The 57,199-nt window shown below is 64.0% G+C and carries 52 protein-coding genes and 1 riboswitch (2 of these 53 cut by a window edge); of the genes, 23 read left to right on the top strand and 29 right to left on the bottom strand.

Annotated features, from left to right (window positions below; genetic code table 11):
- Positions 1-1,065 carry the 5' portion of an 8-amino-7-oxononanoate synthase gene (locus tag BG457_RS08590; RefSeq protein ID WP_071796670.1) on the bottom strand. It extends 60 nt beyond the left edge of the window, so only the first 1,065 of its 1,125 coding nucleotides appear in the window; its start codon is at positions 1,063-1,065; the stop codon falls past the left edge of the window.
- Positions 1,062-2,021: a biotin synthase BioB gene (bioB, locus tag BG457_RS08585; RefSeq protein ID WP_071796669.1), complete on the bottom strand. Its 960-nt coding sequence runs from the start codon at positions 2,019-2,021 to the stop codon at positions 1,062-1,064. The genes BG457_RS08590 and bioB overlap by 4 nt, the downstream gene beginning before the upstream one ends.
- A 470-nt stretch (positions 2,022-2,491) precedes the next feature.
- Between bioB and idi the strand changes: the two genes are divergently transcribed.
- Positions 2,492-3,046 (top strand): isopentenyl-diphosphate Delta-isomerase, encoded by a 555-nt coding sequence (idi, locus tag BG457_RS08580; RefSeq protein WP_071796668.1) that lies wholly within the window; start codon positions 2,492-2,494, stop codon positions 3,044-3,046.
- Positions 3,047-3,279: 233 nt separating this feature from the next.
- Here idi and BG457_RS08575 read toward each other — a convergent pair whose 3' ends face one another.
- The 7 genes from BG457_RS08575 to BG457_RS08545 form a co-directional block, all read right to left on the bottom strand.
- Positions 3,280-4,122: a fumarylacetoacetate hydrolase family protein gene (locus BG457_RS08575; RefSeq protein WP_071796667.1), complete on the bottom strand. Its 843-nt coding sequence runs from the start codon at positions 4,120-4,122 to the stop codon at positions 3,280-3,282.
- Positions 4,123-4,143: 21 nt separating this feature from the next.
- Entirely contained in the window at positions 4,144-4,872 is a 729-nt protein-coding gene (locus BG457_RS08570; RefSeq protein ID WP_071796862.1) for an SDR family oxidoreductase, read from the bottom strand.
- A gap of 20 nt (positions 4,873-4,892) precedes the next feature.
- Complete coding sequence (locus BG457_RS08565; protein WP_071796666.1) at positions 4,893-6,410, bottom strand: UxaA family hydrolase; 1,518 nt, start codon at positions 6,408-6,410, stop codon at positions 4,893-4,895.
- A 25-nt stretch (positions 6,411-6,435) separates the two neighbouring features.
- Positions 6,436-7,458, bottom strand: coding sequence for a zinc-binding alcohol dehydrogenase family protein (locus BG457_RS08560; protein WP_071796665.1), 1,023 nt, complete (start codon positions 7,456-7,458; stop codon positions 6,436-6,438).
- Entirely contained in the window at positions 7,455-8,234 is a 780-nt protein-coding gene (locus tag BG457_RS08555) for an ATP-binding cassette domain-containing protein (RefSeq protein WP_071796664.1), read from the bottom strand. The genes BG457_RS08560 and BG457_RS08555 overlap by 4 nt, the downstream gene beginning before the upstream one ends.
- Before the next feature lie 68 nt (positions 8,235-8,302).
- The gene (locus tag BG457_RS08550) at positions 8,303-9,241 is read right to left on the bottom strand and encodes an ABC transporter substrate-binding protein (RefSeq protein WP_071796663.1); all 939 of its coding nucleotides are present in this window, start codon (positions 9,239-9,241) and stop codon (positions 8,303-8,305) included.
- 40 nt (positions 9,242-9,281) lie between these two features.
- The gene (locus BG457_RS08545; protein ID WP_071796662.1) at positions 9,282-10,307 is read right to left on the bottom strand and encodes an ABC transporter permease; all 1,026 of its coding nucleotides are present in this window, start codon (positions 10,305-10,307) and stop codon (positions 9,282-9,284) included.
- A gap of 132 nt (positions 10,308-10,439) precedes the next feature.
- On the opposite strand from BG457_RS08545, the gene BG457_RS08540 reads away from it, so the two are divergent.
- Positions 10,440-11,342 carry a GntR family transcriptional regulator gene (locus BG457_RS08540; protein ID WP_071796661.1) on the top strand — a complete coding sequence of 301 codons (903 nt, stop codon included), beginning with the start codon at positions 10,440-10,442 and terminating at the stop codon, positions 11,340-11,342.
- Between the two features lie 56 nt (positions 11,343-11,398).
- Here the strand turns inward: BG457_RS08540 and BG457_RS08535 are convergent, their stop codons facing one another.
- Together BG457_RS08535 and BG457_RS08530 are read right to left on the bottom strand one after the other, a co-directional pair.
- Positions 11,399-11,728 (bottom strand): L-rhamnose mutarotase, encoded by a 330-nt coding sequence (locus BG457_RS08535; RefSeq protein WP_071796660.1) that lies wholly within the window; start codon positions 11,726-11,728, stop codon positions 11,399-11,401.
- Complete coding sequence (locus BG457_RS08530; protein ID WP_071796659.1) at positions 11,725-12,552, bottom strand: amidohydrolase family protein; 828 nt, start codon at positions 12,550-12,552, stop codon at positions 11,725-11,727. Before BG457_RS08530 ends, BG457_RS08535 begins: the two co-directional genes overlap by 4 nt.
- 64 nt (positions 12,553-12,616) lie before the next feature.
- Here BG457_RS08530 and BG457_RS08525 point away from each other — a divergent pair, with 64 nt between their 5' ends.
- A complete protein-coding gene (locus BG457_RS08525; RefSeq protein ID WP_071796658.1) occupies positions 12,617-13,723 on the top strand; it encodes a mannitol dehydrogenase family protein in 1,107 nt (368 codons plus the stop codon).
- The gene (locus BG457_RS08520; protein ID WP_071796657.1) at positions 13,720-14,691 is read left to right on the top strand and encodes an aldo/keto reductase; all 972 of its coding nucleotides are present in this window, start codon (positions 13,720-13,722) and stop codon (positions 14,689-14,691) included. Before BG457_RS08525 ends, BG457_RS08520 begins: the two co-directional genes overlap by 4 nt.
- A 107-nt stretch (positions 14,692-14,798) precedes the next feature.
- Here the strand turns inward: BG457_RS08520 and BG457_RS08515 are convergent, their stop codons facing one another.
- The 6 genes from BG457_RS08515 to xylF all read right to left on the bottom strand — a co-directional run bounded on the left by BG457_RS08515 (position 14,799) and on the right by xylF (position 21,280).
- On the bottom strand, positions 14,799-15,356 hold the full coding sequence (locus tag BG457_RS08515) for a thioredoxin family protein (protein ID WP_071796656.1): 558 nt from the start codon (positions 15,354-15,356) through the stop codon (positions 14,799-14,801).
- 9 nt (positions 15,357-15,365) lie between these two features.
- Positions 15,366-16,667, bottom strand: a complete 1,302-nt coding sequence (gene xylA / locus BG457_RS08510; RefSeq protein WP_071796655.1) for a xylose isomerase — start codon at positions 16,665-16,667, stop codon at positions 15,366-15,368.
- The gene (gene xylB, locus BG457_RS08505; protein WP_071796654.1) at positions 16,664-18,103 is read right to left on the bottom strand and encodes a xylulokinase; all 1,440 of its coding nucleotides are present in this window, start codon (positions 18,101-18,103) and stop codon (positions 16,664-16,666) included. Before xylB ends, xylA begins: the two co-directional genes overlap by 4 nt.
- Entirely contained in the window at positions 18,103-18,849 is a 747-nt protein-coding gene (locus BG457_RS08500) for an ATP-binding cassette domain-containing protein (RefSeq protein WP_071796653.1), read from the bottom strand. The genes xylB and BG457_RS08500 overlap by 1 nt, the downstream gene beginning before the upstream one ends.
- A 3-nt stretch (positions 18,850-18,852) precedes the next feature.
- Complete coding sequence (locus tag BG457_RS08495; protein WP_084657552.1) at positions 18,853-20,160, bottom strand: sugar ABC transporter permease; 1,308 nt, start codon at positions 20,158-20,160, stop codon at positions 18,853-18,855.
- Positions 20,161-20,254: 94 nt separating this feature from the next.
- On the bottom strand, positions 20,255-21,280 hold the full coding sequence (gene xylF / locus BG457_RS08490; RefSeq protein WP_071796652.1) for a D-xylose ABC transporter substrate-binding protein: 1,026 nt from the start codon (positions 21,278-21,280) through the stop codon (positions 20,255-20,257).
- 210 nt (positions 21,281-21,490) lie between these two features.
- Between xylF and BG457_RS08485 the strand changes: the two genes are divergently transcribed.
- Positions 21,491-22,807: an ROK family transcriptional regulator gene (locus BG457_RS08485; RefSeq protein ID WP_342715445.1), complete on the top strand. Its 1,317-nt coding sequence runs from the start codon at positions 21,491-21,493 to the stop codon at positions 22,805-22,807.
- A gap of 153 nt (positions 22,808-22,960) precedes the next feature.
- Entirely contained in the window at positions 22,961-24,112 is a 1,152-nt protein-coding gene (glf, locus tag BG457_RS08480; protein ID WP_071796651.1) for a UDP-galactopyranose mutase, read from the top strand.
- 3 nt (positions 24,113-24,115) lie between these two features.
- Here the strand turns inward: glf and phoB are convergent, their stop codons facing one another.
- The 8 genes from phoB to BG457_RS08440 form a co-directional block, all read right to left on the bottom strand.
- Positions 24,116-24,808 (bottom strand): phosphate regulon transcriptional regulator PhoB, encoded by a 693-nt coding sequence (gene phoB, locus BG457_RS08475; protein WP_071796859.1) that lies wholly within the window; start codon positions 24,806-24,808, stop codon positions 24,116-24,118.
- Between the two features lie 8 nt (positions 24,809-24,816).
- Positions 24,817-25,524, bottom strand: coding sequence for a phosphate signaling complex protein PhoU (phoU, locus tag BG457_RS08470; RefSeq protein ID WP_071796650.1), 708 nt, complete (start codon positions 25,522-25,524; stop codon positions 24,817-24,819).
- A gap of 114 nt (positions 25,525-25,638) precedes the next feature.
- Entirely contained in the window at positions 25,639-26,883 is a 1,245-nt protein-coding gene (locus tag BG457_RS08465) for a CoA transferase (protein ID WP_071796649.1), read from the bottom strand.
- A gap of 4 nt (positions 26,884-26,887) precedes the next feature.
- Positions 26,888-27,772: an HTD2 family dehydratase gene (locus BG457_RS08460; protein ID WP_245770963.1), complete on the bottom strand. Its 885-nt coding sequence runs from the start codon at positions 27,770-27,772 to the stop codon at positions 26,888-26,890.
- Positions 27,769-28,665, bottom strand: coding sequence for a succinate--CoA ligase subunit alpha (sucD, locus tag BG457_RS08455; protein WP_071796648.1), 897 nt, complete (start codon positions 28,663-28,665; stop codon positions 27,769-27,771). Before sucD ends, BG457_RS08460 begins: the two co-directional genes overlap by 4 nt.
- A gap of 12 nt (positions 28,666-28,677) precedes the next feature.
- Positions 28,678-29,847 (bottom strand): malate--CoA ligase subunit beta, encoded by a 1,170-nt coding sequence (locus tag BG457_RS08450; protein ID WP_071796647.1) that lies wholly within the window; start codon positions 29,845-29,847, stop codon positions 28,678-28,680.
- 12 nt (positions 29,848-29,859) lie between these two features.
- Positions 29,860-30,834, bottom strand: coding sequence for an HpcH/HpaI aldolase/citrate lyase family protein (locus tag BG457_RS08445; protein WP_071796646.1), 975 nt, complete (start codon positions 30,832-30,834; stop codon positions 29,860-29,862).
- Positions 30,835-30,846: 12 nt separating this feature from the next.
- Entirely contained in the window at positions 30,847-32,046 is a 1,200-nt protein-coding gene (locus BG457_RS08440; protein WP_071796857.1) for a pyridoxal-phosphate-dependent aminotransferase family protein, read from the bottom strand.
- Between the two features lie 176 nt (positions 32,047-32,222).
- On the opposite strand from BG457_RS08440, the gene BG457_RS08435 reads away from it, so the two are divergent.
- From BG457_RS08435 to BG457_RS08385, 10 genes are all read left to right on the top strand, one after another.
- Positions 32,223-33,629, top strand: a complete 1,407-nt coding sequence (locus BG457_RS08435) for a helix-turn-helix domain-containing protein (protein ID WP_071796645.1) — start codon at positions 32,223-32,225, stop codon at positions 33,627-33,629.
- Positions 33,630-33,766: 137 nt separating this feature from the next.
- Positions 33,767-34,786 (top strand): BMP family protein, encoded by a 1,020-nt coding sequence (locus tag BG457_RS08430; protein ID WP_071796644.1) that lies wholly within the window; start codon positions 33,767-33,769, stop codon positions 34,784-34,786.
- Between the two features lie 15 nt (positions 34,787-34,801).
- The gene (locus BG457_RS08425) at positions 34,802-36,334 is read left to right on the top strand and encodes an ABC transporter ATP-binding protein (RefSeq protein ID WP_139257642.1); all 1,533 of its coding nucleotides are present in this window, start codon (positions 34,802-34,804) and stop codon (positions 36,332-36,334) included.
- Positions 36,324-37,373 (top strand): ABC transporter permease, encoded by a 1,050-nt coding sequence (locus BG457_RS08420; RefSeq protein WP_071796642.1) that lies wholly within the window; start codon positions 36,324-36,326, stop codon positions 37,371-37,373. The genes BG457_RS08425 and BG457_RS08420 overlap by 11 nt, the downstream gene beginning before the upstream one ends.
- Before the next feature lies 1 nt (position 37,374).
- Complete coding sequence (locus BG457_RS08415) at positions 37,375-38,322, top strand: ABC transporter permease (RefSeq protein ID WP_071796641.1); 948 nt, start codon at positions 37,375-37,377, stop codon at positions 38,320-38,322.
- A complete protein-coding gene (locus BG457_RS08410) occupies positions 38,322-39,599 on the top strand; it encodes an amidohydrolase family protein (protein ID WP_071796640.1) in 1,278 nt (425 codons plus the stop codon). Before BG457_RS08415 ends, BG457_RS08410 begins: the two co-directional genes overlap by 1 nt.
- Positions 39,600-39,839: 240 nt before the next feature.
- Positions 39,840-42,497: a PAS-domain containing protein gene (locus BG457_RS08400; RefSeq protein WP_071796638.1), complete on the top strand. Its 2,658-nt coding sequence runs from the start codon at positions 39,840-39,842 to the stop codon at positions 42,495-42,497.
- A 116-nt stretch (positions 42,498-42,613) separates the two neighbouring features.
- Entirely contained in the window at positions 42,614-43,987 is a 1,374-nt protein-coding gene (gene chrA, locus BG457_RS08395; RefSeq protein WP_071796637.1) for a chromate efflux transporter, read from the top strand.
- 104 nt (positions 43,988-44,091) lie between these two features.
- Entirely contained in the window at positions 44,092-44,574 is a 483-nt protein-coding gene (locus tag BG457_RS08390; RefSeq protein ID WP_139257622.1) for a hypothetical protein, read from the top strand.
- 122 nt (positions 44,575-44,696) lie between these two features.
- Complete coding sequence (locus BG457_RS08385; RefSeq protein WP_071796856.1) at positions 44,697-45,428, top strand: sulfite exporter TauE/SafE family protein; 732 nt, start codon at positions 44,697-44,699, stop codon at positions 45,426-45,428.
- A gap of 41 nt (positions 45,429-45,469) precedes the next feature.
- Here BG457_RS08385 and BG457_RS20220 read toward each other — a convergent pair whose 3' ends face one another.
- Positions 45,470-45,625 (bottom strand): hypothetical protein, encoded by a 156-nt coding sequence (locus BG457_RS20220; RefSeq protein ID WP_175546770.1) that lies wholly within the window; start codon positions 45,623-45,625, stop codon positions 45,470-45,472.
- Positions 45,626-45,720: 95 nt separating this feature from the next.
- Between BG457_RS20220 and BG457_RS08375 the strand changes: the two genes are divergently transcribed.
- Entirely contained in the window at positions 45,721-46,713 is a 993-nt protein-coding gene (locus tag BG457_RS08375; protein WP_071796634.1) for a D-2-hydroxyacid dehydrogenase family protein, read from the top strand.
- A 54-nt stretch (positions 46,714-46,767) separates the two neighbouring features.
- On the opposite strand, the gene nikR is transcribed toward BG457_RS08375, so the two are convergent.
- Together nikR and BG457_RS08365 are read right to left on the bottom strand one after the other, a co-directional pair.
- Positions 46,768-47,226 carry a nickel-responsive transcriptional regulator NikR gene (gene nikR, locus BG457_RS08370; RefSeq protein ID WP_071796633.1) on the bottom strand — a complete coding sequence of 153 codons (459 nt, stop codon included), beginning with the start codon at positions 47,224-47,226 and terminating at the stop codon, positions 46,768-46,770.
- 56 nt (positions 47,227-47,282) lie between these two features.
- Positions 47,283-48,206 (bottom strand): sugar kinase, encoded by a 924-nt coding sequence (locus BG457_RS08365; protein ID WP_071796632.1) that lies wholly within the window; start codon positions 48,204-48,206, stop codon positions 47,283-47,285.
- A gap of 180 nt (positions 48,207-48,386) precedes the next feature.
- On the opposite strand from BG457_RS08365, the gene ade reads away from it, so the two are divergent.
- A complete protein-coding gene (ade, locus tag BG457_RS08355; protein ID WP_071796630.1) occupies positions 48,387-50,186 on the top strand; it encodes an adenine deaminase in 1,800 nt (599 codons plus the stop codon).
- A gap of 46 nt (positions 50,187-50,232) precedes the next feature.
- On the opposite strand, the gene BG457_RS08350 is transcribed toward ade, so the two are convergent.
- Positions 50,233-52,014, bottom strand: a complete 1,782-nt coding sequence (locus BG457_RS08350; protein ID WP_071796855.1) for an IlvD/Edd family dehydratase — start codon at positions 52,012-52,014, stop codon at positions 50,233-50,235.
- A gap of 151 nt (positions 52,015-52,165) precedes the next feature.
- Here BG457_RS08350 and BG457_RS20725 point away from each other — a divergent pair, with 151 nt between their 5' ends.
- From BG457_RS20725 to cobN, 5 genes are all read left to right on the top strand, one after another.
- The gene (locus BG457_RS20725; RefSeq protein ID WP_425434918.1) at positions 52,166-52,480 is read left to right on the top strand and encodes a substrate-binding domain-containing protein; all 315 of its coding nucleotides are present in this window, start codon (positions 52,166-52,168) and stop codon (positions 52,478-52,480) included.
- A 131-nt stretch (positions 52,481-52,611) separates the two neighbouring features.
- A riboswitch (cobalamin riboswitch) is annotated at positions 52,612-52,829 on the top strand.
- A gap of 130 nt (positions 52,830-52,959) precedes the next feature.
- Positions 52,960-53,136: a hypothetical protein gene (locus tag BG457_RS20215; RefSeq protein ID WP_175546769.1), complete on the top strand. Its 177-nt coding sequence runs from the start codon at positions 52,960-52,962 to the stop codon at positions 53,134-53,136.
- A gap of 54 nt (positions 53,137-53,190) precedes the next feature.
- Positions 53,191-53,583, top strand: a complete 393-nt coding sequence (locus BG457_RS08340) for a DUF1636 family protein (protein ID WP_071796854.1) — start codon at positions 53,191-53,193, stop codon at positions 53,581-53,583.
- Positions 53,573-54,607, top strand: coding sequence for a cobalamin biosynthesis protein CobW (gene cobW, locus BG457_RS08335; protein ID WP_071796628.1), 1,035 nt, complete (start codon positions 53,573-53,575; stop codon positions 54,605-54,607). Before BG457_RS08340 ends, cobW begins: the two co-directional genes overlap by 11 nt.
- A gap of 6 nt (positions 54,608-54,613) precedes the next feature.
- Positions 54,614-57,199, top strand: partial view of a cobaltochelatase subunit CobN gene (cobN, locus tag BG457_RS08330; RefSeq protein WP_071796627.1) — the 5' portion only. The gene runs 690 nt beyond the window's last position; only the first 2,586 of its 3,276 coding nucleotides appear in the window; the start codon lies at positions 54,614-54,616; its stop codon lies off the right edge, out of view.

Genomic DNA, 57,199 nt, shown 5'->3' with positions numbered 1-57,199 from the left:
CAGCGTCAGCGACAGCCGCAAGCGCTCGGTCCCTTTGGGAACAGTGGGCGCGCGGATCGCGCGGATGTCAAAGCCGCGCGCCTGCAAAGCATGGGCTGCGGCAAGGCAGCGTGTATCGCCCGGCACGATCACCGGCAGGATCTGGCTTTGCGATGGCGCCAGCCCGATGCTGCGCGCCAGATCGCCCGCCTGCGCCACCCGCGCCAGCAGCGCCAGACGGCGGGCGGGATCCGCCGCCAGATGCGCCAGCACGCCGCGCAGCACTTCGGCCAGAAGCGGAGAGGGCGCGGTGGAATAGATGAAACTGCGCGCCCGGTTCACCAGCAACTCCACCAGCACCGGGTCGGCACAGATCAGCGCGCCCTGCACGCCCAGAGCCTTGCCGCAGGTGTGCAGCGTAACCACATGTTCCAGATGCGCGAAGGGCGCGGCGACGCCCCGGCCACCATCGCCCCAGATGCCCGAGGCATGGGCCTCGTCCACGATCAGGAAAGCGCCTTCCTCTGCGGCCAGCGCCGCCAGATCGTCCAGCGGCGCGAAATCACCATCCATGGAATAGAGGCTTTCCACCGCCAGCCAGACCTGCCCCGTCCCGCCCTCCGCGCGCCAGTTGCGCAGCGTGTCGCGTGCCGAATCCACATCACTATGGGCAAAGGCGCGGATTGTCGCCGGGCCAAGGCGCATCCCGTCCAGCGCGCTGGCATGGATCAGCGCATCATGCAGTACCAGATCACGCGCCGCAGGAAGCGCGCTAAACAGCGCCAGATTGGCCGCGTATCCTGACCCGAAGTATAGCGCCGCGCCCGCGCCGAAATGCGCGGCAGCCTCGGTTTCCAGCGCGGCAAAGGCAGGATGATTGCCACGCAACAGACGCGCCGCGCCGGACCCGGTGGGCAGGCCGCTGTCCAGCGCCGCGCGGGTCAGGTCGCGCAACAGCTCAGATCCGGCCAGCCCGAGGTAGTCGTTCGAGGCGAAATCCGCCCCGGCCACCGGCTGCAACATGCGCCTGCGCCCGCGCTGGTTCAGGGCGTCAAGCAAACCGCGCTGTGGCGCCAGCAGGCTCATGCCGCGCCTTCGCTGCCCGGTGCCTCGGGCCGCAAGCCCAGCTTGTCGAACAGTTTCTGGTCGCGGTCCTCGCCGGGATTGGCGGCAGTCAGCAGCGTGTCCCCCATGAACAGCGAATTGGCCCCGGCGAAGAAACACAAAGCCTGCATTTCGTCGCTCATCCCCGTGCGGCCCGCCGAGAGCCGCAGATAGCTGCGCGGCATCAGGATGCGCCCAAGCGCCACCACGCGCACGAAATCAATCGGATCCACCGGGGCGGCATCGGCCAGCGGCGTGTTTTCGACCGGGATCAGCATGTTGATCGGCACGCTTTCGGGATGCTCGGGCAGGGTGGCCAGCGCCAGCAGCATGTCGATCCGGTCGCCCACGGCCTCGCCCATGCCCAGAATACCGCCCGAGCAGACCTTGATCCCGGCCTCGCGCACGCGGTCCAGCGTATCCAGCCGGTCGGCAAAACTGCGGGTGGTGATGATCTCGGGATAGAAGGATTCCGACGTGTCGATGTTGTGATTGTAATAATCCAGCCCCGCGCCTTTCAGCCGCAGCACCTGATCCTCATCCAGCATGCCCAGCGTCATGCAGGTTTCCATACCCAGTTCGCGCACACCGCGCACCATTGCCTCGATCGCGGGCATGTCGCGTTCCTTGGGGCTGCGCCATGCCGCGCCCATGCAATAGCGCGTGGCCCCCGCCGCCTTGGCTTTGCGCGCCTCGGCCAGCACGCGCTCGACCTCCATCAGCTTGCTGGCGGAAAGCTGCGCGCCATTGCGTGCCGATTGGCTGCAATAGCTGCAATCCTCGGGGCAACCGCCGGTTTTCACCGACAGAAGGCGGCTCATCTGCACCCGATTGGGATCGAAATGGGCGCGATGCACCGTCTGCGCCTGAAACAGCAGATCCATCAGGGGCTGGGCGTAGATCGCCTCGGCCTCATTGCGCGTCCAGTCGGTGCGCATCTCGCCTGTCTGCAAGTCCTTGGGCACGGCAATCCTCCACGCTCGCCAGTTCTCTCGCCTGCTGGATGCAATACTATCTACAGAAAGTCCACGTGTTCGCGCAACTTGAGGAAATTATCTACAAAGATCACGAAAGATGCCCGCGCCGGATATGGCGCATAAGGACGCTTACATGCGGGCAAGGCCAGCGCCATTTCGGCTCCGGGCAAAATGACCGGTAACTCACGCCGAAACCGGTCATGCGCGAACACAAGACCGTGTTCAGGGTTTTGTCTTCGATGCAGGATGCGTATTACAAGGCGGATGGATGATGCGCGCCTTGTCTCGCTCTGACATGATAACTACGTCCAGCGGCTGATATTCGGGGCCTGTATGAACAAGAAACTGGTGACCGCCCGCGCGCTTCGGCGGCTCAGGGCCGGGGTCAAGCAGATGCCGAGGCGCGCCGTCCTTCTCCGACCGGGCGACATATGAACCGGCTTATCCCGGCCTGGGAAGAGGGCACGCTCAAACCGCTGGACAAGCTCGACGTGCACCGGCGCGGGCTGCGCCACAAGGCGGTCTCGGTCTTCGTGACCGAAGGCGACCGCGTGCTGATCCAGCGCCGCGCGCTGCACAAATATCATACGCCGGGCCTCTGGGCGAATACCTGCTGCACCCATCCGCAATGGGGGGAGAGTGATCTCGATTGCGCCCGTCGCCGCCTGCGCGAGGAATTGGGCATCGAGGGGCTGGAGCTGCACCATGTCGGCGAAATCGAGTATCGCGCCGATGTCGGCGGCGGGATGACCGAGCACGAATTGGTACAGGTCTACACCGCGCGCGCCATGCCGGAGCTGCGCGTCACCCCCAACCCAGATGAAGTTGCCGATACCGACTGGATCAGTCTTGCAGCCTTGCGCGCGATCATCGAACGCGCGCCGGAGCGTTTCACGCCATGGTTGCGCATATATATGAGCAAGCATCTACACATGATCTTCGGTGCCTCATCAGCGTCAGGCCAGCGCGGCGCCGTGCTCCTTTAGACCGCATGATCACGGACTGCGCTGAGCACCTCGGTCGTCTCTCGCGCGGGATGCTGCATGCGTCGGTTGCGCCGGTGGCGAGCCTCAGGAATGGCGGAGAGACCATAGGCAAGATCACACCTGCATCGGGTCAAACTGCAGCTCTCCACCCGGCGCCGACACCGCAGTGATGATTCAGGCAGATCTGCCAAGGCAAGCCAGCGGCCAGCGCATCAGGTGTCCTGAGCGGTGCCTCAATCGGCGATGACCTGCTGGCGTTGGGTGCCCAGACCCTCGATGCCCAGTTCCACCACATCGCCCGCGCGCAGATAGCGCGGCGGTTTCTGACCCAGCCCGACCCCCGGCGGAGTGCCGGTCGAGATCACATCGCCCGGATGCAGGGTCATGAACTGGCTGAGATAATGGACAAGGAACGGCACCTGATAGACCATCGTCGCGGTCGATCCGTCCTGCATGCGCTGGCCATTCACATCAAGCCACATATGCAGCGCCTGCGGATCGACGACCTCATCGGGCGTCACCAGCCACGGGCCGATCTGGCCGAAATTGTCGCAGCTTTTGCCCTTGGTCCATTGTCCGGCACGCTCGATCTGAAAGGCGCGTTCGCTCACATCATTGGTGACCGCAAAGCCCGCGACATGTGCCATCGCCTCCGCCTCGGAGACATATTTGGCGGGCTTGCCGATGATCACGGCCAGTTCCACCTCCCAGTCGGTCTTCTCCGATCCGCGCGGGATGATGATCGGATCATTGGGGCCGCAGATCGCGCTGGTGGCCTTCATGAAGATCACCGGCTCGGGCGGGACATCCATGCCGCTTTCGGCGGCGTGATCAGCAAAATTCAGCCCGATGCAGATGAATTTGCCGGTGCCCGCAACCGGCGGCCCAAGACGCGGGTTGCCTGCGACCACCGGCAGCGTGTCGGGATCGGTGGCGGCAATCCGGGCCAGTTCTTCGGGGAACAGCGCGGCACCCGACAGATCCGCGACCACGCCCGACAGGTCGCGGATGGTGCCATCGCTGTGCAGCAGGCCGGGTTTCTCTGCGCCGATGGCGCCGTAGCGAAGCAGTTTCATATAGTATCCTCTCGGGTTTCGTCAGAGCGTCCAGCCGCCATCTATGCACAGGGCCTGCCCGGTCGTATAGGTCGCCCCCGCCAGATAGACGGCCAGCCCGGCGATCTCTTCGGCCTCGGCGATCCGGCCCATCGGCTGGCGCGCGATAAAGGCCGCGCGCGCAGCATCGTAATCGCCGGTCGCGGCAAGCCTTTGATCCAGCGAGGGCGATTGCACCGTGCCCGGACAGATCGCGTTGCAGCGGATGCCGCGCGCCACATAATCGGCGGCGACGGATTTTGTCAGCCCCAGCACCGCGGCCTTGGTGGCGGAATAGGCGAAACGGTTCGGCACCCCCTTCACCGACGAGGCCACCGAGGACATGTTGATGATGCATCCCGCGCCGCGCTCCAGCATCCCCGGCAGCAGGCCCCGGATCATCCGCACCATGGCCTTGACGTTCAGATCCCAGGCGAAATCCAGATCGGCGTCGCTGGCCTCCAGCACCGTGCCCGAATGCACCACGCCCGCGCAGTTGAACAGCACATCGACCGGCCCCGCCCCGGCGCAGAAACCGGCGACGGCATCCGGGTCCAGCACATCCAGCCGCGCTGTCTCGATCCCCGGCAGACCGGCCAGCCCGGCTGCGTTGATATCGGTGGCGATCACCCGCGCGCCCGCACTCGCAAAGGCAAGCGCACTGGCCCGCCCGATCCCCTGCGCAGCAGCCGTGACCACAACGGTCTGGCCGCTTAGATCGACATGGTTCATCGGTCTTTCCTTGTTCATTGCTACATCACCGCGCCGATCTGCCAGGGCACGAACTCGACCGCGCCGAAGCCCTGCGCCTCGCTCTTGGTCGGCGCGCCCGAGGCCACGTGCAGCATCAGCTCGAATATCTCCTGCCCCTTGGCCTCCAGACTGACGCCGCTCAGAATCTCGCCGCCATTCACATCCATATCGGGCTCCATTCGCTGCCACAGATCGGGGTTCGAGGCGATCTTGATGCAGGGCACCGGGCGATAGCCGGAAACGCTGCCCCGCCCGGTGGTAAAGGCGATCAGATTGGCCCCCGACGCAACTTGCCCCGTGACCGAGCACGGGTCATAGCCGGGGCTGTCCATGAAAACAAAGCCGGGCTGGTCGATGGGTTCGGCGAATTTATAGACCCCCGCCAGCGGCGCTGATCCGCCCTTCGCGACCGCGCCAAGGCTTTTTTCCAGAATCGTCGTCAGCCCGCCGCGCTTGTTGCCGGGGCTGGGGTTATTGTCCATCTCGCCATGGTTGCGGGCGGTGTAATCCTCCCACCAGTCGATCAGGTCGATCAGCTTGCGCCCGGTGGCCTCATCCACCGCGCGCCGCGTCAGCAGATGTTCGGCCCCGTAGATTTCCGAGGTCTCGGACAGGATCGACGTACCCCCCTGCCGCACCAGCAGGTCCGAGGCCACGCCAAGCGCCGGGTTCGCCGTGATCCCGGAATAGCCGTCCGAGCCGCCGCATTGCATCCCCAGCACCAGCTTTGACGCCGGGGCAGGGGCGCGGCGGGCCTTGTCGGCCTCGGCCGCGAGTTCGCGCAGGATGGCCACGCCCTTGTCCACGGTCGCCCGCGTGCCACCGGTCTGCTGGATGGTCATGTAGCGAAACCGCGCGCTGTCCTTCAGCGCCTTGCGGTCGATCAGATCGGGGATCTGCATCACCTCACAGCCCAGCCCCACCATCAGGATCGCGCCGAAATTGGGGTTATGGCCATAGCCCGCAAGGGTGCGGAACAGCGTATCATAGCCCTCACCCTTGCCCGACATGCCGCAGCCCGAGCCATGCACGATGGGCACAATCCCGTCGATATTGGGGAAATCGGCCAGCCAGCCCTGCCGCTCGACGGCCTCGGCAATGAAACGCGCGACCGAACCCGCGCAATTGACCGAGGTGAGAATCCCCAGATAGTTGCGTGTCCCCACCCGGCCCGAGGGGCGGTGATAGCCCATGAAACCCGCCGCGTCATTGGCCGGGGCCAGCGCCACCGCGGCGCTGCCAAAGCCGTAATCCTGCTTATGCGCGCCCATGCCCAGATTGTGGACATGGACATGCGCACCCGGCGCGATGTCCTGACTGGCCACGCCAATGATCTGGCCATATTTGCGCACCGGGGAGCCTGCGGCAATCGGAGACGCGGCGATCTTGTGCCCTGCCGGGATGGGCTGGGCGGCGACAACGCCCCCGGCCAGTTGCGTCCCCTGTGCAAGCGCGGTCAGGGCGATCAGGATATTGTCACTGTCATGCAGGCGCAGCGCAGAGGGGGCATCGGTCATGTCAGGGCCATTCTTGGAATTAAGATCAGGGCGTTACAAGGATCTTGACGATACTGTCGCGATCCGCGACCAGATTGTCGAAGCGCTCTGGCAGATCCGCCAGCGCAATGACATCCGAAATCAGCGCTTCGGTCGGGATGCGGCCCGCGCGCATGGCCTCCATGACCTTCTCGAAATCCGCTTTCAGCGCATTGCGCGAGCCGATGATCCGCGCCTCGCGCTTGTGGAATTCGGAATCGGCGAAGGAGATATCCTCCTTGACCACACTCACCAGAACCGAGCTTCCACCATGCGCCAGCAGCGGAAAGCCCGCCTCGATGGCCTGCGCATTGCCGGTGGCGTCAAAGACCAGATCGAAGCCTTCTGCCAGATCGCCGCTGATCGCGGGCAGGTCGGGGCCGTGCAAAAGGTCAAAACCGCAAAGCTGGCGGGCCAGATCCAGCCGCTCCGGGCTGCGGTCGCTCAGATGCACCTCGGCCCCGGCCAGCCGGGCGAACAACGCCGTGCCCAGCCCGATTGGCCCGGCACCGACCACCAGCACCCGGTCCTCCGGCCCTGCGCCCGCGCGCGCCACAGCATGCGCGCCGATGGCCAGAAACTCGACCATCGCGGCCTGTTGCACGCTGAGCCCTTCAGCAGGGTACAGATTGCCACGCGGCACCGCGATCCGCGCGCACATGCCGCCATCGCGATGCACGCCCAGCACCTGAATGGCGGCGCAGCAATTCGGCTTGCCCCGGCGGCAGGCGCGGCAGGTGCCGCAAGAGATATAGGGGTTCACCACCACCAATTGCCCGGCATCGGGGCCGCTGGCAATGTGGCCCGCCAATTCATGCCCGATTACTCTGGGATAGTCCAGAAACGGGTGTTTGCCCTCATGGATGTGATAATCCGTGCCGCAGATGCCGATGGCGGCAATATCGACCAGCACCCAGCCCTCCGGGGCCTCCAGCGGCAGCGCGCGGCGTTCCAGCACAAACCGGCCCGGTTCAAGGCAGGTTCCGCAAGTCATTGTTGCGATGGCGCTGTCAGTGTCTGTCAGGGTCATGCCGGTGCCTCGGCCAGATTGCGCGCGGACCAGTCGGCGGGCAATTCGCCTTTCACGATCAGGCTCAGAACATCGTCCTTGTCCACCTCGTCGATACGGTGCGCGCCAACGACGCGGCCCTTGTTCATCACCACCACCCGGTCGCACAGTTCGAACACGTCATGCATGTCATGGCTGACCAGAAAGATCCCGATGCCCTCGGCGCGCAACTGGCGGATCAGATCGGCGACCATCGCCGTTTCCGACGGGCCAAGCGCGGCGGTCGGTTCATCCATGATCAGCACCTTGGTGTCGAAATAGATTGCGCGGGCGATGGCGATCACCTGCCGCTGCCCGCCCGACAGGCTGGACACGCGGTCGCGCAGGTTCTTGAAATTCGGGTTGAGCCGCGCCAGAACATCCTTTGTCGCCGCATACATGCGCGCTTCATCCAGATTGCCGAAACGGGTCTTCAACTCGCGGCCCAGAAACAGATTGGCCACCGCGTCCAGATGATCGGCCAGCGCCAGCGTCTGGTAGATGGTCTCGATCCCGGCGGCGCGCGCATCATTGGGTTCGCTGAACTGCACCGCGCGCCCCTGCACGCGGATTTCGCCGCCATTGGGGATCATCGCGCCGGACAGAATGCGCATCAGGCAGGATTTCCCGGCGCCATTATGGCCCAGCACCCCGACCACCTCGCCCGGATAGAGGTTGAGCGAAACATGGTCCACCGCCCGCACGCCGCCGAAATGCTTTTCGATGTCGATCATCTCAACCAGTGGTGTCTGGCTCATGAGCTTGCCTCTTGTCCTTGGTTCGCGTGCAATAATTTGGGGGGCAGTCGCCTGCCCCCCGGGGAGGATCAATAGAGCACGTTCTGCGCTTCGGGCGTGTCGATATTCTCGCCATCGACCAGAACCACACCGGTGTTGATGAAGCTCTCCACGGCCTCGCCGTTGAGAATGTCGATCACGGTGTTTACGCCCATCTCGCCCATTGCGAACGAACCCTGCACCGCGGTCGCCACCAGCACGCCCTCGCGGACAAAGTCCTGCAGGTCGGTGTTACCGTCAAAGCCGATAGCCACCAGATCACCGGCGCGACCGGCCTGCACCAGGGCGCGGCCCATCCCAACAGCAGTGGGTTCATTGGCGCCGAAAATACCGACCAGATCAGGGTTTGCGGACAGAACATCCGTGGTCTGGTTCAGCGCCGTCGCCATCTGGCTTTGCGAATAATACGGCCCGACAATGGTCAGTTCCGAATTGGCTTCCAGATAGCTGGTGAAGCAGCCAACGCGCCCGATCTCGGACCCCACACCTGCGACATAGGACATGATGGCAACCTTGCCGGTGGTGCCCGCCTCGGCGATCATACGGGCCGCGACCTCTTCACCGGCAGCGCAATTGTCGGTTGACAGAAACGCCTGATAGGTGCCCTCGGCGGCGTCATCCAGCGCGCTGTCGATGATAACAACGGGAATGCCCGCTTCAAAGGCGCGGCGTACTGCAGGGGCCAGTGCCTCGGTGTCCGACGGCGCCAGAACGATGCCCGCAACGCCCCGGTTGATCGCGTTCTCGACCAGATTGACCTGATCAGCAATGGCGCTTTCCGACGCAGGTCCGTCGAAGCTGATGGTATGGTCGGACTGCCCGGCAATGGCGGCCTGCGCGCCAAGGTTCACATTCTGCCAGAAGTTCGAGTTGGTGGTCTTAACGATGACGGCGATTTCACCGGCTTGGGCCGCGCCCGCAGCCATTGCAATCGCCGATGCGGCCATACACAGTTTCAGGGATTTCATTTTGGTCTCCTCCTCAGTTGAAATTCGGCACGCCCCGGCGTTATTGCCGGTTGCGCACCTGGTCGAGCCAGACCGCGCCGATAACGACGAGGCCGATCACGATTTGCTGGATGAAGGCGGATACGCCTGCCATGTTGAGCCCGTTGCGCAGAATGCCGATGATGAAGGCGCCGATCATCGTACCCGTCACGGTGCCGATCCCGCCCGAGAGCGACGCACCCCCGATCACCGCCGCGGCGATGGCGTCAAGCTCATACATCACGCCTTCGCTGGGCTGGGCCGTGACCAGACGCGACATCAGCACATTGCCCGCGAGTCCCGCCAGCGCCCCCGACATCGTATAGGCATAAAGTTTGACATGATCGACCCGCACACCCGACAGCCGCGCGGCTTCTTCATTCGAGCCGGTGGCGTAGATATGGCGTCCGATCTGGCGGCGGCGCAGCAGATAGGCCACGGCAATCGCCGTCACCAGAAGCAGGATCGCAGGATAGGGAATGCCGGGAAAGATCACGCGCGGAAAGCCGTTCGGCTGCATTTCGATCACGCGAAACAGCGCGCCATTGCCCAGCCTGCCGAAACTCTCGCCCAGCCGCGAGATCGGGGCCGCGCCGGTCAGTTGCAGCGCCAGACCGCGCGCGATCAGCATCATGCCCAGCGTGGCCACAAATGGCGGGATACGCATCTTGGTGATGACAAAGCCGTTGAAGGCCCCGCAGGCCGCCCCGGCCAGCACGCCAAGGCTCATCGCGGGCGCGACCGGCACCCCGGCCTTGACCGCCATCGCCGAGATCACCCCCGACAAGGCCAGCACCGACCCCACCGACAGATCTATCCCGCCGGTCAGGATGACCATGGTCAGGCCCAGCCCCAGCAACCCGATCACCGAGGTCTGCAACAGAACCGTCATCGCGTTATTCACGGTAAAGAAGGACTGCGCCATGAGGGAGAAACCCATGATCAGCAGGATCAGGGTCAGCAGTGCCGACAGGCGATGTAGATGAGCGCTTGTCGGCTCCATTCCGGCAAAACCGAATCGCCCGACTGGTTTGGCTGCGTGCGACATGGACCCCCCTTTATTCCGCATTTAATTATTTAGTACTAATCTACGCGCCCTTGATTCTTGTCAAGAGTTTTTTATAATTTCAAACATAGAACGCGCCGGGCAGAACTGGCGCCGACCGGAAGGCAGGGCAGAATGGCACGCAGCGACACGCGGTATCGAGAGGCCTATAACCGCATACTGGATTACTGCTCTACGCTGGCGGTCGGCACGCCGCTGCCCGCTGAAAGTGCTCTGAGCGAAATCGCCGGGGTCAGCCGCACGGTGATTCGCCGCTGTCTGGCACGGCTGGACGAAAATGGCTTCATTGCTTGGGACGGGCGCGAAAAGCATCTGCTTGCGATACCGGGCAAGGCCGACCGCATCTCGCTGCCCGACGCGCATGCCTCGCCCGACGATCTGGAACGGCGCTTTCTGGACTGGGTATTGCGCTTCGACGTGCCGGCCAACACGCCTTTGTCGGTGGCGGAACTGGCCCGGAATTTCGATGTCCCCCAGCATGAATTGAAAGAGTTCCTTGCAGGTCTCAGCCGCTTTGGCCTGGTGGCGCGGCGCAAGCAGGGCGGCTGGATGCTTCTGGGCTTCACCCGCGAATTCGCGGTCGAACTGTCAGATTTCCGGTCGGTGCTGGAACTGAATGCGATCGGCCATGTTGTCGATGCGCCGGTCGATCATCCGGTCTGGGCCAGACTGGCACAACTGCGGGACGAACATATCGCACTGAAAGCGCGCATCGAACATGATTTTCACGCCTTCTCGGAACTGGATGAAAGCTTTCACGAGGCGATCAATTCCGTGGTCAGAAACCGTTTCGTGGCCGAGTTCCAGAAGGTGATCTCGCTGATCTTCCACTATCATTACCTGTGGGACAAGACCCACGAGAAGGACCGCAACGAAGCCGCCATCGACGAGCATCTGGCGATCATCAATGCGCTCGAAGCCCGTGACGGCGCCGCAGCGCGCGCCGCCGCGCAGCACCATCTGCGCACCTCGAAGACAACGCTGCTATCGTCCTTGCGGGCGCATGATCTGGCATGACAGAGGGTTGATGGCAACAGCCCGCACGCCGCGCGAGCCCATGGCGACCGCGGGGGTCAGTCGAGATGAAAGACCTGCTCCATCGGCGCCCACCATTCACCCTCGGCGCGGCTGTCCAGCGGGCGTTGCATCGGCCCGCAGACCGCCCACCAGTCACGCGTGACCGGATCCGCGGCGATGGCGGCACTGTCGGCCTCGAAATCGCGGCCGGTATACTCCCAATAGCTGAACATCAGATTTTCAGGCTCGCGCAGGAAGATCGAGTAATTGGTGATGTTCGAGGCGCGCAGCCGCGCCAGCACCTCTGGCCAGACATTGGCATGCAGGCGACGATATTCCTCAATCTGCGCCGGGTCGATCCCGATCACATGGCCCATGCGTGTCATATATCCACTCCGTAAAAATGCGCTGCAGTGCCTGCAAAAATCTGCGCGCGCGCGGTCGCCTCCAGATCGGTGGTCAGTTCCTGCGCCACCGCCAGCCAGCCGGGATAACCCCCCGCCAGTTCCAGCACCGGCCAGTCACTGCCCCACATCAGCCGCGCAGGCCCGAAGGCGGCCAGAACATGCTCAAAGACCGGGCGCAGGCTCTGCGCCGACCAGCCAGAACCGAACTCATTCGCCAGCCCCGAGAGTTTGCAGAAAACCTGCGGGTGGCGCGCAAGGCGGGTCATGCCCTCGCGCCACATCGCGCCCGGATCGCTGCCGTCAAAGACCGGTTTGGCGCAATGGTCGATCACGATGGGCAGTTCGGGAATCTCCTGCGCCAGACGATCAATCACCCCCAGATGGCGCGGGGTGATCAGCGCATCCATGCGCAACCCGGCGCGCGCCACCATGCGCAGCGCATCAATATGTCCGGGGCGCAAAATCCAATCGGTCTGCGCAATATCCTGCAACATCGGGCGGATGCCGCGCAGCGCAGGATGGGCGATGCGCTCCAGCTGCGCCCCAACATCGCCGCTCAGATCAACCCAACCGACCACCGCGCGGATCAGCGGGTCGCTATCGGCCAGATCCAGCAGGAACAGCGTTTCCTCGACCGTCGGCGCCGCCTGCACCAGAACCGTGCCGCTGATCCCTCCGGCCCGCGCGAGCGGCGCAAGATCCGCAGGCAGGATATCGCGGCGGATCGGCGCCACGCTGTCGTCCATCCAGCCATAATCGCCGCGCGCGATACGCCAGAAATGCTGATGCGAGTCGATGATCACGGTTTCTCCTTGTCATAGCGGTCGGTTCTAAATAATAAGAGACTGTAATCAACGCGAGCCACCGATGTCAACAACCCCAATCCTTCAATTCGGCACCAGCCGCTTCCTGCAAGCCCATGCCGATCTGTTTGTTTCGCAGGCACTGGAAACCGGGGCCGCGCCTGGCCCGATCAGTCTGGTCCAGACCAGCGGTGATGCCACGCGCGCCCGCAGGCTCGCCGCGCTGGCCGAAGGGTTCGATGTCAGGATTCGCGGGCTTCAGAACGGTCAGCGCATCGACAGCACCGAACGCGTCACCAGCATCACCCGCGCCCTGTCGCTCAACAGCCAGACAGATACGGTCCGGCGCATCCTGCGCGACGAGGCCCGCCTCATCGTCTCGAACACCTCCGATGCCGGGTTCCGACCGCAGCCCGCCGATACTGGAAGCGCGCTCGATCCGGCGATGTCCTTTCCCGCCAAACTGGCGCATCTGCTGCGCGAGTGTTTCGAGGCCGGGGGAACAGCGCCGCAGATCATGCCCACCGAGCTGGTGCAGGGCAATGGCGCGGTGCTGCGCGCGCTGGTGCTGGGTGCGGCCGCCGGGATGGACGCGGCCTATCGCGACTGGCTGGCCGATGCCGTCACTTGGGTCGATTCGCTGGTGGACCGTATCGTCTCGGAACCCTTGGAACCCGCCGGGGCCGTGGCCGAACCCTATGCGCTCTGGGCCATCGCCGACCAGCCCGGACTGGTGCTGCCCTGCGACCACCCCTGCATTCAGGTCGTCCCCGATCTGGGACCGGTCGAACGGCGCAAGCTGTTCATCCTCAATCTGGGCCATACATGGATGGTCGCCGACTGGCTGGCACGCGGGCGGCAGGGTGGCAGTCTGGTGCGCGAGCGCATGGCCGATCCGGATCTGGCGGCGCGCCTGCGCGAGCTTTACACCGAAGAGGTGCAGCCCGCTTTCACCGCCGCTGGCGAAGACAGCGGCATAGACGCCTATATCGCCACGACGCTGGAGCGCTTCGCCAATCCCTATCTGGACCACCGCCTGAGCGATATCGCCCAGAACCACACTGAGAAGCTGCGCCGCAGGATCGGTGATTTCCTGGACTGGGCGCAGGCGCAGGGCGATACCGGCAGGAAGCCGCGGCTGAGTGCCGCCCTGACAGGAGAATTGTCATGAACACCAAGGAAATCGGAACTACCGGCGTCAGAGTCACTGAGGTGTCCTTTGGCTGTGCCAGCATCGGCAATCTGTATCACGCGGTCAGCGAAGATGACGTGCAGGCGGTGCTGCAAGCGGCATGGGATGCGGGCATCCGCTATTTCGACACAGCCCCCCATTACGGGCGCGGGCTGTCCGAGCAGCGGCTGGGGCGGTTTCTGGCCGGTCGTTCGGATTTCGTCATCTCGACCAAGGTGGGCCGGGTGCTGTCCCCCGCCCGTTCCCCCATCGCCGAGGCGGACGGTTTCGTGCAACCGGCGCAGAATGAGGTGCGCTACGACTATTCCGGCGACGGGATCGAGGAGAGTTTCGAGCAAAGCTGCGAGAGGCTGGGCCAAAGCCGCATCGACATCCTCTATGTCCATGATATCGGCGAATATACCCACGGGGCCGGGCAGGGCCGGCATTGGCAGGATTTTTCCGCCACCGGCTATGACCGCTTGCGGCGCCTGAAGGAGACAGGGCGCGTGGGCGCGATCGGGCTGGGGGTGAATGAATGCCAGATCTGTCTGGACGTGATGGATCTGGGCGCCATTGACGCGATTCTGCTGGCCGGTCGGCTGACGCTGCTGGACCGTTCGGCCGAGGCCGAACTGGTCCCGCGCTGTCTGGCCGAAAACACCAGCCTTGTGTTGGGGGGTATCTTCAATTCCGGCATTCTGGCCACTGGCCCGGTGCCCGGCGCGACCTATGATTACGGCCCCGCGCCGCGCGATGTGCTGGCGCGTGTCACTGATCTTCAGACCCGCGCCGCCGCGCTGGGTTTGCCCCTTGCCAGCGCCGCGCTGCATTTCGCCAAACGTCACCCGGCGGCGGCCTCGGTCCTGCTGGGGACGGCCAAGCCCGCCTCGCTGATGCGCAATCTTGATGCGCTGGCGCAGGAGATCCCGGTCGAGGCCGAGGCGCTCTTCATGCGCGCTGTCTGACACCAAAGCTTTGTCAGCCTGCAGACGCGCCCAAAGCTACGTCACGGAACCAGACAGCCAAGGGTGCGTGCGGGAGCACGCACCTTACCCTGACACGCTGCGCCGGATCACGCCGCCTTCCATTTGATCGAACAACCGATACTCGGGGTCTGCTCGCGCGGCCCTTCTCCCGTCTCGGCGATCCGGACCATTGCCTCGAACAACTCCCGACGCGCATCTGCCGGGCCGGGATTGCGGCCCGAGGCATCGAGCCGCCCGCGATATTGCAATTCCCCCTTTGCGTTCAGCCCAAAGAAATCGGGCGTGCATTCGGCCCCCCATGCGCGGGCGACCTCCTGCGTCTCGTCATGCAGATAGGGGAAGGGAAAACCCCGGCTTTCGGCCAGTTCCCGCATCCTGGGGAAGCTGTCGGCAGGGTAGGCATCCGCGTCATTGGCGCAGATCGCCACCACGCCAATCCCGTGCCCGGCCAGATCCCGCGCGTCGCGCAGGATCCGGTCCAGCACCGCCAGCACATAGGGGCAGTGGTTGCAGATGAACATGACCAGCGTGCCCTTCGCCCCCGCGACATCTGACAGGCTGTAGCTTTGGCCATCCGTCGCGGGCAGGGTGAAACCGGGGGCTTTCCAGCCGAAATCACAGACAGGGGGCGTCGCGGCGGGCATGGTCCCTCCTTACATGAAGCGGTTCACAAGGTTTTCCAGCTTCTCCTGTTTGCCAGAGTGTGGCTGCGGGTCAACCCCGCGCGCGATCACATCCGCCGTGATGCTGTCGAGATCCGAGGCCAGCATCGCCTGCGCCTCGGGCTTGTCCCAGCCCGCATAGCGCGTGCCGCGTGCGGCTTCCAGACGGCCATCTTCCAGCATGGCGGCAGCGGCTTTCAGGCCGCGCGCGCAGACATCCATCGCGCCCGCATGCGCCAGGATCAGATCCTCGGCATCCAGCGACTGGCGGCGCAGCTTGGCGTCGAAATTGGTGCCGCCAGAGGTAAAGCCGCCTGCGCGCAGGATCTCGTAATAGGCCAGCGCCACTTCCGGGGTATTGTTCGGGAACTGGTCCGTGTCCCAGCCGGATTGATAGTCGTTGCGGTTCATGTCGATCGAGCCGAACACACCCAGCGCGGCAGCAGTCGCGATTTCATGCTCGAAGCTGTGACCCGCAAGGATGGCGTGACCCTGCTCGATATTGACCTTGACCTCTTTCTCCAGCCCGAAGCGTTGCAGAAAGCCGAAGACCGTCGCCACATCATAGTCATACTGGTGCTTGGTGGGCTCCTGCGGTTTCGGCTCGATCAGGATCGTGCCCTTGAAACCGATCTTGTGCTTGTACTCGACCACCATCGACAGGAAGCGGCCCATATGATCGAGCTCGCGCTTCATATCGGTGTTCAGAAGGGTCTCATAGCCTTCGCGCCCACCCCAGAGAACGTAGTTCTCGCCCCCCAGCCTGTGGGTCGCATCCATGCAGGTCTTCACCGTCGCCGCCGAGAAGGCAAACACATCCGGGTCGGGGTTCGTCGCCGCCCCGGACATGAAGCGGCGATGGCTGAACAGGTTTGCCGTGCCCCAGAGCAGTTTCGGCCCGCCCGCGTCCATCTTGGCCGCGAAATACTCGGTCATTTCTTCCAGATTGCGGGTGTTTTCCGCGAAATCCGCGCCTTCGGGGCGCATATCGACATCATGGAAGCAGAAATAGGGCGCGTTCAGGATACGGAACATCTCGAAGGCAACATCGGCCTTGAGTTTCGCATGTTCCATCGTATTGCCGAACCACGGACGCAGGAAGGTCTGGCCCCCGAACGGATCGCCGCCGGGCCATGCGAAATTGTGCCAGTAGCAGATCGCGAACCGCAGATGATCCTCCATGCGTCGCCCGAGGATGATCTCATCGGGATTGTAATGGCGGAAGGCGAAGTCGGACTCGGCCTCTGCGCCCTGATAGGTCAGTTGCGGGATACCTGCGAAAAAATCGGTCATGTCAGATCCTTGAGTGCGGTTTGTGCCGCGCGGTAGCGGGCATGGGTGTCGTTGAATGCGGGGGTCATTGTGCCCACCGGGGCTATTTCCCGCGCGATCGGGGGCAAAGGCATGGCCTCGGTGCTGGCGCCGGTTGCGGCCATCAGACCAAGTCGCGCAGCCCCAAGCGCGGCCCCGAAATCGCCCGCTTCGGGCAGCAGGATCGGCAGGTCCAGCACTGTCGCCAGCGCCGAGAGCCAGTAATCCGAGCGCGCCCCGCCGCCCGCGGCGATCAGCGTGTCAATCCGCGTGCCGGTGGCAGCGAGCGCGTCCTGACAGTCTTTCAGCGCGAAAACAACGCCTTCAAGCACGGCGCGGGTGGCCGCATCGCGGTCGGTCGCATGTTCCAGCCCGAGAAAGGCACCGCGAATGCTGGCATTGTTCAGCGGCGTCCGCTCGCCGCCCAGATAGGGCAGGAACAGGGTGCGACCGGGGGCCTGCAGCGCGCCCAGATGGGCGGTCAAGGCAGCCGGGCTTGCGCCCGCCAGATGCGAAAACCAGTTCAGCGCATCTGTCGCGGCAAGGATTACGCCCATCTGGTGCCATGTGCCGGGCAGCGCGTGGCAGAATGTATGCACGGCCGTTTCCGGCGCGGGCGCATAGCCATCGGTTGCGGCGAACAGCACGCCCGAGGTGCCGAGACTGACAAAGCCCTGCCCACCGCGCGCAACGCCAAGGCCAATGGCGGTCGCAGCATTGTCGCCAGCCCCCCCCGCGACCGGGATGCCGGGCGTCAGGCCGAAATCAGAGGCCAGCGCGGCGCGCAGCCCGCCAGAGGGGGCAGAGCCTTCGACCAGCGCAGGCATGTGATCGCGGGAAAGATGCGTCGCGGCCAGCAGGTCGTCAGACCAGTCGCGCGCGCCCACATCCAGCCAGCTTGTCCCGGCCGCATCCGACATTTCCGCAACATGGTCGCCGGTCAGCCATAGCCGCAGATAATCTTTCGGCAACAGCACCTTGGCCGCGCGGGCAAAGAGATCCGGCTCCTCTTCTTCCATCCAGACCAGCTTGGGCGCGGTAAAGCCCGGAAAGACGATATTGCCGCTGACCGCGCGGAAGCGCGGATCTGCATCCAGCCGCGCGGCCTGCGCATGCGAGCGCGTGTCATTCCACAGGATAGAGGGGCGCAGCACAGTGTCAGAAGCATCAAGCACCGTCGCGCCATGCATCTGGCCCGAGAGCCCGATGCCCGCAATCGCCGCCATGTCGATCTTCCCGGCCAAGGCGCGCAACACCGCTTCCCCGGCAGCGATCCAGTCGGCCGGATCCTGCTCGGACCAGCCCGGATGGGGGCGGGCGACGCTCAGCGGTGCGCTGGCTTCCGCCACCACTGCGCCGCCCGCATCAATCACCAGCCCTTTCAGGCCGGATGTGCCCAGATCAAGGCCCAGATACATTACGCCGCCTTTTCCGGTTTCTTGCCCATGATGATCATCGACAGGATATCGTCTTCGGTGACATCCTCGACCCGCTCGGTGCCGATCAGTTGCCCGTTCTTCATGACGGACACGCGGTCGCAGAGCTCCATCATCTCGCGCGTGTCATGGCTGATCAGGAAGATGCCCAGACCCTGCGCTTTCAGCTCCATGATCAGATCGGCGACCATCTTGGTTTCATGCACGCCCAGAGCGGCTGTCGGCTCGTCCATGATCAGGATGCGCGCGTTGAAATAGACCGCGCGCGCAATCGCCACGGATTGCCGCTGACCGCCCGAGAGTGCGCTCACCGGTTCCGCGATCTTGCGGAAATTCGGGTTCAGCCGCGCCATGATCTTGCGGGTCTCGGATTCCATGCGGCTGTCATCAAGGAAACCGAACATGGTGCGCAATTCACGCCCCAGAAACAGGTTTGCGGGCGCGGGCAGGTTATCGGCCAGTGCGAGGGTCTGGTGGATCGTCTCGATATGATAGGCGCGCGCATCGCGCGGGCTATTGATCGTGGCTTTCTTCCCGTCGATCCAGATCTCGCCGCTATCGGCGCGGTAGGCACCCGACAGGATTTTGATCAGCGTGGATTTGCCTGCGCCATTATGGCCCAGAAGCCCCACGACTTCGCCCGGATAGAGGTCAATCGAGACATCATCGACGGCCTGCACACCGCCAAAGGCTATCGAGAGGTTGCGGATATCTACAAGCGGGGTCATGGCTTAGCCCTTCCCTGTGCGGCGGCGATAGATGATGTCGATAAGCACGGCGAGCACCAGCACGGAGCCCACGACGATATTCTGCAAAGGCGCGTCAACGCCGACCATGGCCATGCCCGATTGCAGCGATTGCATGATCAGCGCGCCGAGGATCGCACCATAAATCGTGCCAAGGCCCCCGGCGAGCGCGGTGCCGCCGATGACCGCCGCCGCGATGACGCGCAACTCATCCAGCGTGCCGATATCATTCGAGTGGTTGGTCAGCCGGGCCGAGGCCACGACCGCCGAAATGGCGCAGAGAATGCCCATGATGGTGAAGACCTTGACCGTCAGCAGGCGCGTATTGATGCCCGACAGCTCTGCCGCCTGCGGATTGCCTCCGGCTGCGAAGATATAGCGCCCCAGACGGGTCTTGCGGGCGATGACGGTCATCACCACGGCGACGACGATCAGCAGAAGCACCGAGAAGGGCAGGCCATAGACTTCAGTATAGCCTTCCGGCATGACCTCGCCCCGCGCCTCGAATTCGCGGCGCAGACGCGCGACCGGCACTTCATAGGAATTCAGGATCTTGATGAAGCCGAGGATCGCACCGGCGATGATCGCGCCAAGCGCAACCTCAGCCCAGAGCGGCTTGACCGGGAAGCCATGGCGCATCTTGTCGCGACGTTTGGCCCAGAGCCCGACAAGGGCTGCTGCTGTCGCGGCAAGCCCCAGCACCCAGGACCAGAATTCGCCCAATGTGCCATTGATGCCCCCGAACATCTGGAATGTGGGGTCCAGCGGCCCGATGGTCTGGCCGGTGGTCAGATACCAGCCGACATTGCGCCAGACCAGAAGCCCGCCCAGCGTGACGATGAAGGCTGGGATCAGCAGATACCCGCTCAGGTAGCCATGAAAGGCCCCGATCAGCCCCCCCACGACCACCCCTGCGCAGATGGCAAGCCAGGGGATCATCGGATGCCCGAGCGGCAGGCCCAGATATTGCGGCAACCATGCGGTCTGCATCATCGCCATGACGGCGGAACAGGTGGCCAGAAGCGCACCCACGGACAAATCGATATGACGGGTGACGATGACAAAGACCATGCCGGTTGCCATGATCGCCACACTGACGGTCTGGATCGTCAGATTGAAGATGTTGCGCGGCGTGAGAAACCGGCCATCTGTCAGAATGTTGAACACGACCAGCACCACGATAAAGGCCCCGATCATGCCCAATAGGCGGGTGTCGAGTTCCAGCGTGTCGGTCAGCTTCGGGCGCGCGGGAGCTTTGGCTCCTGCGGGTCGGGTAGTGTCAGAGGTGCTCATGGGATCTGTCCTGCCAGTAAGGGCCGGGTTGCATCGGGATGCGGAAAAAGGGGCGGCGGCGTCAGGCCGCGCGCCCCGGTTCAGTCACGTCGGATCAGTTGCAGGGTGCCGGGCCTGCGCTCACGCCCTGGCAGAGCGCTTCCTGGCTGATCCAGCCCGCATCGACGACCAGCGACAGGTTGTCGGCGGTGATCGGAACGGGCTCAAGGAACATCGACACCATCTCGGTGCCCGCGGGCGAGGTCCACATCTCTGCGCCCTCGATATCGGCCATCTCGGTGCCACCTGCGAGCGCGACAGCAATCTCACCGGCCGCGCGGCCCAGATCGCGCGCGTCTTTCCAGACGCTGACGGTCTGGGTGCCAAGTGCGATACGGTTCAGTGCGGCATGGTCGCCATCCTGACCCGAAACCGGGATCCCCTGCATGCCCTGCGCGGTCAGCGCCGCGACGGCGCCGCCAGCGGTGCCGTCATTCGAGGCCACAACCGCATCCACATTATTGTCCTGCGCGGTCAGGATCTGCTCCATGTTGCGTTGCGCGTTCGCGGGCAACCAGCCATCGGTATAGGCTTCGCCGACGATCACGATATCTCCTGCGTCAATCGCGGCCTGCAGCACTTCCTGCTGACCACCGCGCAGGAAATCCGCGTTCGGGTCGGTGGGCGAGCCCTTGATCATGACATAATTTCCGCTCGGTGCCGCTTCGAGCACGGCGCGAGCCTGCATGCGACCGACTTCCACATTGTCGAAGGTCAGATAAAAGGCGCGGCTGTCCTCGATCAGGCGGTCATAGGCGACAACAGGGATGCCTTCATCCGCAGCGGCCTGCACAGCCGGACCGATTGCGGCGGCGTCCTGCGCCAGAACGATCAGAGCGTCAACGCCCTGTGCGATCAGGCTTTCAATGTCCGACAACTGCTTGGATGACGAGGATTGCGCGTCAGCCGAAACATAGGTCGCGCCTGCAGCGTCAAGGGCTGCACGGATCGCGGCTTCGTCGGTCTGCCAGCGCTCTTCCTGGAAATTCGACCAGCTGACGCCGATGGTCAGCGAATCCGCCCAGGCTGCCGAGCTAAAGCCAATCGTCGCGGCGATTGCCGCGCTCAGAATTCTGTTCATGTATTCCTCCCTGAACATGATCGGACCGACTCTTTGGTGGTCAGATGCACAGATCATGCCATATATTTTTCGGCTGTCAAATTAAATTTACGCGGCATTCGCGTTTTATTGGCCATTTCGCAGGTGCGGCATGAGAATTCTCTGGACATATTGTGAGTTTCGCAGCTTTATTAGTTTGGCCGACGAATTTAATCGCAGAAGGGGGGCAGGGTGACCGCGCTGGATAGCTATCGTGCCGGGCAGGGGCCGGACCGCATGCTGGCGGGCTGCGGGCCGTTGCTGCGCGATGTCGCGCATATGCCCGCTGCCCTGCAGCGCCCGCTCCGCCAGACGCTTTTCGAATATGTGCGCGCACAGGGCAGCACAACGCGGGCCGAAATGGCGCGGGCGCTGGGGGTCAGCGCCGCATCGGTCAGCGCGGTGACGGGCGAGCTGATCACCGAAGGATTCCTGCGCGAAACCGCCGAGGTTGAAAGCCCCGAGGCCGACAGTCCGCGCTCCGGGCGCGGACGCCCCCCGGTCAGCCTGCAGGTCGCGGCGGAAACCTCTCATGTCATCGGCATGAAACTGGGCGACCTGCGCCACACGGCGGTGCTGAGCGATTTCGCGGGCCAGCGTCTGACGGAACTGAGCCTGCCCACGCGCCCGCATCGCAAGAGCGCCGCCGTGCTGATCGCCGAAGCGCGCAGTCTGGTCGATCAGTTGCTGACCAAACACGGCATGACCCGCAGCGATATCAGTTGCATCGGGATCGGCATGGCGGGGATGGTGGATTATACCACCGGCAATGTTCCATGGTCGCCGATGCTGGACGCGCCCGCCACAGCCCTGAGCGCGCAATTCGAGACCGCCCTGGGGATCCCCGCCTATCTGGACAATGACGCCAATCTGCTGACGCTCGCGGAACTGTGGTTCGGCGGCGGGCGCGGCACGTCGGATTTCGCGGTGGTCACGATCGAACATGGTGTGGGCATGGGGCTGGTCCTGTTCAATCAGCTTTACCGTGGTGCACGCGGCATGGGGATGGAACTGGGCCACACCAAGGTGCAACTGGATGGCGCGCTCTGCCGCTGCGGCAAGCGCGGCTGTCTGGAAGCCTATGTCGCGGATTATGCGCTGGCGCGCGAAGCCGCGACAGCGCTGGACCAGCATGCAAGTTTCTCGGAAAGCCCCCTCGCGCTGCTGGAAGAACTGTTCGCCGAGGCGCGGCGCGGCAATGAGGCGGCGCTGTCGATCTTTCGCCGCGCCGGGCGCTATCTGGCGCTTGGCCTGTCGAATGTGGCGCAGATGTTCGACCCGGAAGTAATCATCCTTTCGGGAGGGCGCATGCAGTATGATTACCTCTATGCGCGCGAGGTGCTGGCCGAGATGCAGGCCATGACCCTGACCGGCGCCCGCGTCCCGACCAAGGTCGAGATCCATGCCTGGGGCGATCTGGTCTGGGCGCAGGGGGCCGTCGCGCTAGCCCTGGGGCAGGTCACCGAAGAGCGCTTGGGCGTCGGTGCGCTGCGCAGCGGCGCGGCCTGAGCGCAGCCGGCCGACACAAAAATACGCCTCTGATGCATCGGCATTAACCAGACCGTAAGGTTAATTCAGCAGGATCGAGAACAGTGCAGAAGCACAGTTCTGCGCCGCTGTGCCCGGCAAGGGCGGCACCGGATCGCTGTAAGGGACGCGCGCATGCCTGCACCGAAATCGATTCTTGTCACCGGCGCCGGGCTCAGCGGTGCGGTGGTGGCGCGCGGGCTGGCAGAAGCCGGGCATCGCGTGACCATCATCGAAGAGCGTGACCATGTGGCCGGAAACTGCCACACGGCGCGCGACCCCCAGACCGGGGTGATGCTGCATCACTACGGGCCCCATATCTTTCACACCGATGATGCGCAGGTCTGGGACTATGTGACCCGTTTTGCCGTGATGATGCCCTATCGCCATCAGGTGAAAGCGCAGGTCGCGGGGCAGGTCTATACGCTGCCGGTCAACCTGCACACGATCAACCAGTTCTTCGGCGCGGCGTTGCGCCCGGCGGAAGCGCGCGATTTCATCACAGCACAGAGTGAGGGGGGCGAACCCGTCTCCTCCGAGGATCAGGGCCTGCGCCTCATGGGCCGCGCGCTCTATGAGGCGTTCTTTCAGGGATACACGCGCAAGCAATGGGGGGTGGAACCTACGCGCCTGCCTGCCGCGATCCTCAAACGCTTGCCGCTGCGCTTTTCCTATGACGACAATTACTTCGCGCATCACTTTCAGGGCATTCCGCGCGAGGGCTATACCGCGATGGTGCAGGCGATCCTTGCCCATCCGCGGATAGACCTGCGGCTGAACACGGCAGCCGAAACCGTTGCGGGCCAGTTCGATCATCAGGTCTATACCGGACCGCTGGACCGCTATTTCGGGCACAGATTCGGGCGGCTGGGCTACCGCACGCTGCGATTCGAGCATGAGCGGGTGGCGGCGCCCTATCAGGGCACTTCGGTCATGAACTACTGCGACGAATGCGTGCGCTTCACGCGGATCACCGAGCATATGTATTTCGCGCCATGGGAGATGGACCGCTTCACAAAGTCAGTGATCACGCGGGAATACAGCGCACAGGCAGGGCCGGGGGATATTCCCTATTACCCGATCCGACTTCTGGACGACCAGAGCCTGCTGGCGCGCTATCAGGCGCTGGCCCGGCAGACCGGGGGCGTTACCTTTCTGGGGCGGCTGGGCACCTATGCCTATCTGGACATGGATGTGGCCATCCGCAAAGCGCTGGATACGACCGCGCATCTGCTGCAGGCTTTTGCGCAAGAGGCGCGGCCACAGGTATTTCCCGATGCGGCCTGAGCGTCAGCCCATCGCATAGCCCGCGCCGCGCACTGTGCGGATCGGATCGTCACCCCCCTGCGCGCAAAGTGCCTTGCGCAACCTGCCCACATGCACATCCACCGTGCGGGTATCGATATAGATATCGCGCCCCCAGACGCGATCAAGCAGCGCCTCGCGCGTCCAGACCTTGCCGGGGCGCTCCATGAAGGCCCCCAGCAGGCGAAACTCCGTCGGCCCCAGATGCAGGCTATGGCCCGCGCGGGTGACACGGTAGCTGTCGGTGTCAAGCCTGATATCGTCATGTTCCAGCACCTGCCCGGCGACCGTGGGGCGCAGCCTGCGCAGGTTGGCACGCACGCGCGCGATCAGTTCGGCCACGGAATAGGGTTTGACGATATAGTCATCTGCGCCCGTATCCAGACCGCGCACGCGGTCGGTTTCCTCGGATCGGGCCGATACCATGATGATCGCCGCCTCGCGCCCGGCGGGGCTTGCCTTGATCTGACGGCAGGCTTCCAGCCCGGAAAGGCGCGGCAGCATCCAGTCCAGCAGCACGATATCGGGGCCTTGTTCCGCAACCGCCAGCACGGCTTCTTCGCCGTCCTTGGCTGTGGCGATCCGAAAACCGGCGGCTTTCAGGTTATAGCTCAGGAGCGCAAGCTGTGCCGGCTCGTCATCGACGATCAGCACCAGGGGCCGGTCGTTGTCGCTCATGTCCAGCATTACTCTTGTGGGGCTGCGATGGTCGCGGTCGAATGGCCTTTCTCACGCGCCTCGGCCTGTTTGCCTTCGGCCACGAAGATCACATGCTCCGCCCCATGCGTCACCAGATCGCCCATGCGTTCGATATTCTTGGCGATGAAGATGTAATGCAGGCAAGGCGTGATATTGCGCGGGTCTTCCATCATATGGGTGATGAATTCGCGAAACAGCGCATTGGTCATGTCATCGACTTCGATATCGCGGGTGATGACATCGCGCGCGAGCTCGGTATCCATGCGCGCATAGGCGTCGAGCATGTCTTTCAGCATCTGGCCCACCATCCGGGCCTGCCTGCGCAGCGCGCGATCCGCGCCGTCGATCACCGGTGACTGGATCAGCACCGGCACGCGCTTGGCCATGTTCTTGGCGTAATCACCCAACCGTTCCAGTTCGCCCGCCATTTTCATGACGGCCACAGCGGCGCGCAGATCGTCGGCTTGCGGCTGGCGCAGCGCGAGCAGCCGCACCACCTGCGAATTGATGTCTTCTTCGGCCGCGTCGATGGATTTGTCACCCTGAACCACCTGCGCGGCCAGATCCTCGTCGCGGGTGTCCAGCGCGCGCGCCGCATTGAGAATCGCGGTTTCCACCTGCCCGCCCATCGTCAGCACGGCAAGGCGGATGGCATCCAGATCACGGTCAAAGGCGGAAAGCGTATGTGGTTTCATGGGCTCTGTCCTTGTTGCAACGCACCGATACCGTTCAGATATGACAGTAATATGACAGATCGGATTTCAGAGCCAGAAATGCTGCATCCCTGCGCGCCGGATCGCGCGAGAAACCTATTCAGCAGCGCTAGAGAAAACGCCGCTCACGCGCGGCCCGGTCACCACGCCCGCGTCAAAAAGCTGCCCGATTTCGCCCGAGGACAATCCCGCCACATCGGCCAGCACTTCTTCCGTATGCGCCCCGAGTTGCGGGGCGGGTTGTGGGGCCTGGCGCGCAATTTCCGAGAAACTGAGTGGCGAGGCCGGGGTGGGATAGGTGCCGATGCCGGGTTGTTCGAGCATATGGAACATCGGGTTTTCGGTTGACAGATCCGGGTCTTCATGCACGGCGCGGGCGAAGCTGCGGAATTGCGACCATGTGACCCCGCCTGTATCGAAGGCTTTGGCGAAATCCGCAACGCGGCGCTGTGCGAAGAAGGGCGCAAGCAGTTCTGTAATCGCGGCGCGATGGCGAAAGCGCGCGCCTTCATGCTCAAGGCTCTCATTCAGCCGGACCTCAAGTGCGGCGATGGCGTCCACCATGCCTGTGGCCTTGATCAGCCCGCGCCATTGCCGCTCGGTCAGCCCGATCACCATGACGCGATTGCCATCGGCACAGATGAAATCCTGCCCGTAACCGCCATAAAGCGCATTGCCGGATTTGGGGCGGTCGGTCCCGTTGATCGTGACTTCGCCGATGATCCCCAGATTGCCCAGCATCGCGCTCGCGGCGTCTTTCAGCGAGAAGAGCACTTCCTGTCCCTGTCCTGTGCGCAGCCGGTGGCGTTCGGCGGCCAGAAGGGCCGTCACCGCCATATTGCCCGCGATGCAGTCCCATGCGGGCAGGACATGGGCCACGGGCTCGGCGGATCCTTCGGGGCCGGTCGCGTCAGGAAAGCCAAGCGCGGGGTTGACCGAGTAATCCACGGCAGCCCGCCCATGCCGGTCTCCCAGAAGTGCGACCATCACCAGATCGTCGCGATGGCGCGACAGGGTTTCGTGATCCATCCAGCCCCGCACCCGCAGATTGGTCAGGAACAACCCCGCATCATCGCCCGGCGCGGTGACGATCCGGGTGATCAACTCGCGCCCTCGGGGCGATTTCATGTCCACAGCGACGGATTTCTTGCCCTTGTTCAGCCCGGCCCAGAACAGGCTTTGCCCGGTCTCGGTGACAGGCCAGCGCGCGGCATCCAGCCCGCCCTCGATCCGGTCGAAGCGGATCACCTCTGCGCCCATCTGCGCCAGCGTCATGCCCGCCAGCGGAATCGCCACGAAAGCCGAACCTTCGATCACGCGCATGCCGTTCAGAACACCCATTGCATCACTCCTCCCAGTCGAAGCGGGCCTGCAGACCCTGGTGGCCCTCCGGCGCCACTGTGCAGAGCCGCAGGGCAGTGGGTCCGTCCGGTTCCGCCTGCAGGTAAAGATGGCCGTCAAACATCGGGTGCACGCCCCGGAAGCTGAAGCGCGCGGGCGTGGCCCCGGTGTGGCGCATGGCGGCTTCCATCACAAGCGTCGCCTGCATCGGGCCATGCACCACCAGACCGGGGTAGCGTTCGGCCCCGGTCGCATAGTCGCGGTCATAATGGATGCGATGCGCGTTATAGGTCGCAGCGGAATAGCGGAACAGCCGGACCGGGCCGACCTCGACGATCTCCGAGAAAATCGGCGTTTCCGGGGCCGGAATCGCGCGGGGGGCGCGGAAACTGTCGGGGATCGGCAAGTAGACGATATCCTGCTCTTCACGGATCTGCGCGCCGCCCTCGCCACGCAGGTCATGCCCCACGCGCACGAAGGCCATGTCGCCGGTATGGCCGGTCTTGAAATCGACACTCAGGATTTCCGAACGTTTGGTGATCGCCTCGCCCACCGCAAACCGGCCCTTGAACGAGAGTTTCCCCCCCGCCCACATGCGCCGGTTGAAGGGCAGGGGGGGCAGGAACCCCCCGAGCTTGGGATGCCCGTCCGTCGCGATCCCGGAAATCGGCACGAATTCGGGAAAGGCCACCCAATGCCACAGCACCGGCAGCACAGCCCCGGTGTGGATAGGCGGTTGCGGGGCCGCCGGATGCCCCAGCGCCCCCATGACCATGCCCGCCAGTTCCGGGCTCACCGCGCCGGTGCGGGTCTCCACCCGCCCGACCCAGGCTTGCGCCTGTTCCGGGGTTGCGGCCTCGCCCTGCATCGGTGCTTCCGTTTTGCTCATGCGGCGGCTTTCACACCCAGGACGCGGGCAATGGTTTCGCCCATGGCCGAAGGTGTCGGGGCAACCGTGATCCCGGCTGCGGACAGGATTTCCACCTTCTCCTGCGCCGATTCGCCAAAGGCCGAGATGATCGCCCCCGCATGCCCCATCTTGCGCCCCTTCGGCGCAGACAGCCCCGCGATATAGGCCACAACCGGCTTGGTCATGTGATCGCGCGCATAGGCGGCGGCTTCGGCCTCTTGCGGGCCGCCGATTTCGCCGATCATCATCACGGCATCCGTCTCGGGGTCATTCTCGAACAATTCCAGAATATCGCGGAAGCTGGAGCCATTGATCGGATCGCCGCCAATGCCGACCGAGGTGGACACGCCAATGCCAAGCGCCTTCATCTGGGATGCGGCCTCATAGCCCAGCGTGCCCGAGCGGCCAACGATCCCCACCCGACCGGGCAGGTAGATATGCGGCGGCATGATGCCCATGAACCCGATACCGGGCGAAATGACGCCCGCGCAATTCGGGCCGATGAAGCGCATCTTGCGTGCCTCGGGAAAGCGGCGCAGGAAGCGCTTGACCTTCATCATGTCCTGCGACGGGATACCGTCGGTCACGCAGACTGCGAATTTCAGCCCCGCTTCGGCACATTCCATGATCGCGTCTGCGGCACCGACTGGCGGAACGAAAACAAGCGAGGCTTCCGCGCCGGTCGCGTCCACGGCTTCGGCGACGGTGTTGAAGATGGGCTTGCCAAGGACCGTTTCGCCCCCGCGACCGGGAGTTACACCACCCACGACATTGGTGCCATTCGCGATCATGTCCTCGGCATGGAACTTGCCGATGCGACCGGACATGCCTTGCACGATTATGCGGGTATCTTGCTGGATGAGAATTGCCATGATCGGGCTCCTTCAGGCGGCCATGCGGGGGCGGGCGGCGACGGCGGTGGCGGCCGCATCGGCAAGCGTGTCGGCGGAGATCAGCGGCAGGCCGGATTCGTCGATGATCCGGCGGCCTTCCTCGACATTGGTGCCCGCAAGACGCACGACCACCGGCAGCGAGAGATTGAGTTCGCGGTAGGCTTGCACCACACCGGCGGCAACCCAGTCACAGCGGTTGATGCCTGCGAAGATATTCACAAGGATCACCGCCACATTCGGGTCGGTCAGCACGGTGCGGAAGGCCGCGACCACCCGCTCCGGGCTGGCCCCGCCGCCGATATCAAGGAAATTCGCAGGCTGGCCCCCGGCCAGCTGGATCATGTCCATCGTGGCCATCGCCAGCCCTGCACCGTTGATGATGCAGCCAATGTCACCATCCAGCCCGACATAGCTGAGCCCGTGCTCGGCAGCGGCATCCTCGCGCGGGTCTTCCTGACCGGGATCGCGCAGCGCGGCCACCTCGGGGCGGCGAAACAGCGCATTGGTGTCGAAGCTCATCTTCGCATCCAGCGCGATCAGATCGCCCGCGCCGGTAATCACCAGCGGGTTGATTTCGACCATCGTCGCGTCAAGATCGCGAAACGCCCGGTAACAGCCCCGCATGACAGTTCCGAATTGCGCAACCTGACTGCCGGTCATGCCCAGCTTGAACGCAAGCTCGCGCGACTGGAACGGCATCAGCCCGGTCGCTGGGTCAATGACCATCCGCACCAGCGCGTCGGGCTGTTCTTCGGCCAGATCCTCGATCTCCATGCCCCCCTCGCGCGAGGCAACGATCATGATGCGCTCGGATTTGCGGTCGAGCACAAGGCCAAGATAGAGTTCCTTGCCGATATCGGTCGCCTGTTCGACCAGCAGCCGGTGCACGGGCTTGCCCGTCGCATCGGTCTGTTTGGTGACAAGGTTGCGCCCCAGCAGCGAGAGCGCGAAGGCGTTCACTTCCCCCTCGGACCGGCAAAGTTTCACCCCGCCCGCAGCACCCCGCCCGCCTGCATGGACCTGCGCCTTGACGACGACCGGCAGACCCAGCTTGCGCGCTTCATGCATGGCCTGTTCCGGGGCAAAGGCAATACCGCCACCGGGGACGGGCACGCCGAAGCTCTTCAGAATATCCTTGGCCTGATGTTCGTGAATATCCATCGGGTTTCCTCCTTATTCAGCGGCTTGGGCCGGGGCGCTGCGCGCAGCAATGGCATCGGCCAGCGACAGCACATTCAGCGCCATCTTCTCGGATGCAGCATCGATCATCTTGCCATCGAGCGCGGCGGCACCCTTGCCTGCGGCCTCGGCCTTGCGCAGTTCCTCGATGATACGCCGCGCGCGGGTCACTTCAGCCTCGGGCGGGCTGAACACGGAATTGGCCATCTCGATCTGGCTGGGATGGATCGCCCATTTGCCCTCGAACCCAAGGGCTGCGGCACGTTCGGCAGCGGCGATATAGCCATCAGGATCGGCAAAATCGCCGAAAGGACCATCCAGCGCGCGCAACCCATAGGCGCGGCAGGAGGTGATCATGCGCGCAAGCGAAGCATGCCACTGGTCGCCCGGATAAGCGGGGTTCAAGCCCCCGATATTGACCGTGCGCGCGCGCATGCTTGCTGCGTAATCCGCAACCCCGAAATGCAACGCTTCAAGCCGCGAATCCGATGTGGCCGCATAGCGCGCGATTTCCTCGACATTGGCCATGCCAAGCGCGGTCTCGATCAGCGCCTCCAGCCCCACGCGCCGGGTCAAGCCGCAAGCCTGTTCGATCTGGTTGACCAGCGCATCAACCATATAGAGGTCGGCCACCACGCCCAGTTTCGGGATCAAAAGCATATGCACACGGTCGCCCGCCTGCTCCATGATATCGACGACATCGCGATACATATAGCCCGTGTCCAGACCGTTGATCCGCACGCTGACCGTCTTGCCCTTCGCTTCCCAGTCGATCTCATTCAGCGCGGCAATCGCGTTCTTGCGCGCCTGCGGCTTTTCAGGGGGCGCAACGGCATCTTCCAGATCGAGAAAGACCACATCGGCAGCGGAGTCAGCCGCCTTTTCGATCATGGTCACATTCGAGGCAGGCACAGCAAGCGTGGAGCGTTGCAGGCGCTGACGGCGGAGGGGGAATAGCGAGTGGCTCATGGGATATGGTCCTTATTCAGCAGCAATGGCGAGCGCAGGGGCAGGGGAATGCGCGGCAAAAACGGCTTGCGCGGCGGCAAGCCCCGCACCCAGTTCCACTCGCGCGCCCGCAGCTTTCAGAGAGAGTTCGGCAATGCCCAGAGCGGTCAGGCACATGCCTTCGTTCAGATCGCCCAGATGGCCGATACGAAAGGCTTTTCCGGCCAGCGGTCCAAGCCCGCCGCCGAAATGGGTATTGTAGCGCTCGCGGGCGATACTGATGACCTCGCGCGCATCCACATCCTGCGGGGTGCGGATCGCGGTCACAGTGTCAGAGGCGAAGATGCGGTGTTCCGCGACAGTTTGCAGCCCCATCGCGGCAATGCCTGCGCGGATCCCGTTCGCCAGCCGGTGATGGCGCGCGAAGACATTGTGCAGCCCTTCGGTCTTCAGACGGGTCAGCGCCGCGCGCAGCGCATGCAGCAGTTGGGCGGGGGGCGTGTAGCAGAACGAACCTGCATCATGGGCGTTCAGCATCGCATGCAGGTCCAGAAAACTGCGCGGCATGGTGCTGCCCGCGATCGTGTCCAGCGCCTTGGGGCTGGCGGCAAGAATGCCCAGACCGGCAGGGCACATCAGACCTTTCTGGCTGCCCGCAACCGCCATATCCACGCCCCATTTGTCCATCTCGAAGCGGATCGAGCCGATTGACGAGACACCATCGACAAAGAGAAGCGCATCATGAAAGCAGGTGTCGAGCGCATGCCGCACACCGGCGACGTCCGAGGTGACACCGGTCGCGGTTTCATTATGGGTGACAAACACCGCCCTGATCTCGCCATGCCGGTCGGCGCCAAGGCGGCGCTCGATTTCACGCACCGGACAAGGCGCGCCCCAGGCCACGTCAATCGCCTCGACCCGCAGCCCTAGCGCCTGCGCCATCTGCGCCCAGAGCGTGGAGAACTGACCGTGCCGCGCCATCAGCACCTTGTCGCCCGGTGACAGCGTGTTGGTGATCGCGGCTTCCCAAGCCGCAGTGCCGGAACCGGGTAAGAGCGCGATCCGGGCCTGCTTGGTGCCGAAAACGGGCTTCAACCCCTCTAGCACCGGACCAAGCAGCCCCGCGAATTCCGGCGCGCGGTGGTCCTGCATCGGCACGATCATGGCGCGCTGCACATCGGCGGGGACATTGGTCGGGCCGGGAATGAAAAGATGGGCTGTACCGGTCTGCATGGTCGAATCCTCCCTCAATGAGCGGACCATGGCAGAGCGATGCGGAATGCTGCGAATGAAACCGGGTTCTGCTGTAAATGCGAGAGTTTACAGAACAACAAAATTGTAATATTGTTAATTTAACAATCCTATCGCCCGATAAATTAACATAATCCAGGTTATGAGGATTTCCGCGCATGCGCAAAACCTTCATCGGCCCGCATCTGCGGCGCCTGCGGCAAGAGGCCGGCGAAACCCAGGGCGCGATGGCCAAACGGCTGGGAATTTCTGCGGCCTATGTGAACCTGCTGGAGAACAACCAGCGCTCGGTTTCGGTCTCGATCCTGCTGCGGCTCTTCGAGCAATATGGCGTAGACTGGCATGACATTGCCGAAGATGGCGCAGGTGCCCGGCTGGCCGATCTGCGCGGCGCGCTGCAGGATCCGCTGTTTGATGAGCTGCGCCCCGATCTGCAGGAGCTGCGCGCCGCCCAGACCCATGCGCCGCGCCTGATCGAGGCGTTTCTGCATCTGCACCGCGCCTATCTGAGTGCCACCGATCAGTTGATGGCACTGGCCGCGCAACCGGGCGAATCCGAGCCGATCTTCAGCGCCTCGCCCGAAGGGGTGGTGCATCACTTCTTCCGCCGCCAGCGCAATCACTTCCCGGCGCTGGAACAGGCGGCGGCGAGTCTCTGGCCGGGCAGCGCCCCCGCGACCGATGATCTCTACACTGCGCTCAAGGCGCGGTTGCGCGATCAGCACGGCATCACCGTGCGCGTGGTGCAGGTCAGCGCCCTGCCCCGCACGCTGCGCCAATATGATCAGACCCGCGCAGAGGTGCTGCTGTCAGAGGCGCTGGACCACCCCAACCGGGTGTTTCAACTGGTGCATGTTCTGGGTCTGATCGAATTTCGAGAGACCTTTGACACTTTGCTGAACAGCGCCGGGATTGACGACCGGCAGGGCCGTGCGCGCTGTCTTGTCGAACTGGCAAACTATTTCGCCGCCGCCGCCCTCATGCCCTATGACGATTTCCTGCGCGAAGCGCGGGCCTCGCAATATGATTTCGACCATCTGGCAACACGCTTCGGCGTCAGTTTCGAGCAAGCCTGCCACCGCGCCACCACCATGCAGCGCGAAGGGGCGCAGGGCGTGCCCTTCTTCTTCATGCGCATCGACAAGGCCGGGAATGTGACCAAGCGCTTCAATGCCACCGATTTCCATCTGGCCGAATATGGCGGCGCCTGCCCGAAACTCGATGTCCATATGACCTTTCGCCTGCCGGGGCGGATCGTGTCGCAACTGGTCGAGATGCCCGATGCCTCGCAATATTTCGTCTTTGCCCGCACAGTGGACCGGCCCACATTCGAACGGCACGGGCAGGATAACCGTCTGGCTGTGGCGATGGGCTGCATGATCAGCCATGCGCCCGAAATCGGCTATGCCGAGGGGATCGCCCTGCAAGGCGCGACCCCGACCCCCATCGGGATCAATTGCCGCATCTGCCCGCGCGCAGGCTGTGAACAGCGCGCGCATCAGGCATCGGTGCTGAAAACCCCGGTCGATGCAAGCCGTCGCGGCGCCACCCGCTATGATGCCTGATGCGCAAACTTTCGGCAGGGCGCTGAATTGCGCCCGGAGCCCGAGAAATTTTACTCGCTAGTAAAATTATTCCTGCATATAGTCAGCCAATGGCGCGCGCGAAACGGCCTTGGCCTAGTCCATTCAGGGAGCTTTTCATGACCACAAGACCACATCAGATGACCCGGCGCGCATTGCTGGGCACGGCCGCAGCCGGTGCGATGCTTGCCGCCGCCACGCTTCCCGCGGCCCTGCGCGCCGATGAGCCGCTGCGCGTCGCGGGCATCTATACGGTGCCGGTCGAACAGCAATGGGTCAGCCGCATCCATCTGGCGGCGGAAACCGCGCAGGCGCGCGGTGATATCACCTATACTTTCACCGAAAATGTCTCGAATACCGATTACGCCCGCGTCATGCGCGAATATGCCGAAGCGGGCGTGCAACTGATCGTGGGCGAGGTCTTCGGCGTCGAGCAGGAAGCGCGCGAGGTCGCGGCGGAATACCCGGATGTGGCCTTCCTGATGGGGTCGAGCTTCCTGCATGACCCGGCCTTGCCGAATTTCGCCGTCTTCGACAATTACATTCAGGACGCGGCCTATCTCAGCGGCCTGATCGCCGGTGCCATGACCGAAAGCGCCAATATCGGCATGGTCGGCGGCTTTCCGATCCCCGAAGTGAATCGGCTGATGCATGCTTTCATGGCCGGTGCGCGCGAAGTGAATCCGGAAATCCGCTTTCAGGTGGCCTTCATCGGCTCGTGGTTCGACCCGCCCCGCGCCAAGGAAACGGCGTTTGGGATGATCGAGGCGGGCGCGGATGTGATGTATGCCGAACGCTTCGGCGTCTCCGACGCGGCGCAGGAGCGCGGTGTGTTCGCCATCGGCAATGTGATCGACACGCAGGCGGATTACCCCGATACGGTCGTGGCTTCCGCCATCTGGCATTTCGAGCCGACGCTGGATGCGGCTGTCGCGGCGGTCAAGGGCGGGGTCTTTGTCGCGGAAAACTATGGCGTCTATTCCTACATGATCCACGGCGGCTCTTCCTTGGCACCCTTGGGGACATTTGAAGGCAAAGTGCCTGCCGAGATCATGGAACTGGTCGCACAGCGCAGCCAGGAAATCCTTGACGGCACCTTCGAGGTCGAGATCAACGACGACGAACCCCGGTCCTCGTGAATGGCGCCTGACAGCATGGCGCAGGGCCCTGTCCTGCGTCTGGACGGCATTACCAAACGCTTCGGCGCGCTGGTGGCGAATGACGCCATCAGCGTGACGCTCGCGCCAGGCGAGGTGATTGCGCTGCTGGGCGAGAATGGCGCGGGCAAGACCACGCTGATGAATATCCTCTTTGGCCATTACACGGCGGATGCAGGCACGGTCGAGGTGTTTGGCCAGACTCTGCCGCAGGGCAATCCGCGCGCGGCTCTGGCGGCGGGCGTGGGGATGGTGCACCAGCATTTCACGCTGGCGGATAATCTGTCTGTGCTGGAAAATGTGGTGCTGGGCACGCAACCCCTGTGGGGTGCGCGGTTGGACATGGCTGGGGCGCGTGCGAAACTCGTGGGTCTGGCGCAGGATTTCGGGTTGGCCGTGGACCCTGATGCGCGGCTGGGCAGCCTGAGCGTGGGCGAGAGGCAGCGGGTCGAGATTCTGAAGGCGCTTTATCGGGATGCGCGAATTCTGATCCTGGATGAACCGACCGCTGTTTTGACCCCGCAACAGGCCGACGCGCTATTCGCGGCGTTGCGCAAGATGGTGGCGCAGGGCCTGTCGATCATCTTCATCAGCCACAAACTGCATGAGGTGATGGCGATTGCCTCCCGCGTCGTGGTGCTGCGCCATGGCAAGCAGGTGGGCGAGGTCGCGGTCAGCGACACCGACCCGCGCGCGCTGGCGGAAATGATGGTCGGCAGCGCGATCACCCAGCCCGAATTGCGCGCCGCAACCCCCGGTCCGGCGCTGCTGGAATTGCGCAAGGTTGTGACCCCGGATCGCGGCACCACGCGCGGCTTGCGCGGGGTGGATCTGGCGCTGCGCGCAGGCACGATCACCGGACTTGCGGGCGTGTCGGGCAATGGACAGGCCGCGCTCGCGGATCTGATCGCGGGGCTGGAGCGCCCGAGCGCTGGCGAGATGCTGCTGCACGGCGCCGCACCGGCGCAATGGTCAGTGGCCGAAGCCTTGGGCGCCGGGATCGCGCGCATCCCCGAGGACCGGCACAAGACCGGCACAATCGCCGATTTCAGCCTGACCGAAAACGCGATTCTGGAACGCTACAACCAGGCCCCTTTCGCGCGGCGCGGCTGGCTGGACTGGCGGGCGGCGCGCGATTTCGCCCAATCGGTGATCCGCGCCTATGACGTGCGCTGTCCGGGGCCGGACACCCGCATCCGGCTCTTGTCGGGCGGCAATATGCAAAAGCTGATCCTTGGCCGCGTGATGGAACTCAGACCGCAGATCATTCTGGCCAATCAGCCGGTGCGCGGGCTGGATATCGGCGCGATCACCTTCGTGCAGACGCAGCTTCTCGCCGCGCGCGACCGCGGCGCGGCGGTACTGCTGATTTCCGAGGATCTGGACGAAATCCTGGCCCTGTCGGACCAGATCCATGTGATCTCCGAGGGCCGCCTGTCGCCCCCCTTCGCGCGCGGCACGATGAGCGCGACAGACCTGGGGCGCTGGATGGCAGGCGAAGGGTTCGAGCGGGGGCGCGATGCGGCTTGAAGTGATTGCACGTCCATCGCTTGGTCGGCTGATCGGCTTTCCGGCGATCGCTCTGGCGCTGACCGTGGTCTTCGGATCCTCGCTTGCCCTGCTGGCCGGGGCCAATCCGTTCCAGACGCTGGGACTGATCCTGCGCGGCGCCGCCGGATCGCAATTCGCGCTGCTGGAGACGCTGAACCGGGCAACGCCGCTGATCTTCACCGGGCTGGCCGTCGCCGTCGCCTTCCGCGCGAAGCTGTGGAATATCGGCGCAGAGGCGCAGCTCTATGCAGGTGCGCTGATGGCGGTTCTGCTGGGCACCGGCGCGCTCGGCTGGCCGTCAGCGCTGCTTTTGCCCGCGATGGCAGGGGCCGCAATGCTGGCAGGCGCGCTGGTGCTCCTCGGGCCCGCGCTGCTGAAAACCCGGCTGGGCGTGGATGAGGTTGTCACGACGCTTCTCTTCAATTTCATCATGCTCCTGTTCATCTCCATGTTGCTCGAAGGACCGCTGAAAGACCCGATGGGCATGGGCTGGCCACAATCCTCGCGCCTGATCCCCGACGCGCGTCTGCCGCGCATCGTCGACGGGCTGCGCCTGCATTGGGGCTTTGCCCTTGCGCTGATCGCGGCCATCCTGGTCTGGGTGATCCAGTCGCGCACGACGCTCGGCTACGAGATGCGCGCCGTGGGGCAGAACCGGCAGGCGGCAGAATTCGCGGGCATCCCGGTGGGCCGCGTCATCCTGAAAACCGCGCTTCTGTCCGGCGGGCTGGCCGCTCTGGCCGGGTTTTCCGAGGTTGCGGGGCTGCGGGGCAACCTGTCGCTCGATCTCTCGCCCGGCTTTGGCTATACCGGCATCATCGTCGCGATGCTGGCGCTGCTGAACCCGATTGGCGTGGTGATCAGCGCGATTTTCGTGGCGGGCGTCTTCGTCGGTGCGGACAGCATGAGCCGCGCCGCTGGCGTGCCGACCTATATCGCCAATATCATGCTGGCAACCGCGCTTCTGACGATGGTTCTGGCCATCGCCCTGACGCGCTACAGGCTGCGGTGGGACTGAGATGGGCGAAATTCTGGAAATCTTCCTCTCTGCAAGCTTCTGGGCGGCGGTGATCCGCATCGCCTCGCCGCTGATCTTTGCGACAATGGGGGAACTCATCTGCGAACGCGCGGGCGTGCTGAATCTCGGGATCGAGGGGATCATGGTCGCGGGCGCTTTCGCGGGCTGGATGACGGTCTATTCGGGCGGCGGGCTCTGGACCGGCGTGGTGGTGGCCATGCTCGCGGGCATGCTCTTTGGCCTGCTGCATGGCACGCTGACCGTGCCCTTCGGCCTCAGCCAGCATGTTGTGGGCTTAGGGATCACGCTTCTGGCCACGGCCAGCGCCTATTTCGCCTATCGCCTCGCCCTGCCCCGCGTCACCACCCCACCCCGGATCGAGGCGTTTCAGCCCCTGCCCATTCCTATCCTCTCGGATATCCCGCTGCTCGGGCCTGCTTTATTCACCCAGACGCCCCTGACCTATTTGGCCTTCGTGCTGGTGGCGGTGGTGTCTTTCGTGCTGTTCCGCACCCCGCTGGGCCTAGCCTTGCGCGCAGCGGGCGAAAACCCGGCGGCAGTCGCGGCACAAGGGCTTTCCGTCACCGGCCTGCGGATGGGCGCGGTGATCGTCGGCTCCGGCCTGATGGCCGTGGGCGGCGCATTTCTCACCATGTCGGCCTTCAACTCGTTTTTCTTCGAGATGGTCAACGGGCGCGGCTGGATCTGCATCGCGCTGGTGGTGTTCGGCGCATGGATGCCGGGCAAGGCGCTTCTGGGCGCGGTCCTGTTCGGCATGTTCGATGCGCTGCAAATCCGGCTGCAACAGACCAGCATCGGCGCGGATGTGCCCTATCAGATCTTCCTGATGATGCCTTTCGTCCTGTCCATTCTGGCGCTGGTGATCATGTCGCGCCGCGCCTCGGTGCCCGCCGCGCTGATGGTCCCGTTCAATAAAGGAGAACGCTGATGTTCGATCTGATCGTCAAGGGCGGCACGCTGCCCGATGGGCGCGTGGCCGATATCGGCATCAGTGGCGACCGGATTGCGGCGGTCGGACAGCTCGACGGGGCCGAGGCCGGACAAGTGCTTGATGCCACAGGCGATCTGGTCAGCCCGCCCTTTGTCGATCCGCATTTCCACATGGACGCGACACTCAGCTACGGCATACCGCGCATCAACCAGTCCGGCACGCTCCTGGAGGGGATCGAACTCTGGGGCGAGTTGAAAGCGATCGCCACGATTGACGAGATGAAGTCCCGCGCCCTCGCCTATTGCGACTGGGCCGTCAGCATGGGGCTGCTGGCGATCCGCACCCATGTCGATACCTGCGATCCGGATCTGAAAGGGGTGCAGGCGCTTCTGGATGTGCGCGAGACCGTGCGCCCCTATCTGGACCTGCAACTGGTGGCCTTTCCGCAGGACGGGTTCTATCGCGACCCGAACGCCCATGCCCAGACTCTGCGCGCGCTGGATATGGGGGTCGATGTGTTGGGCGGCATCCCGCATTTCGAACGTACAATGGCGGACGGTCGCGCCTCCGTGCAGGAACTCTGCCGGATCGCCGCCGAGCGTGGGCTGCCGATCGATCTGCATTGCGATGAAACCGACGACCCCAATTCGCGCCATATCGAGACCTTGGCCGCCGAGGTGATCCGCCACGGCTTGCAGGGCCGCGCGACCGGATCGCATCTGACCTCGATGCATTCGATGGACAATTACTATGTCTCGAAACTGCTGCCCCTGATCGCCGAAGCGCAGGTCAATGCCCTGCCCAACCCATTGATCAATATCGTGATTCAGGGCAGGCACGATACTTTCCCCAAGCGGCGCGGGTTGACGCGGGTCAAGGAGTTGCGCGCGGCCGGGGTCACGGTCGGCTGGGGGCAGGATTGCGTGCTTGACCCGTGGTATCCGCTGGGCACGGCGGATATGCTCGATGTGGCCTTCATGGGCCTGCATGTCGCGCAGATGACCCACCCGGATGACATGCGCGCCTGTTTCGACATGGTGACCATTGAGAATGCGCGCATCATGGGGCTTGAAGATTATGGTCTGACGGTCGGCTCCATGGCCTCTCTCGTGGTGCTCGACGCCGCGCACCCGGTAGAGGCATTGCGGCTGCGTGCCGACCGGCTGGCGGTCATCTCGAAAGGGCGCCTTGTGGCACAGGCGCCGCGCCGACAGGTCCGGCTGGACTTGCCCGCCCGCCCGAAAAATGTCATCCGCCGTCATCCGATGAGATAAGCTCGAAAAACTTGAGTGGCGTAATTAACAAAGGGTTCATTTTCCCCCCGTAGAACATAGTATGCTTCGGTATCAGTTCAGGTCGGGCGAAGTGGGTGAAGTCATGTCCGGGTTATCCCAACAGCAGCAGGATGACGCGGCGCTGACGCTGTTCGATATCCTGCCTGATTGTGCCTGCGTCATTGATTCGCAGAACTGCATCCTTCGGGTCAACGCGGCAAGGGACATGATTCGAAGGCTATGAGAAACTTTTTTGAACTTTCGCCCGATCCGGGCGCGCTTCTCGCCGCTGACGGGTATCTTGAAGCGGTCAACAGCGCCTGGACCGCCGAACTGGGCTGGACTGAGGCTGACGTTGCCGCGCAAACCTTCCACGACCTCGCCCATCCTGAAGACCGGGCAAGTCTCGACAGACTGATGCGCGGATTGAGGGATCAAGGCCCCGCAGGCCGCATTGATTGCCGCATGCGTCGGGCCGATGGCAGCTGGCTTCCGCTCGATCTCAACCTGCGCAAACTCCCGGAACGCGCGGGTTTCGCCATCTCGGCGCGGATCATCATCACAGATCACACACGCTTGCGCATGGCGATTGAAGCGGTGCCGGACGGGTTCGCTCTGTATGATTCGGACAACCGGCTCATGATGTGCAATAGCTGCCTTCGCGACTTGTTTCACCCCATCGCTCATCTGCTGCAACCAGGCAGCTTGCTCACCGACATGCTTCGCGGCGTCATCGCCGCGAAACTTTTCCCCGATTTCGTGGCGCAGGAAGAGATCTGGTTTGCGTATTGCGAGACACCGCCACCCGCGACCGCACAGAATTTCGAGCTCCGCTTCCACCAGGACCGCTGGCTGCGGATTATTCAACGGCCTACCCCAGACGGCGGTCGAATTTTGATCGTCATCGAAATCACGCAGCGGGTCAAAAGCCTTCTCCGCACCAAAACAGCCGAAGCCGCCGCGCACAATGCGCATGAAAGACTGACCTCCGCGATCGAGGCGCTTGAAGACGGCTTTGTCCTTTTTGATACTGAAGATCGGCTGATCCTGTGCAATGCCCGCTACAAGCAACAGCATGCGCCCATTCAGAAGGTTATCGTGCCGGGCGTCTATTTCGGCGATATCCTGCGCGCCGGACTTGAGGCGCAGCTGTTTCCTGAAGCCCTCGGGCGCGAAGACGCCTGGCTGGCCGAAAATCTGGCCAAACCACCGCCTGCGGGGCATGAGCTGGAAGTCGGCTTTGCCGACGGGCGCTGGGTCCGCATCGTCGAGCGCCCTACCCCCGAAGGCGGACGTGTCGGGCTGCGGATCGATATCACGCATCAGGTCGAGAGCCGCAAACGCGCCGAAATCGCCGAAGCCGAAGCGCGCGATGCACGCGAGCGGCTTGCTGCCGCGCTAGAGGCCCTGCAGGACGGCTTCGCGCTCTTTGACGCAGAGGACCGGCTGGTCCTGTGCAACCAACACTATCGCTCGACCTACCCCGAGCTTGCAGAGATATTTCAGCCCGGCATAAGTTTCGAGGAAATCCTGCGCGCAGTCCTTGCGCTGGGGGTGATGGCAGATGCCATCGGTCGCGAAGAGGCGTGGCTGGCAGAGCGCCTGCACCAGCACCGGGAATGCGAAGGCGTGATCGAACAGCGTCTGGCGAATGGCCGGGTCCTGCGCATCTTTGAGAGCCGAACGCCCGAAGGCGGCTATGTCGGCTTGCGGGTCGATGTCACGGAACTGCATCAGGCGCGCGCGCGGGCCGAAGCTGCAAGTCAGGCGAAATCCGAATTTCTGTCCAATATGAGCCATGAGATACGCACCCCCCTCAATGGCGTTCTGGGCATGGCCGATCTGCTGGCCGAAACCGCGCTTGATCCCACGCAGCGCGATATGCTGCAGACGATCCGCGAGTCGGGCTGGAGTTTGTTGTCGCTCCTGAATGACATTCTGGATCTGGCGCGGGTCGAATCGGGCAAGCTGACGCTGGAGACCCGCAGCTTCGACCTGGCCGCGCTTCTGGACCGGGTGGAATCACTGCATCTGGCGAATGCTCAGGCCAAAGGCATCGCGCTGGCGGTCACGCATGACATCACCGGCACGCATGCGCGCATCGGCGACGAGACACGGATCGCGCAGATCCTGCACAATGTGCTGGGCAATGCGGTCAAGTTTACCGACGCGGGCATGGTCAGCCTGCAGGTTGAAACCCGCGACCCCTCACGCCTGACCCTGCAGTTCCACGATACCGGGGTCGGTATGTCGCCAGAGCAGATCACCCGGCTCTGCGAGGCGTTCGAACAGGCAGAGGCTGGAACCACCCGGCGCTTCGGCGGCACCGGCCTGGGCATGTCGATCGTGCGTCGGCTGGTCGATCTGATGGAGGGCACGCTGGATGTCCACAGCACATTGGGCGAAGGCACGGCCATCACGATCACGCTCAATGTCCCGGCGGCACAGCACCACATATGTCCCGCAACCAAAGTGGCGAATGCGCCCGCAGCCCCGCGCCTGCCGGTCGCGCTTCATGTTCTGGTGGCCGATGACAACGAGGCCAATCGCAAGATCCTGTCGGTGATGCTGGCCAAGCTTGGCGCAACAGCGGAATTTGTCAGCAACGGCGCAGAGGCGGTCAAGCGCTGGCGCGAGGAGCCATTTGATCTGATGCTGCTGGATATCTCGATGCCGGTCATGGGCGGCATGGAGGCCTTGGCCCGGATGCATCAGATCAGTACAGAACTCGGGCGACCCGCGCCGCAGGCGATTGCGGTCACGGCCAATGTCATGCGCGAGCAGATCGCGGAATATCTGGACGCAGGTTTCACGGACTTCGTGCCAAAGCCCGTCAAACAACAGGAACTGGCGGCCAAACTGCACCGCTTTGTCAGCAGGGCCGGTGCTGTGGTCTGAGCACTGACAGGCCCCGCGCCGATCAGACATCCGGCGCAGCAGACCAGTCCCACTGCAACCGCAGGCAGGCATTTTGAACCTTGTATTCTAAACAGGCAGCGTTAGAAATCGGGCGGATGACACGCGCAGCAGAACCAGCACCGATGCGGCCATATCCGACCCTCGCCGACGCGGCTCGCGTCTGGGCCCGGATCGGCTTGCTCAGCTTTGGCGGGCCCGCCGGTCAGATCGCGCTTATGCACCGCATTCTGATCGCCGAAAACCGCTGGCTGGGGGAAAAACGGTTCCTGCATGCCCTGAATTACTGCATGGTGCTGCCCGGACCAGAAGCGATGCAGCTTGCGGTCTATATCGGCTGGCTGATGCACCGCACGCTTGGCGGGATCATCGCAGGGCTGTTTTTCGTGCTTCCCGGTGTTGTCGCGATCATGGCGCTGAGCTGGATCTATGCGCTTTTTGGCGCGCTGGACTGGGTAGAGGCCGTGTTTTTCGGTCTGAAAGCGGCGGTACTCGCGATCGTGCTTCAGGCCCTCCTGCGCATGGGCAACAAGATCCTGACCCATCGCACGCTCGTCGCGGTTGCCGCTCTGTCCTTTCTGGCGATCTTCGTGCTTGGCGTGCCGTTTCCGCTGATCATTCTGGGGGCCGCGCTGATCGGTCTGGCGGGGGCGCGAGTTGCGCCGGCGGCGTTCCGCACCGGCGGGCATGGCAGCGCAGGCGCCTCTGACGACGCCGACACGATCCTTGCGCTTTACCCGGAGCGGCAGCCGACCGCGCGTCGCGGCTATGCGCTGCGGATTTCCGCGCTGTTTCTGGCGCTGTGGCTGGCGCCGGTGGCGGCGCTGTTCCTGCTGCTCGGACCGGCCAATGTCTTCTCCCAGATCGCAGCGTTTTTCAGTGTGCTGGCGGTCGTGACCTTTGGCGGGGCCTATGCCGTGCTGGCCTATGTCGCGCAGGAAGCGGTGCAGAATTACGCATGGCTGGCACCGGGCGAGATGCTGGACGGTCTGGCCATGGCCGAAACCACGCCGGGGCCGTTGATCATGGTCACGCAATTCGTGGGTTTCATGGGCGCCTTGCGCGAAGCGGGCGACCTGCCGCCGCTGATGGCGGCAACACTGGGCGGCCTCCTGACGACATGGGTGACATTCACCCCCTGTTTTCTGTGGATTTTCCTCGGGGCCCCCTATGTCGAGCGGTTGCGCGGCAATCCGCAACTGGGCGCCGCGCTCAGCGCCATCACCGCGGCTGTGGTGGGGGTGATCCTGAACCTTGCGCTGTGGTTTGCACTCCATGTCCTGTTCGCCGAGTTTCGCCCCTTGCGCCTGTTGGGACTGGAGGGCGAAGTCCCCGCCCTCGCCTCGCTCGACTGGCGGGCTGCGGGTCTTGTGCTCCTGGCGGTGCTACTCGCATTTGGTGCGAAAACCGGCCCGGTTGCGCTGCTCGCGATCAGCGCGGCGGCGGGGTTGGGACTGTATTTTCTGACGTAACGTTCTGTTTTTGATGCGGCATGGCCACGGGAACCGCCTGCAGGATCGATAGTTATATCTGCGTGCGGGCGGAGTGCCCGACAGTTGTGACGAAGGAGCACAAGATGAAAACGCAGGTATTTGCTGCCAGTATTGCCGCGTTGCTGGGCACCACGAGCCTTGCCCATGCTGTCGAGATTTCCGAGGTGGATGTTTCGGCGGATCTGACCACCATCGAAGATGCCCGCGCGGCTGAATTCTGGACCACACTGGAAACCGATCTTGAATCAGCGGTGCTGAGCCGCATCGCCGAGCGCATATCAGAAGATGGCGCGCGGCTGGTGCTGAATATCGAGAGCTTTGCGCTCAATGACGCACCGGAAAGCGGGTTCACAATCGACTCTGCAGCGCTGATCGGGCGCGTGCATGTGATCGATCTGAACAATAACGCGAATTTCGACTCTTACGAGTTGAGCGTGAGCCTGCAGGGCATGAGCGTGACCGATGAAAGCGGCGCACCAATACTCGTGGCCGATATGCCCGAAGATCTGGCCTATCGCACGCTGGTGGATGCGTTCGCCGATCATGTTGCCGAGCGGCTGGACTAAATTCATGAAGCCGATTTTCCGGGGGCCGTCTTGGCCCCCGGTTTGATTTTCAAAGACCATTCCGGGTCTTGCGCCTGCCGGCATGTTCCCCCACGATGCCGCAAACCGCATCCGGGCAGGACATGGAACTGACATTCGCTTTGCTGGCGCTCTTTCTGGGCGGCGTGATGAAAGGCGCGACCGGCGCGGGCGCACCTGTCATTGCCGCCCCGGCGCTGACCATGCTGTTCAATGTCCAGACCGCGGTCGCGGTGCTGGTCGTGCCCAATCTACTGAGCAATATCTGGCAGGCCTGGCAGTTTCGCAGCCACGCGCTGAACCGGCGGTTCCTTCTGCTCTTCGCCGGGGGCGGGTTTCTGGGGGCCATCCTTGGCACTTGGCTGCTGGTGGCGCTGCGGCAAGAGGTACTGGCCTTGATGGTGGCCAGCGCGGTCATTGCTTATATCGCGCTGCGGCTGTCGCGCCCCGACTGGATATTGGCGAGTGCCATGGCGCAGAGCGCAAGCGCGCCGGTCGGGCTGCTGGGCGGGGTACTGCAAGGCGCGACCGGCATTTCTGCGCCCGCCTCGATCACCTTTCTCAACGCCATGCGGCTACCGCGCCTGACCTTTATCGGCACGATTGCCATTTTCTTTGTTGCCATGTCGCTCGCGCAATTGCCCGCTCTCTGGGTCGTGGGGCTGATCGACCTGCGCAGTCTGGCACTGGGGCTCGGGGCGCTGGGGATGATCGGCCTTGGCATGCCGGTCGGCAACTGGCTGGCGCGGCGCTGGTCGCCCAAAGCCTTTGACCGGGTGATGCTGGGGCTGCTGGCGCTGCTGGCGCTGCGACTGGTCTTCGATGTCGCGGTTTAGAGCGGTCGGAATGGGGGCGGGAGCGGAGCATAACCTTTCCTTTACTGATGAAAGCTTTTTTCGTCAGTTGAAAAAAGCAATGCGGTTCCGGCGCCGCCTTTTTTCACGGTACAAAAAACGATTTCGGAATGAATACCGCTGGCAGCGGGCGGCGTAGGCCAGATGGCAGTGACGATCAGGGGGCGGGCCCGAGCCATGCGCTGATCCCGAGCTTCCATCTGCTTCGCAACTTCGTCATCATGCGCCTGCGTGCCCACCAGGACCAACGCAAGACCGAAAAGGGGACAAGACCATGAGCAGATTTCGCCCGCTGCCCGAGGGGCGCAAAGCCCGGATCGCTGTGCTGGACGACTATATGGGTGTTGCGCATCGCCTCGCAGACTGGGACCGGCTCGCAGATCGCGCCGAGTTGCATTTCCTGACCCATGCCATCGCGCCGGAGCAGCTGACACAGGAGCTTGCGCGCTATGACGCGCTTTGCCTGCTGCGCGAGCGCACCGATTTCCCCGGCCATGTGTTGCGCGGATTGCCGGAACTCCGGGCGATTGCTGCCACAGGGCGGCAAAACCGCACTCTCGATAGTACGACAGCGGCGGAACTGGGGATTCCGGTCATGACCACCGATGGCAGCGGCAATGGTGTTTTCGCCACGGTCGAACTGGCCTGGGGGCTGATCATCGGGTTGATGCGCCATATCCCGGAAGAGGCCGCAGCCCTGCGCGCCGGGCATTGGCAGACGCGGCTGGGCAATGCCCTTTATGGCCGCACACTCGGGCTGGTTGGGCTGGGCCGTCTGGGCGCGCGCATGGCGGCTGTGGCACAGGTTTTCGGGATGAAGGTCATTGCCTGGAGCCCGAATCTGACGCCGGAGCGGGCGGAGAAGGGCGGCGCGGAACTGGTGGACAAGGAAACGCTGTTTCGCCGCGCTGATATCGTCTCGGTTCATCTGGTTCTGGGACCAACGACGCGCGGGATTGTCTCGGCGGCAGATATTGCCGCGATGCCACCGCATGCGCTGTTCATCAATACCGCGCGCGGGCCGCTGGTCGATCAGGCCGCGCTGCATGACGCGCTGGCCAAGGGGCGGATCGGGGGGGCCGGGATCGATGTCTATGATCACGAACCCCTGCCCCATGACGCCCCGGAACGCCGCCTGCCGCATCTGCTGGCCACCCCGCATCTGGGCTATGCGGTTCAGGAAACTTTCGAGACCTTCTATCGCCAATGCGTCGAGAATCTCGATGGCTGGCTTGACGGAAACCCGCAGCGATTGCTGATAGCGTGAGAGACCTGACCGACCCCCGGTCGCGCGCCGGGAGTCGGCGAAAATGTCAGGTTTTCAGAAGCTTTCCTTCACATGCAGATGCGTGTGATGGGCCAGCCCATGCCCGTGATCCTGCGATTCCACCGGGATCAGGAACAGGTTGCCATGCATCACACCGCGCTGCCCCAGAATGCCGTCGGCATGGGTGCGCAGATCGCGGACCGGGCCGCGCAGGATGACGGTTTCCAGACAGGTGTCATGGTCCAGATGGACATGGCTGGTGGTCACGGTCAGGGCATGATGGGCATGGTGGTGATCCATCAGGCGACTGGCAAGATCGCGCAGGTGATGGTCATAGACATAGCTCAGAACCCCCATCGCCTCGCCCTCTGGCTCGGCTTCGGCGGTGACGCGCAGGGCCGTGCGCAGCAGATCACGCATCGCCTCTGACCGGGTGTCATAGCGCCGGGTCTGGACGAAAGCATCCAGTTCCGTGCAGAGTTCTTCGGGGAGCGTGATCGTGATGCGCTGCATGGGGCACTCCGGTGTCAGATCGCGCCAAGGGTGGCACAGCGGGGCGCGGCGCGCAATCAGCCCCGCACGGCGGCAATCGCCGCAGGCACCAGTGCCCCGCGATGGCGGATCACCTGACGGCTGAGCGCATGGCCCGCGCGGATCGCCGCCCCGCAATCCGCGCCCTGAACCCGCGCGGCCAGATAGCCTGCGTTGAAACTGTCGCCTGCGGAGGTGGTATCGACCGGCGTTTCGGGCTGCAGATCGTCGATCCGGCCCGTGCCATCCGCACCGTCGAACAGCATTGGTCCGCCCCCGTTCTTGACCACGACCTGCCGCGCGCCGCAGCCCAGATAGCGCGCCGCAGTTGCCTGCAGGTCGCGGTCTCCGAAATGGGTGGCTTCGTCATCGAAACTGGGCAGGATCAGATCGGACTGGCCCGCCATCTCTTCGATCGCCGCACACATCGTCGCGGTATCAGGCCAGAGGCGCGGGCGCAGATTGGGGTCAAAGACGACCTGCGCGCCCTCATCGCGGGCGCGGGCAAGATGGGTGATCAGACGCGCGCGCGCCGGGGCTGGCAGGATCGCCAGAGTGATGCCCGACAGATAGAGCATCCGTGCCCCGGCAAAGGCCTGCGCCAGCCGCGTGTCGTCATCCGCAAGCCCACGCGCGGCGGAACTGTCGCGCCAATAGCTGAAACTGCGCTCGCCATCCTGCAAAGAGATCGCATAAAGCCCGATCTCGCGCGTGGCATCCCGGCTGACATGGGTGGCGTCGATGCCGGATGCGCTCAGGAAATCCACCATCCGCTGGGAAAACGCCCCCGTGCCCACACGCGACAGATAGCCGACGCGCCATGGCTCGGGCAGAAGCCCGCGCAGATACCAGGCGGTGTTGAGTGTGTCCCCGGCGATGCCCAGCCGCCAATTGTCAGGCGTATCGCTCTGAGACAATTCGACCATGGCTTCGCCGATGGACAGGATCAGACCCGGTGTCATGTTGATATTCTCCCTGCGTCATAGTGACCTGCTGGCCGACCGCGCCCAATGTGCACGGACAGCCGCCACGGGCAACCGGTTTTGCGCGCTGCTGCTGACAAAACCGGCGTGTCGGGGGTGTGGGCCTGTGGCCCGCGCTTTCATCTTGTCGGACAGCGGATTTGCGGACAATATCGCGCCATGATCACAACACCCTTCCCTTCGTGGCCCGATACCGCCCCTGACCTGATCGCCGTTGCCGCTGGCCGCGCAGCCGCCGAAACCGTGATCGTCGGCGGACGGGTCGTCAATGTGCATACGCGCGAGATTCTCGACGGTTGGCAGGTGGCCATTGTCCGAGGGCGTTTTGCCTATGTCGGCCCGGATGCCAGCCATTGCATCGGACCCGGGACACAGGTGATCGACGCGGGCGGGCGCTATCTGATCCCGGGCCTCTGCGACGGGCATATGCATATCGAATCCGGGCAGCTGACCCCCGCCGAATTTGCGGCTGCGGTCATTCCGCATGGGACGACGACCATGTTCGTCGATCCCCATGAGATTGCCAATGTCCTTGGGCTGCGGGGTGTGCGGCTGATGCATGACGAGGCGCTGATGCAGCCGGTCAGCATCTATGTGCAGATGCCGTCCTGTGCGCCCTCTGCGCCGGGGCTGGAGACGACGGGGTTCGAGATCACCTCCGAAGATGTGACCGAGGCGATGACTTGGCCCGGCATCATCGGACTGGGCGAGATGATGAATTTCCCCGGCGTGATCCATGCCGACCCCAAGATGCTGGCCGAGATTGCCGCCACCCAAGCCGCGGGCAAGACCGTGGGCGGGCATTATGCCGCGCCCGATCTGGGTCCGGCCTTTCACGCCTATGTTGCCGGTGGTCCGGCCGATGATCATGAGGGCACGCGCGAGGAGGATGCCGTGGCCCGCATGCGTCAGGGCATGCGCGCGATGCTTCGCTTAGGCAGTGCGTGGTATGATGTGAAAACCCAGATCACCGCTGTCACCGAACGCGGGCTGGATTCGCGTAATATGATCCTGTGCACGGATGATTGCCATTCCGGGACGCTGGTCCATGACGGGCATATGAACCGCGTCCTGCGCCATGCCATCGAGTGTGGCGCGGACCCGCTGGTCGCGCTGCAGATGGCCACGATCAACACCGCCAGCCATTTCGGGCTGGAGCGGGAGTTGGGCAGCATTGCACCGGGTCGGCGGGCCGATCTGATCCTGACCTCGGATCTGCGGCGCTTGCCCGTCGAACAGGTCTTTGCCCGTGGGGTTCAGGTTGCGGAAAACGGGCGCCTGCTGGTCGATTGCCCGCATCTCGACTGGCCCGAGGATGTGCGCCAGACGGTCCATCTGGGCAAGGTGCTTGGCGCGGAGGATTTCACGATTGCTGCCCCCGAGGGCGCGAACGAGGTCGAGGCCCGCGTGATCGGCGTGGTCGAAAATCAGGCCCCTACGCAGGCACTGACAAGGACCATGCCGGTCACGAATGGCGAGGTGGTGTCGGACACAGCGCGCGACATCGCCCAGATCGCGCTGGTCGAGCGCCATCGCGGCACTGGCGGCGTCGTGAATGCGCTGGTGTCGGGCTTTGGCTATCAGGGGCGGATGGCGCTGGCCTCGACAGTGGCGCATGACAGCCATCACATGATCGTCGTGGGCACCTGCCGCGAGCAGATGGCGCTGGCGGCGAACCGGCTTGGCGAATTGGGCGGCGGTGTCACCCTCTGGCGCGACGGGGCAGAGCTTGCCCATGTCGCGCTGCCGATTGCGGGGTTGATGTCGGACAGCCCGGCTGCCGAGGTTGCAGCCGCTGCCGAAGCTCTGGGTCAGGCGATGCAGGACTGTGGATGCGCGCTGAACAACGCGTTCATGCAGCATTCGCTGCTGGCATTGGTGGTGATCCCCGAATTGCGGATTTCCGATCTGGGGCTGGTGGATGTCACCAGCTTCGAGCGCGTGGACCTGTTCGTCTGAGCGCGGGACGGGTCAGCAGAACTGGCCCGTCCCGGTTATGCTTTGCTCAGTGATTGTCGCGCGGCAGGTCGTGGCGGATGCGCTGATAGGCTGTGGCCAGTTCCAGACAGCCGCCATCGGCAAGTTGCCCGACATGGCTGCGATAAATCTCCTGCCAGGGGGTCTGGTGGTGCAGCTCCGGCGGCGTCCAGGCGTCGCGCCGCGCCTGCCATTCCTGCTCTGGGACCAGCGCATCCATGCGACTTGCATTCAGATCCAGCCGCACCCGGTCGCCGGTCTGCAGCAGCGCCAGTCCGCCCCCGACGACGGATTCGGGCGAGGCATTGAGGATTGAAGGGCTTTCCGACGTGCCCGACTGCCGCCCGTCACCCACTGTCGGCAGATGGTTGACGCCCGCGCGCAGCAGAGCATCGGGCGGCTGCATATTCACCACTTCGGCCGATCCCGGATAACCCACACAGCCCACGTTGCGGATGAACAGAATCGTCTGATCGTCGATCCCGAGGCTCTCGTCATTGATCCGGTCGTGGTAATCCTCCGGCCCCTCGAACACGACTGCGCGGGCTTCCAAAATGCCCTCCTGCCCCGGTGTGGACAGGAAACGCTGGCGGAAATCGGCGGAAATGACACTGGTTTTCATCAGCGCCGAGTCGAAGAGATTTCCCGACAGCACGAGGAAGCCCGCCTGCTCGCGCAGAGGTTCTGCCACAGTGCGGATCACGTCGCGGTCGCGGCTTTCCCATCCGGCCAGATTGGCGCCCATATCGGCCCCGCTCGCGGTCATCGCATCGCCGTGCAGCATCCCGGCTTTCAGCAATTCCCCCATCACCGCAGGCACGCCCCCTGCCCGGAAGAAGCTTTCGCCCAGATAGGCGCCCGCAGGCTGCATATTGACCAGAAGCGGCACGTCAAAACCGACCTTCTGCCAGTCGCTCACATGCAATTCGACCCCCGCATGACGCGCGATCGCCTGCAGATGGGGCGGGGCATTGGTCGAGCCGCCAATCGCGGAATTCACCCTGATCGCATTCTCAAACGCCTTGCGCGTGAGAATGTCCGAAGGTTTGAGATCCTCATGCACCATCGCGACAATGCGCCTGCCGGTCTCATAGGCCATGGCCATGCGTTCGCGGAAGGGCGCAGGAATGGCCGATGACCCCGGCAAGGTCATGCCCAGTGCTTCGGCCATTGCATTCATCGTGCTTGCCGTGCCCATCGTGTTGCAATGACCAAGTGAGGGGGCCGAGGCGCAGACCCGTTCCATGAATTCCTCATACTCGATCTTGCCTTCGCCCAGCAGGCGGCGGCTTTCCCAGACAATCGTGCCGGAGCCCGCGCGCTTGCCCTGCCACCAGCCATCGAGCATCGGGCCACCATTGAGCGCGATTGCAGGCAGATCGACTGTGGCCGCCCCCATCAGCATCGCAGGCGTGGTCTTGTCGCAACCTGTGGTCAGCACCACGCCGTCAATCGGATAGCCATGCAGCACCTCGACAAGGCTCAGATAGGCCAGATTGCGGTCCAGCGCCGCAGTGGGTCGCTTGCCGGTTTCCTGAATCGGATGGACCGGAAATTCCATCGGAATCCCGCCCGCGTCGCGAATCCCGGCCTTGATCCGGTCCATCAGGAAGACATGGATCTTGTTGCAGGGCGCCAGATCGCTGCCCGTCTGCGCGATCCCGATCACGGGCCGCTCGCCCTGCAACTCGCCGCGCGTATATTCCTGATTCAGATAGCGCTCGATATAGAGCGCGGTCATGCCGGGGTTGTTGGGATTGTCGAACCATTCCTGCGACCGGAACTTCCGGCGCGCGCGCGTGTCACTCATGGGCTGTCCTTGGGTCTGCTCGAAGCGGTAAATCTGCGTGGTCCTTGTATGACGCGGCTTCTCGCTGCTGGCAATCTGAACCTGCGGGAGCATCGCGCCCCTGCACGACAGGGATTGACCGCCACCGCAGAGCGTCGCCCCGGAGCCGCCTCTGTCGGCCAGTGCCGGAACAGCCGATCTGCTTGCAATTGGCGCAATGGTCGAGGCGCTGGGGCGCGGCTTGGCGGCCCCGGCGGGTTTGTCGGTTGCAGGCATCGACAATGTGGAGTTTGCAGCAGATCTCGCGCCCTCGCTGACCATTATAGGCATTCGCGCAACCGCCATCGGCAGGGAAAGCGCTGCGCAGGCTGTCGCAGGCAGATCGGGAGACGGGCGTGGTGCGGGAGTGCCGATCAGCCTTGTCGCCCGGTATTCGACGGCGGGTGGGCATGCCAGAACCGGATGCCGCTCGCGAGAGCCGGGGTGAACGAGCGAACCCGGCTTGCCCGGCGGAAAACCTCCGGGCCGCGCGCGCCTGCATGTGTTCCCGGCCCTGGATGGTGTTTTCAGGGGCGTTTTCCAGCCGCTTTTCCTCGCTTGACATGTTGTTGCCAAGCGCGCAAGACACTCGGGCTGGTGCCTGTTCATGACAGGTGAAAAGGGAATGTGACAAAGCCCGATAGCAAGATCGGGCCAGAAGCGCAGCCGCCCCCGCGACCGTGACCGGAGAGGTCGCCCAATGCCACTGGCTATCTGGCCGGGAAGGCGGGCCGACCATCGAGGCGCAAGCCTCGACATCCGCAAGCCGGGAGACCTGCCAGCCTGCAGCCGCCCCTTCCGGGGCATCGAAACCAGCGGGGTGACTGGTGGTCTGGCGTCGGCACAGGAGCTTTGCCCTTGCCGGTCCTGCCATCCTACCCTTGCATAAGTTGCGCGCGACGGGTGGTCGCGCGGGAAAGAGACAGGATGCAACCCTCTCGCAAAGCATTCGCGAGGCCGGGTCTGGCTGTGGGCAGCTATGCGCCTTCTGCCCGAGATGTGGCTATCGCGAACCCGACAGATACGGCGCGTCAGCGCACCACGGCAGGCCATAGCGATCATCAATGCCCTGTCGCGGCTGCCGAGCACATGATCCTCGGCTAATCACAAGCGCATGGGGCGGTTCTGCGCTGCCCCATGCCCGAACTGGAGCATCTCATGCCCTGCGAGACTATCGACCTTCTGGTCTGTGCCACCTGCCGCAAATCGGCGCCTGCAAACCCGGATGAGGATCCGGCGTCCGATATCCGCCCCGGCGCAGAACTGGTGCAGGCGCTGCAGGACGCGGCCCCGGACGGGCTGCGCGTCATCGCTGTGGACTGCCTGTCGAACTGTTCGCGCGGCTGCACCATCGCGCTGCGCAAGCCCGGCGCCTGGACCTATGTCTATGGCAACCTGAACCCTGAAACTCATCTGCCCACCATTCTGGAGGGCGCACAGAAATATCGCGATGCAGAGAACGGTCTTGTCCCGTGGCGTGAACGCCCCGAGCATTTTCGCAAGAATTGCATCGCCCGAATCCCGCCATTGGAGGCCCCGGATGTCACTTGAAAAAACCCCTGTCACCATCATCACCGGCTTTCTGGGCGCGGGCAAGACCACGCTGATTTCGCAACTGATCCGCAATGCCGGCGGGCGCAGGCTGGCGGTTGTCGTCAATGAATTCGGAACCGTGGGGGTGGATGGCGAGATCCTGAAATCCTGCGCGATCCCCGATTGCCCGGCAGAAAATATCGTCGAGCTGTCGAATGGCTGCATCTGCTGCACGGTCGCGGATGATTTCATTCCGACCGTCGAGGCGCTTCTGAAGCTTGAGCCCAAGCCCGATCATATCCTGATCGAAACCTCGGGCCTTGCGCTGCCCAAGCCCCTGCTGAAGGCGTTTGACTGGCCCGAAATCCGGTCGCGCATCACAGTGGACGGGGTGATTGCATTGGCCGATGCCGAGGCTGTGGCCGCAGGTCGCTTCGCGCCCGATATCGCCGCCGTGGATGCGCAGCGCGAAGCCGATGACAGTATCGACCACGAAACGCCGCTGTCGGAAGTGTTCGAGGATCAGATCGCCTGCGCCGATCTGGTGCTTCTGACCAAGCCGGATCTTGCCGGGGCTGACGGTGTGGCCAAGGCCCGCGCGGTGATCGCCGCCGAAGCCCCGCGTGCCCTGCCCGTGATCGAGGTGGCCGAGGGCGTGGTTGATCCTGCAGTGCTGCTGGGGCTGGAAGCGGGGGCCGAGGATGATCTGGAGGCGCGCCCCAGCCATCATGACGGCCATCACGACCACGAGCATGATGATTTCGACACGATCATGGTGACGATGGGCGAAATTCAGGATCCTGCCGATCTGGCCGCCCGGATCGCGCATCTGGCGGGCAGTCAGCATATCCTGCGCGTGAAGGGCTATGCGGCGGTGGCGGGCAAGCCCATGCGGCTTCTGGTGCAGGCAGTGGGCGCGCGGGTGCGTCACCAGTTCGACCGGCCCTGGGAGGCCTCTGAGCCGCGCGTGACGCGACTGGTTGTGATTGCCGAGCATGATCATGTTAATGAAGCGGCCATCCGCGAGGCATTGGGGGCCTGATCCGCCATGCATGTCATTTTCCGCGAAAGCCACGGGCTGGATGAAACGGCCACCCCCACGGATCTGGGCCAGAGCCCTGCCGATCTGGTGGTGCTGTCCTTTTCCGACAGTGACCTTGGGGCTTTCGCGGCGGGATGGCATCGCGCGGCAGGGGCCTTGCCGAGCTTGCGGCTGGCCAATCTGGCGGCGCTGAGACATCCGCTCTCGGTCGATACCTATCTGGAGCAGACGCTTTCGGGCGCACGCGGGATCCTGATCCGGCTGATTGGCGGCGTGCCCTATTGGGCCTATGGGCTGCAACAACTCGCCGCGCTCGCGCGGGAGAAGGGCATAGCGCTTGCGGTTCTGCCAGCGGATGGGCGCGCGGACCCAAGGCTGGATGAAGTCTCGACCGTGCCTGCCTCGACCTTGCACCAGCTCAAGCGGCTTTGCGATGCAGGCGGGGCGGTCGCGGCGCAGGCGGCGCTGGCCCAACTGGCGCTGGCCGCAGGGCTCTATGCAGGGCCGGTACGCGGGGCCAAGACATTGCCAGAGGTCGGGTTCTGGACCGCGCAGGAAGGTGTGACATGCCCGCTGATCCTGGGGCCGCGCGACCGGCCATTGGTGCCGGTGGTGTTCTACCGGTCCTGGCTGGTGGCCGCCGATCTGGCCCCGGTCGAGGCGCTGATGCAGGCGCTTGAAGCGCGCGGTTTCGCCACGATTGGAATATTCGTGCCGTCCCTGAAAGCCCCCGAGGCGCGGGGATGGCTGCAACGCCAGATCGCCGCGCTGCAGGTGGCGGCGATTGTCAATGCGACCTCGTTTTCCGGGCGGGGCGCGGCGGGGTCTTCTCCGCTGGATGCGGGCGATGTGCCGGTGTTTCAGGTCGCGCTGTCCACGGCCACACAAGCGGCATGGCAGGAGTCCGCGCGCGGCCTGTCGCCTGCTGATCTGGCCATGCATGTCGTGTTGCCCGAGGTGGATGGGCGTATCTTTGCGGGGGTGGCCTCTTTCAAGCAGCCGGGCCTGCCCGACCCCGATCTGCAATTCGTCCGCTCTGCCCATGCCCCGGAGCCCGCGCGCATCACTGCGATCGCTGACCGGGTTCTCGGCTGGCACAGATTGGCGATGACGGCGCCCGGGGCGCGGCGTCTGGCCTTTGTGCTCTCCACCTATCCGGGGCGCCCGTGGAACATGGCCCATGCGGTGGGGCTCGATCCCATGGCCTCGGTCGCGGCCATGCTCGATGATCTGGCGCAGGCGGGACATGACAGCCCCGACAGCGCGCCGCTGGCCGAGAGCCTGACAGATGCCCGCATCCACTGGCCGCTGGTGGAATATGCGCGCGCCCTCGTCGGGCTGCCGCAATCTCTGCAGGCCGCGCTTGCAGAGGCTTGGGGTGCCCCGGAAGATGATCCGATGGTAGAGGATGGCGCGTTCAGCTTCACGGCGCTGCGGCAGGGTCGTGCCGTGATTGCGCTGCAACCCGAGCGCGGCACAGCCGAGGCGCGCGATGACGAGTATCATGACCTCTCGCGCATTCCGCGCCATTCCTATGTGGCCTTCTATCTCTGGCTGCGGGCGCAGGCGGATGCGCTGATCCATGTCGGCGCGCATGGCACGCTGGAATGGCTGCCCGGCAAATCGGTCGCGCTGTCGGAATGCTGCTGGCCCGAAGCGCTGGTGGGCGCGCTGCCGGTGATCTATCCGTTCATCGTCAATGATCCGGGCGAGGCCGCACAGGCCAAGCGCCGGATCGGGGCGCTCACGCTGGGGCATATCCCGCCGCCCATGCGCGCCTCTGGCACGCCTGAAAGACTGGTGCGGATCGAAGCTCTGCTGGACGAATTCTCGAATGCTGACGGGCTGGATCCGCGCCGTCGCGACCGGCTGATGGAGGATATCCGCGAAGAGGCCCGCGCCCTTGGTGTCGAGGCGGATCTGGGGATCGAAGCTGGTGCTTGCGCGAGTGAAGCCATCACCCGTATTGACCGCTTTGTGTGTGATGTGAAGGAAAGCCAGTTCGGGGATGGCCTGCATATCTGGGGCCGCGCGCCTGCAATCGAAGGCCCGTTCGATGCCGCGCAGGCGGCGGCCAGCGAAAGCCGGGCGCTGATCGATGCGCTTGCGGGCCGTTGGATCGCGCCCGGCCCCTCGGGTTCGCCCTATCGCGGGCGGAGCGATGTGCTGCCGACCGGGCGTAACCTGTTCACCACCGACCCGCGCTCGGTGCCCACGCGCGCGGCTTATGCGCAGGGGCAGCGGCTGGCGGCAGAGCTGATCCGCCGCCACCTGCAGGATCAAGGCGACTGGCCGCGCGGGGTGGTGGTGGATCTCTGGGGCTCGGCCACCATGCGCACGGCGGGCGAGGATTTCGCCATGGCGCTGGCGCTGATCGGGGTTCGGCCGCAATGGGATGCCGCGTCAGAGCGGGTATCGGGCATCGAGATCGTGCCGATCGCGGAGCTCGACCATCCGCGCATCGATGTGACATTGCGGGTGTCGGGCCTGTTCCGCGATGTGTTCCCGACGCTTTCTGCCCTGTTTCAGCAGGCCATCCGCGCGCTTGGCGCCCGCGACGAGGCGGTGGAATGGAACCCCTATATCGACAAT

Source organism: Natronohydrobacter thiooxidans, from assembly GCF_001884735.1.
Lineage (GTDB): Bacteria > Pseudomonadota > Alphaproteobacteria > Rhodobacterales > Rhodobacteraceae > Roseinatronobacter > Roseinatronobacter thiooxidans_A.
This window is presented reverse-complemented; position numbering and strand designations above follow the sequence as displayed.

Excerpts from the sequence above, each read along its gene's own strand:
- bioB (WP_071796669.1), bottom strand. The coding sequence starts at position 2,021 with ATGCGCACCGACTGGACGCGCAATGAGGCCGAGGCGATCTACGCCCAG.
- idi (WP_071796668.1), top strand. The coding sequence starts at position 2,492 with ATGAACCGGCTTATCCCGGCCTGGGAAGAGGGCACGCTCAAACCGCTG.
- BG457_RS08575 (WP_071796667.1), bottom strand. The coding sequence starts at position 4,122 with ATGAAACTGCTTCGCTACGGCGCCATCGGCGCAGAGAAACCCGGCCTG.
- BG457_RS08570 (WP_071796862.1), bottom strand. The coding sequence starts at position 4,872 with ATGAACCATGTCGATCTAAGCGGCCAGACCGTTGTGGTCACGGCTGCT.
- BG457_RS08565 (WP_071796666.1), bottom strand. The coding sequence starts at position 6,410 with ATGACCGATGCCCCCTCTGCGCTGCGCCTGCATGACAGTGACAATATC.
- BG457_RS08560 (WP_071796665.1), bottom strand. The coding sequence starts at position 7,458 with ATGACCCTGACAGACACTGACAGCGCCATCGCAACAATGACTTGCGGA.
- BG457_RS08555 (WP_071796664.1), bottom strand. The coding sequence starts at position 8,234 with ATGAGCCAGACACCACTGGTTGAGATGATCGACATCGAAAAGCATTTC.
- BG457_RS08550 (WP_071796663.1), bottom strand. The coding sequence starts at position 9,241 with ATGAAATCCCTGAAACTGTGTATGGCCGCATCGGCGATTGCAATGGCT.
- BG457_RS08545 (WP_071796662.1), bottom strand. The coding sequence starts at position 10,307 with ATGTCGCACGCAGCCAAACCAGTCGGGCGATTCGGTTTTGCCGGAATG.
- BG457_RS08540 (WP_071796661.1), top strand. The coding sequence starts at position 10,440 with ATGGCACGCAGCGACACGCGGTATCGAGAGGCCTATAACCGCATACTG.
- BG457_RS08535 (WP_071796660.1), bottom strand. The coding sequence starts at position 11,728 with ATGACACGCATGGGCCATGTGATCGGGATCGACCCGGCGCAGATTGAG.
- BG457_RS08525 (WP_071796658.1), top strand. The coding sequence starts at position 12,617 with ATGTCAACAACCCCAATCCTTCAATTCGGCACCAGCCGCTTCCTGCAA.
- BG457_RS08520 (WP_071796657.1), top strand. The coding sequence starts at position 13,720 with ATGAACACCAAGGAAATCGGAACTACCGGCGTCAGAGTCACTGAGGTG.
- BG457_RS08515 (WP_071796656.1), bottom strand. The coding sequence starts at position 15,356 with ATGCCCGCCGCGACGCCCCCTGTCTGTGATTTCGGCTGGAAAGCCCCC.
- xylA (WP_071796655.1), bottom strand. The coding sequence starts at position 16,667 with ATGACCGATTTTTTCGCAGGTATCCCGCAACTGACCTATCAGGGCGCA.
- xylB (WP_071796654.1), bottom strand. The coding sequence starts at position 18,103 with ATGTATCTGGGCCTTGATCTGGGCACATCCGGCCTGAAAGGGCTGGTG.
- BG457_RS08500 (WP_071796653.1), bottom strand. The coding sequence starts at position 18,849 with ATGACCCCGCTTGTAGATATCCGCAACCTCTCGATAGCCTTTGGCGGT.
- BG457_RS08495 (WP_084657552.1), bottom strand. The coding sequence starts at position 20,160 with ATGAGCACCTCTGACACTACCCGACCCGCAGGAGCCAAAGCTCCCGCG.
- xylF (WP_071796652.1), bottom strand. The coding sequence starts at position 21,280 with ATGAACAGAATTCTGAGCGCGGCAATCGCCGCGACGATTGGCTTTAGC.
- glf (WP_071796651.1), top strand. The coding sequence starts at position 22,961 with ATGCCTGCACCGAAATCGATTCTTGTCACCGGCGCCGGGCTCAGCGGT.
- phoB (WP_071796859.1), bottom strand. The coding sequence starts at position 24,808 with ATGAGCGACAACGACCGGCCCCTGGTGCTGATCGTCGATGACGAGCCG.
- phoU (WP_071796650.1), bottom strand. The coding sequence starts at position 25,524 with ATGAAACCACATACGCTTTCCGCCTTTGACCGTGATCTGGATGCCATC.
- BG457_RS08465 (WP_071796649.1), bottom strand. The coding sequence starts at position 26,883 with ATGGGTGTTCTGAACGGCATGCGCGTGATCGAAGGTTCGGCTTTCGTG.
- BG457_RS08460 (WP_245770963.1), bottom strand. The coding sequence starts at position 27,772 with ATGAGCAAAACGGAAGCACCGATGCAGGGCGAGGCCGCAACCCCGGAA.
- sucD (WP_071796648.1), bottom strand. The coding sequence starts at position 28,665 with ATGGCAATTCTCATCCAGCAAGATACCCGCATAATCGTGCAAGGCATG.
- BG457_RS08450 (WP_071796647.1), bottom strand. The coding sequence starts at position 29,847 with ATGGATATTCACGAACATCAGGCCAAGGATATTCTGAAGAGCTTCGGC.
- BG457_RS08445 (WP_071796646.1), bottom strand. The coding sequence starts at position 30,834 with ATGAGCCACTCGCTATTCCCCCTCCGCCGTCAGCGCCTGCAACGCTCC.
- BG457_RS08440 (WP_071796857.1), bottom strand. The coding sequence starts at position 32,046 with ATGCAGACCGGTACAGCCCATCTTTTCATTCCCGGCCCGACCAATGTC.
- BG457_RS08435 (WP_071796645.1), top strand. The coding sequence starts at position 32,223 with ATGCGCAAAACCTTCATCGGCCCGCATCTGCGGCGCCTGCGGCAAGAG.
- BG457_RS08430 (WP_071796644.1), top strand. The coding sequence starts at position 33,767 with ATGACCACAAGACCACATCAGATGACCCGGCGCGCATTGCTGGGCACG.
- BG457_RS08425 (WP_139257642.1), top strand. The coding sequence starts at position 34,802 with ATGGCGCAGGGCCCTGTCCTGCGTCTGGACGGCATTACCAAACGCTTC.
- BG457_RS08420 (WP_071796642.1), top strand. The coding sequence starts at position 36,324 with ATGCGGCTTGAAGTGATTGCACGTCCATCGCTTGGTCGGCTGATCGGC.
- BG457_RS08415 (WP_071796641.1), top strand. The coding sequence starts at position 37,375 with ATGGGCGAAATTCTGGAAATCTTCCTCTCTGCAAGCTTCTGGGCGGCG.
- BG457_RS08410 (WP_071796640.1), top strand. The coding sequence starts at position 38,322 with ATGTTCGATCTGATCGTCAAGGGCGGCACGCTGCCCGATGGGCGCGTG.
- BG457_RS08400 (WP_071796638.1), top strand. The coding sequence starts at position 39,840 with ATGAGAAACTTTTTTGAACTTTCGCCCGATCCGGGCGCGCTTCTCGCC.
- chrA (WP_071796637.1), top strand. The coding sequence starts at position 42,614 with ATGACACGCGCAGCAGAACCAGCACCGATGCGGCCATATCCGACCCTC.
- BG457_RS08390 (WP_139257622.1), top strand. The coding sequence starts at position 44,092 with ATGAAAACGCAGGTATTTGCTGCCAGTATTGCCGCGTTGCTGGGCACC.
- BG457_RS08385 (WP_071796856.1), top strand. The coding sequence starts at position 44,697 with ATGGAACTGACATTCGCTTTGCTGGCGCTCTTTCTGGGCGGCGTGATG.
- BG457_RS20220 (WP_175546770.1), bottom strand. The coding sequence starts at position 45,625 with ATGGCTCGGGCCCGCCCCCTGATCGTCACTGCCATCTGGCCTACGCCG.
- BG457_RS08375 (WP_071796634.1), top strand. The coding sequence starts at position 45,721 with ATGAGCAGATTTCGCCCGCTGCCCGAGGGGCGCAAAGCCCGGATCGCT.
- nikR (WP_071796633.1), bottom strand. The coding sequence starts at position 47,226 with ATGCAGCGCATCACGATCACGCTCCCCGAAGAACTCTGCACGGAACTG.
- BG457_RS08365 (WP_071796632.1), bottom strand. The coding sequence starts at position 48,206 with ATGACACCGGGTCTGATCCTGTCCATCGGCGAAGCCATGGTCGAATTG.
- ade (WP_071796630.1), top strand. The coding sequence starts at position 48,387 with ATGATCACAACACCCTTCCCTTCGTGGCCCGATACCGCCCCTGACCTG.
- BG457_RS08350 (WP_071796855.1), bottom strand. The coding sequence starts at position 52,014 with ATGAGTGACACGCGCGCGCGCCGGAAGTTCCGGTCGCAGGAATGGTTC.
- BG457_RS20215 (WP_175546769.1), top strand. The coding sequence starts at position 52,960 with ATGCAACCCTCTCGCAAAGCATTCGCGAGGCCGGGTCTGGCTGTGGGC.
- BG457_RS08340 (WP_071796854.1), top strand. The coding sequence starts at position 53,191 with ATGCCCTGCGAGACTATCGACCTTCTGGTCTGTGCCACCTGCCGCAAA.
- cobW (WP_071796628.1), top strand. The coding sequence starts at position 53,573 with ATGTCACTTGAAAAAACCCCTGTCACCATCATCACCGGCTTTCTGGGC.